At 54.6% G+C, this 46,174-nt stretch carries 42 protein-coding genes; 34 read left to right on the top strand and 8 right to left on the bottom strand.

Translation table 11 applies throughout. The annotated features are described in order from the left end of the window. Window positions 1-264: 264 nt before the first annotated feature. The 11 genes from nrdH to INT33_RS16375 all read left to right on the top strand — a co-directional run bounded on the left by nrdH (window position 265) and on the right by INT33_RS16375 (window position 9,810). On the top strand, window positions 265-486 hold the full coding sequence (gene nrdH / locus INT33_RS16425; RefSeq protein ID WP_018915822.1) for a glutaredoxin-like protein NrdH: 222 nt from the start codon (window positions 265-267) through the stop codon (window positions 484-486). A 6-nt stretch (window positions 487-492) separates the two neighbouring features. Further along, window positions 493-930, top strand: a complete 438-nt coding sequence (gene nrdI / locus INT33_RS16420; protein ID WP_193092439.1) for a class Ib ribonucleoside-diphosphate reductase assembly flavoprotein NrdI — start codon at window positions 493-495, stop codon at window positions 928-930. Then, window positions 912-3,095, top strand: a complete 2,184-nt coding sequence (gene nrdE, locus INT33_RS16415) for a class 1b ribonucleoside-diphosphate reductase subunit alpha (protein ID WP_456065746.1) — start codon at window positions 912-914, stop codon at window positions 3,093-3,095. Before nrdI ends, nrdE begins: the two co-directional genes overlap by 19 nt. An 84-nt stretch (window positions 3,096-3,179) precedes the next feature. Further along, window positions 3,180-4,151 carry a class 1b ribonucleoside-diphosphate reductase subunit beta gene (gene nrdF / locus INT33_RS16410; RefSeq protein WP_193092438.1) on the top strand — a complete coding sequence of 324 codons (972 nt, stop codon included), beginning with the start codon at window positions 3,180-3,182 and terminating at the stop codon, window positions 4,149-4,151. A gap of 85 nt (window positions 4,152-4,236) precedes the next feature. After that, window positions 4,237-4,644, top strand: coding sequence for an NUDIX hydrolase (locus INT33_RS16405; protein ID WP_192538866.1), 408 nt, complete (start codon window positions 4,237-4,239; stop codon window positions 4,642-4,644). A 231-nt stretch (window positions 4,645-4,875) separates the two neighbouring features. Then, window positions 4,876-5,685: a DUF3450 domain-containing protein gene (locus tag INT33_RS16400; protein WP_193092437.1), complete on the top strand. Its 810-nt coding sequence runs from the start codon at window positions 4,876-4,878 to the stop codon at window positions 5,683-5,685. Then, window positions 5,672-7,036 (top strand): MotA/TolQ/ExbB proton channel family protein, encoded by a 1,365-nt coding sequence (locus INT33_RS16395; protein ID WP_193092436.1) that lies wholly within the window; start codon window positions 5,672-5,674, stop codon window positions 7,034-7,036. Before INT33_RS16400 ends, INT33_RS16395 begins: the two co-directional genes overlap by 14 nt. A 1-nt stretch (window position 7,037) precedes the next feature. Beyond that, window positions 7,038-7,580, top strand: coding sequence for a MotA/TolQ/ExbB proton channel family protein (locus INT33_RS16390; protein WP_018915829.1), 543 nt, complete (start codon window positions 7,038-7,040; stop codon window positions 7,578-7,580). After that, window positions 7,573-7,980, top strand: coding sequence for an ExbD/TolR family protein (locus tag INT33_RS16385; protein WP_192538869.1), 408 nt, complete (start codon window positions 7,573-7,575; stop codon window positions 7,978-7,980). Before INT33_RS16390 ends, INT33_RS16385 begins: the two co-directional genes overlap by 8 nt. Continuing rightward, a complete protein-coding gene (locus tag INT33_RS16380; RefSeq protein WP_192538870.1) occupies window positions 7,977-8,741 on the top strand; it encodes an energy transducer TonB in 765 nt (254 codons plus the stop codon). The genes INT33_RS16385 and INT33_RS16380 overlap by 4 nt, the downstream gene beginning before the upstream one ends. Window positions 8,742-8,745: 4 nt before the next feature. Next, complete coding sequence (locus INT33_RS16375) at window positions 8,746-9,810, top strand: tetratricopeptide repeat protein (protein ID WP_192538871.1); 1,065 nt, start codon at window positions 8,746-8,748, stop codon at window positions 9,808-9,810. Between the two features lie 74 nt (window positions 9,811-9,884). Here the strand turns inward: INT33_RS16375 and xthA are convergent, their stop codons facing one another. Continuing rightward, window positions 9,885-10,718: an exodeoxyribonuclease III gene (gene xthA, locus INT33_RS16370; protein WP_193092435.1), complete on the bottom strand. Its 834-nt coding sequence runs from the start codon at window positions 10,716-10,718 to the stop codon at window positions 9,885-9,887. Then, entirely contained in the window at window positions 10,718-10,966 is a 249-nt protein-coding gene (locus tag INT33_RS16365; protein WP_018915834.1) for a hypothetical protein, read from the bottom strand. The genes xthA and INT33_RS16365 overlap by 1 nt, the downstream gene beginning before the upstream one ends. 145 nt (window positions 10,967-11,111) lie before the next feature. Between INT33_RS16365 and rhlB the strand changes: the two genes are divergently transcribed. Both rhlB and dinG read left to right on the top strand, forming a co-directional pair. Next, entirely contained in the window at window positions 11,112-12,386 is a 1,275-nt protein-coding gene (gene rhlB / locus INT33_RS16360) for an ATP-dependent RNA helicase RhlB (protein ID WP_018915835.1), read from the top strand. Between the two features lie 5 nt (window positions 12,387-12,391). Continuing rightward, window positions 12,392-14,518 carry an ATP-dependent DNA helicase DinG gene (gene dinG / locus INT33_RS16355; RefSeq protein WP_193092434.1) on the top strand — a complete coding sequence of 709 codons (2,127 nt, stop codon included), beginning with the start codon at window positions 12,392-12,394 and terminating at the stop codon, window positions 14,516-14,518. A gap of 48 nt (window positions 14,519-14,566) precedes the next feature. On the opposite strand, the gene INT33_RS16350 is transcribed toward dinG, so the two are convergent. Then, a complete protein-coding gene (locus tag INT33_RS16350) occupies window positions 14,567-15,643 on the bottom strand; it encodes a 3-deoxy-7-phosphoheptulonate synthase (RefSeq protein ID WP_192538874.1) in 1,077 nt (358 codons plus the stop codon). Window positions 15,644-15,972: 329 nt separating this feature from the next. Between INT33_RS16350 and rpoE the strand changes: the two genes are divergently transcribed. The 12 genes from rpoE to acpS all read left to right on the top strand — a co-directional run bounded on the left by rpoE (window position 15,973) and on the right by acpS (window position 27,090). After that, on the top strand, window positions 15,973-16,572 hold the full coding sequence (gene rpoE, locus INT33_RS16345; RefSeq protein WP_018915838.1) for an RNA polymerase sigma factor RpoE: 600 nt from the start codon (window positions 15,973-15,975) through the stop codon (window positions 16,570-16,572). A gap of 341 nt (window positions 16,573-16,913) precedes the next feature. Beyond that, entirely contained in the window at window positions 16,914-17,660 is a 747-nt protein-coding gene (locus INT33_RS16340; RefSeq protein WP_192538875.1) for a sigma-E factor negative regulatory protein, read from the top strand. Window positions 17,661-17,708: 48 nt separating this feature from the next. Continuing rightward, a complete protein-coding gene (locus INT33_RS16335) occupies window positions 17,709-18,653 on the top strand; it encodes a MucB/RseB C-terminal domain-containing protein (RefSeq protein ID WP_192538876.1) in 945 nt (314 codons plus the stop codon). A 73-nt stretch (window positions 18,654-18,726) separates the two neighbouring features. Then, on the top strand, window positions 18,727-19,176 hold the full coding sequence (locus INT33_RS16330; protein WP_192538877.1) for a SoxR reducing system RseC family protein: 450 nt from the start codon (window positions 18,727-18,729) through the stop codon (window positions 19,174-19,176). A gap of 66 nt (window positions 19,177-19,242) precedes the next feature. Beyond that, the gene (locus INT33_RS16325; protein WP_192538878.1) at window positions 19,243-20,664 is read left to right on the top strand and encodes a DegQ family serine endoprotease; all 1,422 of its coding nucleotides are present in this window, start codon (window positions 19,243-19,245) and stop codon (window positions 20,662-20,664) included. Window positions 20,665-20,859: 195 nt separating this feature from the next. Continuing rightward, entirely contained in the window at window positions 20,860-22,677 is a 1,818-nt protein-coding gene (gene lepA, locus INT33_RS16320) for a translation elongation factor 4 (protein ID WP_192538879.1), read from the top strand. A gap of 14 nt (window positions 22,678-22,691) precedes the next feature. After that, window positions 22,692-23,495 (top strand): signal peptidase I, encoded by an 804-nt coding sequence (lepB, locus tag INT33_RS16315; protein ID WP_192538880.1) that lies wholly within the window; start codon window positions 22,692-22,694, stop codon window positions 23,493-23,495. A 64-nt stretch (window positions 23,496-23,559) separates the two neighbouring features. Next, window positions 23,560-24,252, top strand: coding sequence for a ribonuclease III (gene rnc, locus INT33_RS16310; RefSeq protein ID WP_192538881.1), 693 nt, complete (start codon window positions 23,560-23,562; stop codon window positions 24,250-24,252). After that, window positions 24,249-25,148 carry a GTPase Era gene (gene era, locus INT33_RS16305; RefSeq protein ID WP_018915846.1) on the top strand — a complete coding sequence of 300 codons (900 nt, stop codon included), beginning with the start codon at window positions 24,249-24,251 and terminating at the stop codon, window positions 25,146-25,148. Before rnc ends, era begins: the two co-directional genes overlap by 4 nt. Before the next feature lie 8 nt (window positions 25,149-25,156). Then, window positions 25,157-25,849, top strand: coding sequence for a DNA repair protein RecO (gene recO, locus INT33_RS16300; RefSeq protein WP_192538882.1), 693 nt, complete (start codon window positions 25,157-25,159; stop codon window positions 25,847-25,849). 35 nt (window positions 25,850-25,884) lie between these two features. After that, window positions 25,885-26,709: a pyridoxine 5'-phosphate synthase gene (pdxJ, locus tag INT33_RS16295; protein ID WP_192538883.1), complete on the top strand. Its 825-nt coding sequence runs from the start codon at window positions 25,885-25,887 to the stop codon at window positions 26,707-26,709. A 3-nt stretch (window positions 26,710-26,712) separates the two neighbouring features. After that, window positions 26,713-27,090: a holo-ACP synthase gene (gene acpS, locus INT33_RS16290; RefSeq protein ID WP_193092433.1), complete on the top strand. Its 378-nt coding sequence runs from the start codon at window positions 26,713-26,715 to the stop codon at window positions 27,088-27,090. On the opposite strand, the gene INT33_RS16285 is transcribed toward acpS, so the two are convergent. Further along, window positions 27,074-29,791 carry an ATP-binding protein gene (locus INT33_RS16285; protein WP_192538885.1) on the bottom strand — a complete coding sequence of 906 codons (2,718 nt, stop codon included), beginning with the start codon at window positions 29,789-29,791 and terminating at the stop codon, window positions 27,074-27,076. The two genes, acpS and INT33_RS16285, sit on opposite strands and share 17 nt — an antisense overlap. A gap of 90 nt (window positions 29,792-29,881) precedes the next feature. On the opposite strand from INT33_RS16285, the gene cysM reads away from it, so the two are divergent. From cysM to INT33_RS16245, 8 genes are all read left to right on the top strand, one after another. Continuing rightward, window positions 29,882-30,778: a cysteine synthase CysM gene (gene cysM, locus INT33_RS16280; RefSeq protein ID WP_192538886.1), complete on the top strand. Its 897-nt coding sequence runs from the start codon at window positions 29,882-29,884 to the stop codon at window positions 30,776-30,778. Further along, on the top strand, window positions 30,779-32,170 hold the full coding sequence (gene rlmD / locus INT33_RS16275; RefSeq protein WP_192538887.1) for a 23S rRNA (uracil(1939)-C(5))-methyltransferase RlmD: 1,392 nt from the start codon (window positions 30,779-30,781) through the stop codon (window positions 32,168-32,170). A gap of 69 nt (window positions 32,171-32,239) precedes the next feature. After that, a complete protein-coding gene (gene relA / locus INT33_RS16270; RefSeq protein WP_193092432.1) occupies window positions 32,240-34,516 on the top strand; it encodes a GTP diphosphokinase in 2,277 nt (758 codons plus the stop codon). Beyond that, window positions 34,516-35,340, top strand: a complete 825-nt coding sequence (mazG, locus tag INT33_RS16265) for a nucleoside triphosphate pyrophosphohydrolase (RefSeq protein WP_192538889.1) — start codon at window positions 34,516-34,518, stop codon at window positions 35,338-35,340. Before relA ends, mazG begins: the two co-directional genes overlap by 1 nt. 51 nt (window positions 35,341-35,391) lie before the next feature. Continuing rightward, the gene (gene ppc / locus INT33_RS16260; RefSeq protein ID WP_192538890.1) at window positions 35,392-38,040 is read left to right on the top strand and encodes a phosphoenolpyruvate carboxylase; all 2,649 of its coding nucleotides are present in this window, start codon (window positions 35,392-35,394) and stop codon (window positions 38,038-38,040) included. A 70-nt stretch (window positions 38,041-38,110) separates the two neighbouring features. After that, complete coding sequence (locus INT33_RS16255; protein ID WP_192538891.1) at window positions 38,111-38,656, top strand: DUF924 family protein; 546 nt, start codon at window positions 38,111-38,113, stop codon at window positions 38,654-38,656. A 36-nt stretch (window positions 38,657-38,692) separates the two neighbouring features. Further along, window positions 38,693-39,769 (top strand): 23S rRNA pseudouridine(2604) synthase RluF, encoded by a 1,077-nt coding sequence (gene rluF / locus INT33_RS16250; RefSeq protein ID WP_192538892.1) that lies wholly within the window; start codon window positions 38,693-38,695, stop codon window positions 39,767-39,769. Between the two features lie 166 nt (window positions 39,770-39,935). Continuing rightward, complete coding sequence (locus INT33_RS16245) at window positions 39,936-40,247, top strand: hypothetical protein (protein WP_192538893.1); 312 nt, start codon at window positions 39,936-39,938, stop codon at window positions 40,245-40,247. 104 nt (window positions 40,248-40,351) lie between these two features. Here the strand turns inward: INT33_RS16245 and INT33_RS16240 are convergent, their stop codons facing one another. The 3 genes from INT33_RS16240 to INT33_RS16230 are packed head-to-tail and all read right to left on the bottom strand — an operon-like array spanning window position 40,352 to window position 42,702. Then, window positions 40,352-41,011, bottom strand: coding sequence for an anthranilate synthase component II (locus INT33_RS16240; RefSeq protein ID WP_192538894.1), 660 nt, complete (start codon window positions 41,009-41,011; stop codon window positions 40,352-40,354). Next, window positions 41,008-42,423 carry an anthranilate synthase component I family protein gene (locus INT33_RS16235; protein ID WP_192538895.1) on the bottom strand — a complete coding sequence of 472 codons (1,416 nt, stop codon included), beginning with the start codon at window positions 42,421-42,423 and terminating at the stop codon, window positions 41,008-41,010. Before INT33_RS16235 ends, INT33_RS16240 begins: the two co-directional genes overlap by 4 nt. A gap of 3 nt (window positions 42,424-42,426) precedes the next feature. Beyond that, entirely contained in the window at window positions 42,427-42,702 is a 276-nt protein-coding gene (locus INT33_RS16230; protein ID WP_192538896.1) for a Trp family transcriptional regulator, read from the bottom strand. A 280-nt stretch (window positions 42,703-42,982) separates the two neighbouring features. Between INT33_RS16230 and INT33_RS16225 the strand changes: the two genes are divergently transcribed. Continuing rightward, a complete protein-coding gene (locus INT33_RS16225; protein ID WP_192538897.1) occupies window positions 42,983-44,872 on the top strand; it encodes a monovalent cation:proton antiporter-2 (CPA2) family protein in 1,890 nt (629 codons plus the stop codon). Between the two features lie 446 nt (window positions 44,873-45,318). On the opposite strand, the gene INT33_RS16220 is transcribed toward INT33_RS16225, so the two are convergent. Further along, entirely contained in the window at window positions 45,319-45,714 is a 396-nt protein-coding gene (locus INT33_RS16220) for a hypothetical protein (protein WP_193092431.1), read from the bottom strand. Between the last annotated feature and the right edge of the window lie 460 nt (window positions 45,715-46,174).

Genomic DNA, 46,174 nt, shown 5'->3' with positions numbered 1-46,174 from the left:
AAAAGGCGCTGCTCATGGGGCACTCACTCACTCACTCAGTGAAGTACATAAAGTTCACTATATACTCCTTCGTGGGGCGGTTTTTTTTATTTCTAAAGGGGATGCTGGGTATGAGCTGTCAATAACCTGTGGATGAAAAAATACCATATATGCTTGAATTGATTTTCTCATGGTCTATATATAGTATGCGTGCTGTCTTTAGAGAGGGTGAAGCACTAACGCTGCTCTACCTGAAAAATACCGCTATGAAAAGGAAAAATGACCATGGCAATCCAGATTTATAGCAAGCCTGCTTGTGTTCAGTGCACCGCCACGTATCGCGCTCTGGATAAGCACGGTTTAGAGTATACCGTTATCGATATTACGGCTGAGTCGGGTGCCCAACAAGAAGTAGAAGCCCTTGGCTACCGTCAGCTTCCTGTTGTGGTAGCAGGCGATGACCACTGGTCAGGCTTCCGTCCTGATCGTATTCAAGCATTGGCGTAAATATTTATGTTGGTGGACGCCGCCGCTGAATCACCAATGGCTGGCAGCCTGGTCTATTTTTCCACCAAGTCAGGTAACACTCATCGTTTTGTACAGAAACTTGGTCTGGCTGCTCAACGGCTTCCGCTTGGGCGTGATGAACCGATGCTACATGTCACTACACCTTACATATTGATCACGCCCACCTATGGGGGCGGAGAAGCAAAAGGCGCAGTGCCAGGGCAAGTGATCCGTTTTCTCAACGATGAACAGAATCGACGCCTTATTTGCGGCGTCATTGCTGCCGGAAACACTAATTTTGGCGAAGCGTATGGCCTGGCTGGACGCGTCATTGCAGAGAAGTGTCAGGTGCCATTGTTATATAGATTTGAATTATTTGGCACCGACGACGACGTCGCCAAGGTCCGCAAAGGAGTAGAAGAGTTTTGGAAACGACAAACCTAGTCACGAAAAACTTGGCTGAATCAAAACGGCCGGCTACGGGAGCCTCCGAGGCGCGTACATTGGATTATCACGCGCTCAACGCGATGCTTAATTTGTACGGTGCCAACGGCGAATTACAGCTGGATAAAGATCGTGAAGCTGCGCGTCAGTATTTCTTGCAGCATGTTAATCAGAACACGGTCTTTTTCCACTCGCTGGAAGAAAAACTCGACTATCTGATGGAAGAGGGCTATTACGAAGCAGAAATGCTGGGCCAGTACAGTTTCGCCTTTATTAAGGCGCTTTTTGAGCAGGCGTATGCCTACAAATTCCGGTTCCCAAGCTTTCTAGGCGCCTTTAAGTACTACACCAGCTATACGCTTAAAACGTTCGACGGCAAGCGTTACCTTGAGCGCTATGAAGACCGCGTCTGCATGGTGGCACTGACCCTGGCCCGTGGTGATGAAGCACTGGCAAAATCCCTGGTCGATGAAGTGATCAGCGGTCGCTTCCAGCCAGCGACACCAACGTTTCTTAACTGCGGTAAGCAGCAGCGCGGTGAATTGGTATCGTGCTTTCTGTTGCGTATTGAAGACAACATGGAGTCGATTGGCCGCTCGATTAACTCAGCGCTGCAGCTCTCCAAGCGCGGTGGAGGCGTGGCCTTCCTGCTGACCAATATTCGTGAGGCTGGCGCGCCCATCAAGCGCATCGAGAACCAGTCGTCGGGCATTATTCCGATCATGAAGCTGCTCGAAGACGCTTTCTCCTACGCCAACCAGCTGGGTGCTCGCCAGGGTGCAGGTGCGGTATATCTCAACGCGCACCACCCGGATATCCTGCGTTTTCTGGATACCAAGCGTGAAAACGCGGATGAAAAAATCCGTATCAAAACGCTGTCGCTGGGCGTCACCATTCCGGATATTACGTTTGAGCTTGCCAAGCGTAACGACGATATGTACCTGTTCTCGCCCTATGATGTCGAACGTGTTTACGGCGTACCGTTTGGCGATATCAGCGTCACCGAGAAATACCACGAGATGGTAGCGGACGCGCGTATTCGTAAGCAGAAAATCAATGCGCGCGCGTTCTTCCAGACGCTGGCAGAGCTGCAGTTCGAGTCAGGCTATCCGTACATCATGTTTGAAGATACGGTAAACCGGGCGAACCCGATTGCCGGGCGTATCAATATGAGTAACCTATGCTCGGAAATTCTGCAGGTGAACACGCCGACAGAATATGACGATGACCTTGGCTATCGCCAAATGGGTCAGGACATTTCCTGCAACCTAGGCTCAATGAACATTGCCAAGGTAATGGATGCCGGCAATATTGGCGAAAGCGTTGAAATTGCGATTCGCGGGTTAACGGCTGTTTCTGAAATGAGCAACCTGAAAAGCGTGCCTTCCATTGCTGAAGGTAACGCCAAATCCCGCGCGATCGGCCTTGGTCAAATGAACCTGCACGGCTACCTGGCGCGCGAGCACATTTATTACGGCTCTGAAGAAGGATTGGACTTCACCAACCTCTACTTCTACTGCATTGCGTTTTACGCTATCCGTGCGTCCAACCGTCTGGCGGTTGAGCATAACGATACCTTTGCAGGCTTTGCAGATTCCACGTACGCAACGGGCGAGTTTTTTGATAAGTACGTTGATCAAGAGTGGCTGCCGCGTACCGAGAAAGTCCGTGGGCTGTTTGAGCGTAGCAATATTACGCTACCCACTCAGCAGGACTGGCAGGAGCTGAAAGCGTCCGTAATGGCACACGGGCTTTACAACCGCAACTTGCAGGCAGTGCCGCCGACTGGTTCGATTTCGTATATCAATCACTCGACTTCCAGTATCCACCCGGTAGCGGCCAGAATCGAAATTCGTAAAGAGGGCAAGCTGGGGCGTGTTTATTATTCGGCGCCGTTCTTGAACGAGGCCAATTTCGATTACTTCCAGGATGCCTACGAAATTGGTCCTGAGAAGATTATTGACACCTATGCCGAGGCTTCCAAGCACGTAGACCAGGGGCTTTCACTGACCCTGTTCTTCCCGGATACCGCCACAACGCGTGATATCAACAAGGCGCAAATTTACGCCTGGCGCAAAGGCATTAAAACGCTTTATTACATCCGCCTGCGCCAAAGCGCGCTGGAAGGTACGGAAATTGAAGGCTGCGTTTCCTGCACGCTTTAATCTTTGTGCCTGGGGCTCGCGCCAGCATCTGATATCCGTTTTTACGCGCCGTATATAATACGGCGCTTTTGATGAGAGTAATTCATGACCACCACGCAACGCTTATCGCGGGTTAATGCGATTAACTGGAACCGCCTTCAGGATGACAAGGATCTGGAAGTGTGGAACCGTCTGACCAGCAACTTTTGGCTGCCGGAAAAAGTGCCGCTGTCCAACGATATTCAATCGTGGAATACGCTGACTCAGCAGGAAAAACAGCTGACCATTCGCGTGTTTACCGGATTGACGCTGCTGGATACCATTCAGAGTAGCATTGGTGCGCCGGTGCTGATGGAAGATGCCCGTACCCCCCATGAAGAAGCGGTATATACCAATATCGCGTTTATGGAATCGGTGCATGCGCGTTCGTATAGCTCGATTTTCTCGACGCTGTGTGCCACGCGTGATGTGGACGACGCTTTCCGCTGGAGCGAAGAGAACCCCACGCTTCAGGCCAAGTCAGAGCTGATTCTGGAGCGCTATCGCTCCGATGATCCGCTGATGCGTAAAGTGGCGAGCGTGTTCCTGGAGTCGTTCCTGTTCTACTCCGGCTTCTATCTGCCCATGTACTGGTCAAGCCATGCCAAGCTGACCAACACCGCCGATCTTATTCGCCTGATCATTCGTGATGAAGCGGTACACGGCTACTACATTGGCTATAAGTTCCAGCAGGCTTTGGCGGAAGCGACACCCGCGCGTCAGCAGGAAGTCAAAGATTATGCGTACGAGCTGCTACTTGAGCTTTACGATAACGAAGTGCGCTACACCGAGTCGCTGTATGACGAGGTTGGCCTATCTGAAGATGTGAAGAAGTTTCTTCACTACAACGCCAATAAGGCGCTGATGAACCTGGGCTATGAGCCTCTGTTCCCAAGCAGCGTTACCGACGTTGATCCGACGATCATGGCGGCGTTATCGCCCAGTGCTAATGAAAACCATGACTTCTTCTCAGGCTCAGGCTCCTCGTATGTGATTGGTAAAGCCATTGCCACAGAAGATGACGACTGGGCATTCTAATAGCGCTAGCCCGATAAGTGTTAGAGTAAACGGTAAGTGGTAAGTGGTAAGTGGTAAGTGGTACGTATAAAAAGAGGGAAGAGCCATGCCAGATGTAACGCCAACAGTCAGCGTAATGAAAATTGTAGCGGCCGTTGTGAGTGATCCCGATGGTCGCCTGCTGCTGGTGCGTAAACAGGACACGGCTTTCTTTATGCAGCCGGGCGGCAAGATCGACCCGGGCGAAACCGCGTTGGCGGCGCTATGCCGTGAGCTTCAAGAAGAGCTAGGTTTGCAGGTCACTGAAGATCGGCTGCTTTCTTTGGGTGTGCAAACAGCACCGGCGGCGAATGAGCCTGGCGTGACTATAGAAGCGCAGCTTTATGGGCTGGTGATTGATGAGCCGGTAGAGGCTGCGGCTGAAATAGCAGAAGCCATATGGGTCAGCCGTGAGCAGGCGTGGGAGCTTCCTCTGGCTCCGCTAACCAAAGACTATGTAATGTTGAACGTTTAAAAGTACCAAGCCTAAGTGGCTAATTCAGCATTATAACCAGGGCGCCAGTAGGCGCCCTTTTTTATATCCGAAAGAAAGCAAAAAGCGCCTTGATGTGAATGATAAATATTGTCATTTATTGTGATAGTGGTAGGCTAGGCACGTAGAATTTAAACGCAAATCGTTCTTATAACTAATTAGTTTCTAGCGCGGCCATTTTTAAAGCCCGCTGGGCAGTAACGGAGAGTCGACGTGCTGAACAGGCCTTTCTTTGTCTTGCGTGGGTGCTGCCTAGCCTGCGTGCTAGTCAGCGGTACGCTAATGGCAAGCGATGAAACAGCGGGCCAGGCGGCCCAGAGTGTAGAAGCCCAGCAAACCCAAGCGGCTCTGCAACAGCAAATTGACGCAGCCGATGAAGAAACCCGAGAAGCGCTAGAAGAACTGCGCCGTTTGGAGCGTGAAACGCGCCAAATGGATGCCACAAACGCCTCGTTAAGCGTGCGTCTGGCAGAGGAAGCCGAGCGCCAGCAGCGTTTAAATACCGCGCTGGATACGCTCGAAGAGACCCGTGCCGCGCTACCCTTGATCGAGCAGGATATGCAAGAACAGCTAACCCGCTGGATTGAGCGCGACCTGCCGTTTTTACGCGATGAGCGTTTGGCGCGAGTGACAACTTCTGAAGGGCAGCAGGGCGAAGATACGGTTGAGCGCATCAATAGCTTGCTGGAAGCATGGCGAGCCGAGCTGGACTACGGGCGTGAAATCGATAACTGGCGCGGACGTTTGCAGAGCGCTGAAGGCAGCGTGCGCGAAGTGGACTATTTGCGCGTAGGCCGTATCGGCTTTTATTACCTGACGCCTGATGCACGTGAAGGGGGCGTTTGGGACGCTGCGAGCAACGAGTGGCAGCCCTTGGATGAACGCGCGCGACGCGAAGTGCGCAACGGTCTGCGTATCGCGGCCGACCAGCGCACACCGGATCTGCTGCGGTTGCCGCTGTCGATCACCGTTTCAGAACAATCTTTTCAGAACAACAGGGAGGTCAGCCATGAGCCTGAATAGCCAGCGTCTTCAGCGTCTGGGCGGCGCCTGCCTGCTGATGGGGCTTCTTGCTGTCAGCGGTGTGTCTTCGGCGCAAAGCGATAGCGTTTCATCACTGCGTGAAGCGCGTCAGGCCGCCGAAATGCGCGACCAGGAGCGCTTGGAAAACTTTCTGGAAGACCAGCAAGCGTTAAACGCCGCGCTTGAAGACGCCCGAGCGGCCCATCAGTCGGCTGAAGAGCGGCGTGAGGCGCTGCAAGCTCGGCAGGCCGAACAGTCTGAGCAGGCCAGTGAATTAACCGCGCGACAAGATGAACAGGGCGAAGCGCTTTCGGGGCTGCTTGCAAACCTTGCCCGGCATAGCACCGAAGTGCGCAGCGCGCTAGGCGAAGAAAGCTGGTTAACCTTACATGAAGAAGTACTGCCCCCTCGCTTGGATGATGCCGAAGTGCTTGAGCGTATCCAGCTGGAAGGTGTGGTCGATAGTTTAGCCAGACTAACGGCAAAAACCGGCCAGGCTGAGCGTTTGGAGCTGCCGGTAGCCGATGCTAGTGGCACTATTGCGCCGCGTGACGTGGTGCGTTTAGGCGATTTTGCCGCGTTTACCGAAACCGCGCTGCTGCGTCAGGATGGTGATAATGACCATTTGGCTGAAGTGCCGCGTACGCCAGCTGAAATTCAGAATGTTCTCGCGGCTTACCATCAGGGTGACAGTCGGGAGTTCATGATCGACCCCACTCAGGGACCCGTCTTACAGGCGCTTTCCCAGCGTCCAAGTCTCTGGGAGCGTTTCCAGCAAGGCGGATACGTGGGTTACGTGATTGTAGTGCTGGGAGTGTTGGGTCTGCTGGTAGCACTGGTTCAATATATCTATTTAGTACTGCAGAGCGTTCGCGTGCGCCGCCAGCGCCAGTCGCTTGACCAGCTGCAGACGCATAATCCGCTAGGCCGCGTGTTGCTACGCTTTAAGGAGATGGATAAACACCAGACCCCTGAAGCATTGGAAGCGCGCCTGGATGAGGCGGTGCTGGCAGAGTTGCCGCGCATTGAACGGGGCCAGCCGATTGTTAAGCTGCTGGCCGCCATTGCGCCGCTGCTGGGTCTGCTGGGTACGGTCACCGGCATGATCGTAACGTTTCAGGCCATCACCGTGTTTGGTACCGGCGACCCGCAGTTAATGGCTGGGGGGATTAGCCAGGCATTGGTCACCACGGTTCTAGGCCTGATTACGGCGGTGCCTTTGCTGTTTGCGCAAACGGCGCTGGCGAGCCGCAGCCGTCATCTAAGCCAAGTGATCGAGGGCGAGGCGAGCGCGACCCTGGCAGATCATTTGGAAGCTCAATCTACTGTTCATGCCACTGCGGTGAATTGATATGCCCACGCTACCTCTCTGGCTTGAACCGGTAGAGCGGCTGGTCGATGCCGGTGGTGCGGTGCTGGTCGTGCTGGCGTTGGTCGCGGTGCTGGTGTTTGGCATGGCGATAGAGCGCTGGTGGTACTACCGCATTACCTGGCGCTCCGCCCGTCGGCAGTTGATTCGCCGCTGGACTGCGCGCAGCGACCACCGCAGCTGGAGCGCGCGTACGCTGCGCCACGTATGGACAGAAGCGCTGGTTGCCAGGCTTCGTCGTCCGCTGCCCTGGTTAAAACTGCTGGTGGCGCTCTGCCCGCTGTTAGGTCTGTTGGGCACCGTCACCGGCATGATTACTGTCTTTGATAGCCTCTCTATGAGTGACACGCATCAGGCGCGCGCCATGGCCGACGGTGTGGCGCGTGCAACGCTGCCCACGTTGACCGGTATGGCGATTGCAGTGGTGGGGCTATTGTTTATTAGTCGTTTAGAGCACGTGATTCGTCGCGAAGACCAGCGGTTACATGACCGCTTGGCACGTGCCTTGGAGGAGAATGATGCGTAGACGCCGTTCAATGGACGCAAACGCAGAAAGCAATGAGGTCAATCTGACGCCCATGCTGGACGTGGTGTTCATTATGCTGATCTTCTTTATCGTAACGACCAGTTTTATTAAAGAAAGCGGTATCGAGATTGAACGCCCAGAATCGAGTGCGGCAAGCCCGCGTCCGGAAGCCCAGGTGCTGGTGGCCATTACTCCTGAAGGCGCCGTTTGGGTGGACGGCAAGCCCGTGGATGTCCATCAGGTCGGGCGCGAAGTGGCCGGAATGTTGACCGAGCAGGGGTCTGCCGTTATCCAGGCGGATCGTGAGTCCACCACGGGGCTGTTGATTGAAGTCATGGACCGCTTGAAAGAGGCTGGCGTTGACCAGGTGGCCGTGGCGGCGAGTCGGAGCGCGCCATGATACGTCATACGGTATCGTTTCTTGTGGGAATTACGTTGGCAGTCGGGCTGTTCTGGCTGCTGGCGCTATTAGTAACACCGCCAGAAAGTGAGCCCGAACAGCCCATAATGACCATGACGATGAATATGGTTGAAGCACCTGAGGTCGCGCCTGAGCAAGAGGCGCCTGCACCTCAGCCTGCACAGGCGGCTCCCCAGCAGGCGCCACCCCCCATGCCAACGCCTGAGCCTCCTCCGGTAACCGATAGCGCTATTACGCTACCTGAGGTCGAGCTGCCCGAGGTGCCCCTCGAGCCGGTTGAAATGGATAATGAGCTGCCGGAGCTAGCGGAAATTACCCCCGAGCCCACGCCCGAGCCAACGCCGCGGCCAGACCCTGCACCGGAGCCAACGCCTGAGCCGCCAGCTGAACCAGCACCTGCCGCGACGCCCACCGAAGCGCCCGCGCCGCGTGAAGCAGCGCCCGTCGCTGAAGCACCGCCGTCTAATGAGCCGGTGAGTGTAGGCCAGGTAGCGCCCACCAACCGCGTCAACCCCACGTACCCCTCACGCGCACAGCGTCGAGGCATGGAAGGGTTTGTTGAGGTGGAATTTATTATTCGGCGTGACGGCAGCGTTGATCGCTCCTCCATTCGGGTAACCAATGCTCAGCCGCGGCGCGTATTTGAAGATGCCGCGCAGGATGCGATTGCGCAATGGCAGTTTGCGGGCAGCCAGCAGATACGGCGCGCCACACAACGCATAGAGTTTCAGTTGAGGTAGCGGTATGCAGCGTTTAGCGTGGATTCTAATGTTCAGCGTGTGGGCTTCTGTCGCCCAGGCCAATGCACCGCTGCCTGGCGATATCATCCGTGATCTGAAAGCCCTGCAGGAGCAGTTGGAGGAGGGTGCGGTTGAGGCGGTGGCCGAGCGCGCTTCCTCCCAGGCCCAGCGCTTAAGTGGAGGCAATGCGTCTGATCGCTGGGCGAGTGCGCTCTATCATCAGCTGGCCGCCGGCGCCCTGGCTCGCCAGGATCAGCCCGCGCAGGCAGCCGACCATTTAGCCGCGGCACGCCAAACCAGTGGCGTTGGTACAGACCAAGCGGCGCGCTGGCTGCGTGAAGAAGCCTCGCTGCGCCGCGCGGCGGGCCAAAATGAGCAGGCGATTGGCTTACTAAGCGAGTGGCTGGATAGCGAGCAGGACACCCAGGCGTTATGGCGATTGGTCGGCTTGATGGCGCAAGAGCAGCAGTGGGACGCCGCCGCTGAGCGGCTGGAGCAAGCCATTGGCCAAACGCCAGAGCTCAACGAAAGCCAGCAAGCGCTGGCGCTTGCCGTAATGCGCCATGCCGGGCAGAACGAGCAGGCACTAAGCTGGCTGGTGGATGGGTTGAGCCCTGATAGTGATATAGAAACCTGGCGTCAGGCGGCAGGGCTTGCCCAGCAGGCAGGTCAGGCCGGTGTGGCGGCGGGTCTTTGGGAAATGGCCTGGCAGTTAGGTAAGCTTGAGACGCCAGAAGATCAGTGGCTGCTTATTCAGCTGCATATGGCCGGAGGAACGCCTGCGCGTGCTGCCGAGCATTTAGCTCAAGCGCTGGAAAACGGCGATGTTGAAAGCGATGAAAAGACGTTACGGCTGCTGGCGACGGCCTGGCAGCAGGCCAGGCACGTCGACAATGCGTTAAGCGCGTGGCAGGCCCTGGCTGAGCAAACCCAGGCAGCCAAGGACTGGCGCCAGTATGGTCAGCTAGCCTATGCCTGGGGAGAGGAAACACAGGCCGAGCAGGCATTAGAGCAGGCCGCTAGCCTGGGGGATGAAGAAGCAAGCCAGTGGCTGAGTAATTTCGACTGAGTGGTTTCGGCTACTAATTAGCCTGGACTAAGGGGGGAGATTGCCTGCGCGCAGTGGCGGCAGGCACTAGCTGGCTAAGCAGACGCTTTTAACGTGATCGCAAAATCGCTCCAGGTCGGCGCATGGTCAGACGGGCGCTCCATGCCACGCATTGCGTAATCGATCCCGGCGGCCTGAACGCAGTCGGCTAAAGGCTGCGTCACGAGAATGTAGTCAATACGCAGGCCACGTTTCGGCTCGCGGTCAAAGCCCTTGGAGCGGTAGTCAAACCAGCTGAACCACTCGTTGTTTTCTGGGTGACAAAGGCGATAGCTGTCGGTGAGGCCCCAGGCTTTAATGCCTTCAAGCCATTCACGCTCAATCGGTTGAAAGCTGGCTTTACCTTCGCGCAGCCAGCGCTTGCGGCTATCTTCGCCAATGCCAATATCCTGATCTTCAGGGGAGATATTAAAATCACCCATTATTGCCAAGCGCTCGTCAGGACGGTGCTGTTCATCAAGCAGCCGCTTTAATTGGCGATAGAACTGCGCCTTGTGCGGAAATTTGGTGGGGTGCTCGACGTTTTCGCTCTGAGGGAAATATCCGTTCCATACGGTGATCGGCTCGCCGTCATCGGCCAGCAGACGTACCCCGATCATGCGTCGCTGGGCGTCTTCGTCATCGTCACTGAATCCGTAAAAAACGTCCTGAGGTTTCTGGCGGCACATCAGTGCCACACCGTAATGACCTTTCTGACCATGGTAATACACGTGGTAACCCATGGCTTCCACATCGGCCAGGGGAAATTCGCTGTCCTGAACTTTGGTTTCCTGCAGGCCAATAACGTCAGGTTGTTGGGTATCAATCAAGGCCTGTAGCTGATGAAGTCGAGCACGAATGCCGTTGATATTGAAAGAAACCAAACGCATTACGATTTATCCTCTGGTTTTTGCTCAGCCCCTTTGTCTGGATGAATCGCAATGTTTTGACCACTTTGCTGGCGGGCCAGTTTTTTAACCGCCTGCAATTTACGCTGCTGCTGCTTTTTTGCTACAAAGCGGCGTGACGGCGCCACCTGATCGGGGTTATCGTGGCGCCACTTTTTGTAATCTTTGCGTCGCCCCGTGCGGATCGTCACCTTGTCGGCCAGCGAACGTGTCTTTTTCTTACGCGTCATGTCGCGCTCCTTACGTCGATTTAAGCCACATTCTAACAGGCTCTGGCCTACCTTCGACAGCAGGACGCGCTCTTAACGCCAACCCCTGATACAATGCGCACTTCGTGATGCCTAATATTCACAGCAATGGACAGATACATAGCCTATGAGCGAGTCGGAACAGACCATAGCATCGGCCCAGAACCGTAAGCCAAAACGCCGCCGTCGGAAACCGCGTCGTCGTCAGTCTAGCTGGGATCTTCGTCAGTTTCAGGTGCCTGCCGTGGCCGGCAAATGGCGCTTCCATGACTTTGATCTGCCGCTACCGCTAATGCGCGCTATCCATGCCCAAGGGTTTGAATACTGCACGCCGATCCAGGCCGAGGCGTTACGCCAAACGCTGCTGGGTGGCGATATTGTCGGTAAAGCGCAGACCGGTACCGGCAAGACCGCAGCGTTTTTAATCTCGGTGCTGGCTTACTTCCTGGAAGAGCCGACGCCTGATGGTCAAAAAGCGGGGGCGCCGCGTGCGCTGATTATTGCGCCTACCCGTGAGCTGGCGCTGCAGATAGAAAAAGATGCCAAAGCGCTAGCCCGCTTCACTCAGTTGAATGTGGCAAGCGTTGTCGGTGGAATGGACTATCAAAAGCAGCGTGAAAGCCTGGGTAAAAAGATCGATATCCTGGTTGCCACCCCGGGCCGCCTGTTGGATTTTCATCAAAAGCGCGATATCGACCTTTCTGAAGTCGAAGTACTGGTGCTGGATGAAGCTGACCGCATGTTGTCGATGGGCTTTATTCCAGACGTGAAGCGTATTATTCGCTACACGCCAAAGACAGAAGAGCGTCAGACGTTCCTGTTTTCGGCAACCTTTACCGACGATATCCTGAATCTGGCCAGTCAGTGGACGCTGAACCCGGCCCACGTTGAGATTGAAGTCACGGTTGAAAACCAGGCCGATATCGACCAGCGCGTTTACCTTGTCTCCGATGACGACAAGCAGCGCCTGCTGGTGAATCTGCTTGAGCAGGAGAGTTTCGAGCGCGTCATGGTATTTGGTAATCGCCGTGACTTGGTTCGCAAGCTGGATGATCTGCTTAAGAAAGCCGGCGTCAGCGTTGCCATGCTGTCCGGTGATGTGCCGCAGAGTCAGCGGATCACCACGCTTGAGCGTTTCCGTGAAGGGGAAATTCAAGTGCTGGTAGCCACCGATGTGGCCGGGCGCGGTATTCATATTGAAGACGTAAGCCACGTCATCAACTATACGCTGCCTGAAGACCCGGAAGACTACGTTCACCGTATTGGCCGTACCGGTCGTGCGGGCGCTAAAGGCGTTTCGATCAGCTTTGTGGGTGAAGAAGATGCCTTCTCGCTGCCGGAAATCGAGCGTTATATCAATGACAAGCTTCCCTGCGAGCATCCGCCGGAAGGCATGCTGTAAAGCGCATGCTCGATAATGCCTTAAAAAGCGATATTCAAGACGCCTACCGTCGCGTGGTGGAAAAGCTCGAGCTTACCCCACGCTACGGGCAGCGGCTGATGATTGCCGAAATTGCCCGTACGCTGGGGGATATCGAAAGCGATAGTGAAGGTAAGCGTGTAAGCGACAGCCATGTATGCGTGCTTGAAGCGGGTACCGGCACGGGAAAAACGCTGGCCTACCTGATCGCCGCCTTGCCGATTGCGAAAGCCCGCGGCAAGCGGCTGGTCATTTCGACAGCGACGGTCGCCCTGCAAGAACAGGTGCTTAACCAGGATCTGCCCGCGCTTGCCAGCCATAGCGGTATTGCCTTTCGTTACGCGCTGGCCAAAGGTCGCGGCCGCTATGTTTGCGTGGCGAAGCTGGATGAGGTGCTGGAAGGCTCTGAACCTAACCCCACGCTTTCGCTATTCGAGCATTCCCTGCAAACCCAAAGCAGTGATTTTTCCGTACTGGCTACCGATATGGCGGAAGCCTACGGGCAGGGCGAGTGGGAAGGTGATCGTGATAACTGGCCAGTCGCCATTGAGGATACGCACTGGCGACGGCTTACCGTTGATCATCGCCAATGTACGGGAAGGCGCTGCGGCCATTTTGGCGCCTGCGCTTTTTTTCGCTCGCGGCGTGAACTTGAAAATGCCGACGTCATTGTGGCCAATCATGATCTGGTGCTGGCTGATTTGGCCTTGGGGGGCGGGGCTATTCTGCCCGATCCGGCGGACTGCATTTTTGTCTTCGATGAAGGCCATCACCTGCCCGATAAGGCGCTCTCGCATTTTGCCCATCGATTTGCGGTACACGGCTGTGTGCGCTGGCTAAAAACGCTGAAAAGCAGTTTGACAGATCTGCACCAAGCGCTGGCAATACAGCCAACCATCGCGCGTTTGCTGGCGGGTCTGCCAGAGGTGATTCAGGGTCTTGAGCCGGTGCTTGGCGATGTGTTCAGCGTCGGGCATCAGATTGCCGGCCGGTCCAACGGGCTGTCAGAGGAAGAAAACACCCTGCAGTCGCGCTTTGAAAAGGGCCAGGTGCCCGATGCGCTGCGCGACCAGGCACAGCAACTGCTGGTCATGTTCGCCACGCTTTCGCGGTGTCTGGAGAGTATCAGCGATATTTTACGTGAGAGTCTTGATCCGGATAAACAGACCGGCCTTGATCGCGAGCAGGCCGAAAGCTGGCTACCGCTAGTGGCCTTACTGCATGGCCGGGCGCTTGAGGCCCATGCGCTATGGCAGGCCTTTAGCGAGCAGGACCCGCCCAACGCGCCGCCCAGCGCCAGGTGGGTAACGCTTAGCCGCGTTGCGGGTGAACCTGAAATCGAATTTTCGGCAAGCCCGGTATCGGCCGCCCATACGCTGGCCAAGCATTTATGGGGGCGCTGCCACGGTGCGGTGGTAACGTCGGCTACGCTTACCGCACTGGGTCGGTTTGAACGGCTGCAGGAGCGGGCGGGGCTGGCAAACCGCTACCGTTATCAGGCGCTGCCTAGCCCGTTCAATTATGCTAATGCGGTACTACGGGTGCCCAAAGAGGCTACCGATCCCAGTGACCGGGAAGCGCATGAAAGCGCTATTGTGCAATTTGTAACGCAACTAGCCGATAAAGAGGCTGCCCTGGTGCTGTTTTCGTCACGGGCGCAGCTGCGCGCCGTGGAAAAGGGCCTGCCAGCGGCTATCAAGGAGCGTGTGCTTGCCCAGGATGCGCTGCCCAAACGGGAGCTCATCACTCAGCACCGCGCGGCGGTTGATAAAGGTAAGGGGAGTATTATTTTCGGGCTGGCAAGCTTTGCCGAAGGTATCGACCTGCCTGGAGATTATCTGACCCACGTGGTGATTACCCGGCTGCCGTTTGCGGTGCCCGATGACCCCGTGGGCGCAACGCTTGCCGAATGGATTGAAAGTCAGGGGGGAAACTCTTTTATGCGGATCAGCGTACCTGATGCTTCCATCAAACTGGTGCAGGCCTGCGGGCGACTCATTCGTAAAGAGAGTGACCACGGGACGATTACACTGCTTGATAAGCGTGTGATAACTCGCCGCTATGGTCAGGCGCTGTTAGATGCGTTGCCGCCATTTCGAAGAGAAATACACTAACCTTACCCCGCTGCGAAGCTTACTGCAGTGGGGTAAGGCAAGGCATCGTTACACAGTAATACGCTTGGCTAATACCGACGCCAGTTTATCGTTCATACGCTTAAAGGCATCAACGGTGGTATCCCAGTCGATACACGCATCAGTAATTGAGACGCCATACGCTAGCTGGCTGAGGTCGGCAGGTACTTTCTGACTTCCCCAGCCGATGTTGGACTCTATCATCAGGCCGATGATGGATGTGTTACCTTCCAGAATCTGATTAGTAACATTTTCCAAGACTAGTGGCTGCAGAGCAGGGTCTTTGTTTGAGTTAGCGTGGGAGCAGTCGATCATGATGTTGGGCGAAATATTGGCTTTTTTAAGCTCTTTTTCCGCCAGGGCGACGCTTACGCTATCGTAGTTGGGTTTGCCGTTACCGCCGCGTAGCACGACGTGGCCGTAGGCATTGCCCCGAGTGCGAATAACCGATACCTGACCTGCCTGGTTAATGCCCAAGAAATTGTGTGGGTTGGCAACGGACTGCAGCGCGTTGATGGCAACATCCAGACTGCCGTCGGTGCCGTTTTTAAAACCGACTGGCGAGGAAAGACCGGAAGCCATTTCGCGGTGGGTTTGTGATTCTGTGGTACGCGCGCCCACGGCAGACCAGCTGATACAGTCTTGAAGATACTGGGGCGAAATGGGGTCAAGTGCTTCTGTGGCAAGCGGTAAACCAAGCTCCGCCAGGTCAACGAGCAGCTTGCGAGCAATGTGCAGTCCTTCATCGATCTCAAACGAGTCGTTAAGGTGCGGGTCGTTGATCAGGCCTTTCCAGCCAACGGTGGTGCGCGGTTTTTCAAAGTAAACGCGCATCACGATGTACAGGCTATCACTTACCTGGTCGGCCAGTGTGCGAAGGCGACGGGCATAATCCAGGGCTGCCTCAACATCATGGATGGAGCAGGGGCCGACCACAACCAATAGGCGGGGGTCTTTGCCATCCAGGATATTTTGGATAGTCTGGCGCCCTTCTATAACCGTGCGTTCAGCCGCGTCGGTAAGAGGAACGGCCTGTTTAAGCGCGTCCGGCGTCGTGAGAACATCCTGAGCGAGGACGTTAAGATTGTGAACCTGCTGTTCTGACATCTAGCTACCTATGCTTGCGCAATGAACGGAAAATGGCACCTACTATGGCGTGTCACAGTGGTAAAAATCAATTATTGAGGAACTTGGCAGCGTTGAACAGTGTCAGCTCCTGGATTTTGCAAGTAGGGGGTAAGCGCTTGATGCGTCGCACAGAACGCGTAACACTTAGCGCTATGAATCATTTATGGGGCATTGTTTTGTTAGCCTCTTTCATCACTATCATTAATTAATCCCCAAGGGACACTATGTTGCTTGCTGTGAAGGCCCGCGCAAAGGGGCTAATAGGAATAAGGCTCGACGCACGTCGTACGAGCTGGAGGAGCGTGTGAATGGGCACTCGGGAAACGGACCAACAGCTTGTCGAACGTGCCCAAAAAGGCGATACGCGCGCTTTTGATCTGCTGGTAAAAAAATATCAGCATAAAATTATTGGGTTGATCGGACGCTACGTACATGATCACTCGGAAGTTCAGGACGTGGCGCAAGAGGCATTTATCAAGGCGTACCGGGCGCTGGGTAAATTTCGTGCCGAGAGCGCTTTTTATACCTGGATGTACCGGATCGCCATCAACACGGCTAAAAACCACCTAGTGTCACGTGGTCGTCGCCCGCCCGGTAGCGACCTGGATATTGTCGATGCCGAAATTGTTGATCAAAGCGGTCGGCTGGCCGATGCCGAGTCGCCGGAAGCCGCCATTGCCCGTGATCAGCTTGAGGCAGCGGTTTATGAGGCGATTGAAAACCTACCGGATGATCTACGTACCGCCATTACGTTACGTGAGCTTGATGGCCTGGCGTATGAAGATATTGCCCAGATAATGCAGTGCCCGGTGGGAACCGTGCGCTCACGAATTTTCCGTGCTCGTGAAGCGGTGGATGAACATATTCGCCCTTTGGTGACTACCGCACGGAACAGTCGTGACGATTAATGGTCAATAACAGCAGTACCCAATAGCGTATTTTGCGCATTAGACCTTGTCGGGTAGCTAACGGATTGGTCACAAATAATTACGTTTTTACTTTTTTTGTGAACTGTCTGGAAAGTGGAGCGTCATACAGGCTGACCGCTTTCGATAAGCGGAAGAGAGTTAACAGCCGTGACGCTATTTACAGCAGCGCCTTAAGCAACAAGCCCTAAGTTAGAACTAACGTAAGTGCTTATTGCAGGGCAAGTTGTTCAGGTCTTAGCCTGTGAAGTTATTACAGCGGTCACTGCTTATTTGCCGTACTGCGGTAGGACTTCATTTAACACAGTGTGAGGGTGTGAAGTATGAGTCAAAACACACGGGAATCACTTTCAGCATTAATGGATAGCGAAAGTGATGAGCTGGAACTACGCCGAGTGTTGAAGGCACTACCAAATGACGCTGACGCGGCAGATACGTGGCGACGTTACCACTTGGCCCGCAGCATGATGCAGCGTGAGCAAGGCGTGGATATCAGCGTTGATCTGTCGGCCGGTATTATGGCGCGTTTGCAAGACGAGCCTGCGCCGCTGCTTGATGATGCTCAAGAACGCGCTCCCATGCGCTCAAACGGTATCTCTTTTGCACGGGGTGCGGGTGTGGCCGCTGCTGTATCTTTGATGGTGATCACTGGTGTGCAGTTTTTAGGTAACGGTAACAGCAGTGGCACGGGTGTTAGCACTGGCGGCGACATGGCGGTGACTGCATCAAACGGCGGCTCTATGGCTGGGCAGGTGCAGCCGGTAAGCCTGGGCGCTTCTCAGCCTGCCTCCGTGATGTCTGCCAACATGCCCATGTTTGAACCGACGCCGTTCAGGCTAACGGGGCAGTCGCAAAGCGGCTTTATGAATGTAAGCGATGCGGGCTTTGAGTCGGCAGCCGTGCCGCAAACTGCCACCATGCAACAAAGTACTGCCATTGATGTTGATCAAATAAGGCTTCTGCAGTCGTATTTGGAGCAGCACTCTCAAGGTGCCGCTTACGGTAATGGCGACAGCTGGATGCCGTTGATGCGTTCTTCTTCCGTCACTGAGCCGCTGGGTCAGCGTTGATAGCGCTGGCTTAATAAGGCGACGATCGTTAGTGAAGGAATACCCCGCATGATGGTAACTTGGCGAAGCAGGCTGGTGGCTCTGGGCGCATTAATGAGCGTCAGCCTGTTGCCTTTACAGGCGTATGCACAAAGCGATACCCAGAACCTTTGTGTTGATACGTCTGCTGCTGAAACGCCCGCCAGCATTGAGCAGTGGCTCGAACGAAGTTTACAGGCGAGCCACTGCTATACCTTCCAGGCCAGAGCGGTGGCGATTAATTCTATCGATGTGCGCACGTTAGCGCTTTCCCATCGCATTCAGGATGGCATCCGCCAGCAGGTGGTGCAGCAACTTGATGGGCCTTCCATCAGTGTTGAGCGCCGCTCGCGAGTAGGGCAGCTAGCCTGGAAAGCTAATGGAAGCAATGGCTTTCCTTCGCTAAAAGGTTGGACGGAGCACACGTCAGAGGTTTACGACATTAGTTTAGAAGAGGGCGCGCGTGTTGCTGGGCGAGACGCGGTGAAGTTGCGCTTTGAACCGCATGATAATCAGCGCTATACCCATGAATGGTGGTTAGATAACGCCACGGGACTGTTGCTTAAGCACGTGCTCAGTGATCCTACCGACCGAATTCTCGAAACCTTTCAGGTAACCCAGCTGCATGAGCCCGAGCGCTACGAGGGGCAAATTGTCGTGGACGCCACGCAACCCGCCTCTGAGCCATCTTGGCATGCAGAGTGGTTGCCCGAAGGTTTTGTCGCGCAGCCCGTTTCCGCGCGAGATGAAGAGGCGCATCAACGCCTGTATAGCGATGGCTTGGCAACGGTAAGTATTTTTGCTGAGCCGCAGGCTGGCACACAAAATCTTAAAAGTGGCGTTAGCCAAATTGGTGTCTCCTCGATTGCGGTTGAAGCGCATACCCAAGGTGACTTGCAATGGCAGTTGGTAGGCATTGGTGAAGTCCCTCCGTCCATGCTTCAGCGTATCGTTCATTCGGTCGAGTTTGATTAAACGTCGTTAACGGTTGATGCCCTTTACTATTAATGTCCTTTACTACGAGTAAATTACGTCAGAGTAATGTGCAGTGATTAAGCCCTCATGTGATGCCTTAACGCGTTATGGAAACGTCGTCGGCTATACCCAGCATGGATTGTTAGTCGATGTATCGATTAAAGAGACGTGTCAGCAGTGTGCTCAGGGTCGAGGTTGTGGCATGGGCATACTGGCCCGGCAGCAACGCCAGTGCATCGAAGTAATCTCTTCCCATCCTGTCCTCTTACTTGGCGAGCGCTATCCGCTGGGTAGCCCAGTAACGCTTTGCCTTGAGCGCTCAGATATAACGTTGTTGGCGTTACTCATCTATGCGTTGCCGCTTTTATTGGCACTGGCGTTATCTGGATGTCTGGTTGCGCTAAGGGTGACGGATTGGATCGTGCCTGCCAGCTTTTTTGCAACCCTGTTAATCGGGGTGGTAGGTTTAAAGCATTTGCTTAGCGGGCGAACGGAACGCTTTCGCCCCCGGTTGGTCAGTTAATTGTCCTGCACCTCGCATGAGTTGCATTTCTTTTCGTTTGATGTCTGCTTTAGTAGGAGCTCTTGCATGAAGCGCTTGGTTCTCCCCTCGGCACTATGGCTATGCCTGATGGCACTCTTGACGGTAGGTCAAAGTGCTTACGCTTATGATTTACCTGATTTTACAGAGCTGGTTGAGGACGCCGCCCCTGGAGTCGTCAATATCTCAACAAGCCGTACCGTTCAACGTAGTAATGCTCCTTCTATTGGGGGATTCGGCGGGCAGGAAATTCCGGAAATTTTTCGGCATTTCTTTGGCGATAGTTTTGGCGATAGTTTCCCCTCGCCGCCAGGGAGTGGCCCGGGGCGTAGCGAAGAGCGCCAATCGCTGGGTTCCGGGTTTGTAATTAGCGAAGACGGCTATGTCATGACGAATGCCCACGTGGTGCAGGATGCCGATGAAATTCTGGTGCGTTTAAATGACCGTCGTGAACTTCCCGCTGAGCTCGTTGGTAGCGATGCCCAGACGGATGTGGCCTTATTAAAAATTGAAGCAACCGGTTTGCCCGTTCTAAACCTGGGTAATTCTGATAATTTGAAAGTGGGCGAGTGGGTCGCTGCCATCGGTTCTCCCTTTGGTTTTGACCATTCGGTAACCGCTGGCATTGTGAGCGCGATTAATCGTACGCTGCCGCGGGATGCTTACGTTCCGTTTATTCAAACCGATGTGGCGATAAATCCCGGTAACTCAGGTGGCCCGCTGTTTAATCTGGACGGCGAAGTGGTCGGGATTAACTCGCAAATCTTTACCCGCAGCGGCGGCTTTATGGGGCTCTCGTTTGCGATTCCGATTAATGTGGCCATGGACGTTGCCGACCAGCTGCGCGAAGGCGGCCACGTTGACCGCGGCTGGCTGGGTGTCATGATTCAACCGGTGTCGCGTGATTTAGCCGAATCGTTTGGTATGGAAAACGCCAGTGGCGCGCTAATTGCGGATCTAGACCCCGAAGGCCCCGCGGCCCAAGGTGGCTTACGTGCAGGCGATGTGATCATTAGCGTTAATGGGGATGAGGTCGATCGTTCAAGCTCATTGCCGCGTTTGATTGGTCGTGCAGCTCCAGGCAGTGAGGTAGAACTGACCTTGATGCGCGATGGCGAACAGGTCACCGAAACCGTTGAACTGGGCCATTGGCCGGATTCTGAAAAGGCCGAGGGCGAGGGCAGCAATAACCAGGTTCGCTTAGGTATTTCGGTCGCTGAGCTTGACGATACCGTGCGTGAGCGCTTGAGCATCGATGGAGGTGTTGAAGTTCGCCAGGTTGAGCCGGGTAGCGTTGCCGCACAGGCGGGCCTGCAAGTGGGTGATGTACTGGTAAGCATTGACCACCGGGGTGTGTCATCAGCCGATGAGCTGCTAAGCATTGTTGAAGGACTGCCTAGCGATCGGGCAATTCCACTGCGTATTTATCGTGATGGTCGCTCACTGTTTGTCGCTCTGCGCCTAGAATAAACGCTTTTCCTGCCTATTCAGTCCGGCGGTTCACGCCGGACTGCTGTTCCTATCCCCCGCATATCGCTACAATAGCGCTTATCTTTTTAACGAAAATAGATAAAGCGGCCAATGGGCCGACTGTTTTCGAGCTTTAAACTTTCGAGGCGGCCAGTTTTAGAGCCGCTTGCGTACCACTAAGGCAGAACACTTTCGATGTCCCATGACGTTTCTAGCAGCAAGCTCAAAAACATAAGAAACTTCTCAATTATCGCTCACATTGACCACGGGAAATCGACCCTTTCTGACCGTTTGATTCAAACCTGTGGCGGCCTGACCCAGCGTGAGCTGAAAGAGCAAGTGCTCGACTCCATGGATATTGAGCGCGAGCGCGGCATTACCATTAAAGCGCAGTCAGTGACGCTCGATTACACCGCGGCCGATGGCGAGGTGTATCAGCTCAATTTCATCGATACGCCCGGGCACGTGGATTTCTCCTACGAAGTATCGCGCTCGCTTTATGCCTGCGAAGGGGCGCTGCTGGTTGTGGATGCGGCCCAAGGGGTCGAGGCGCAGTCGGTGGCTAACTGCTACACCGCTATTGAGCAGGGCCTGGAAGTGCTGCCCGTCCTCAATAAAATCGACTTGCCCCAGGCCGACCCGGACAAGGTAGCGCAAGAAATCGAGGAAATCATTGGCCTTGATGCTACTGACGCCTGTCAGGTGTCAGCCAAAAGCGGTATCGGTATTGATGGTCTGCTTGAGCGTTTGGTTCGGGATATTCCGCCGCCCAAAGGCGACCGGGATGCGCCCCTGCAGGCACTAATCATTGACTCCTGGTTTGATAACTATCTGGGCGTTGTTTCGCTGGTGCGCTTGTTTGACGGCACGCTGCGCAAGGGCGAAAAAATCCGTATCAAGTCAACGGGCCGCGATTGGAACACCACCGAAGTGGGCATTTTTACTCCGCTGCGCAAAGAAACCAACATTCTGCGCGCCGGTGAAGTGGGCTTTATTGTCGCCGGGATTAAAGAGATCCACGGCGCGCCGGTGGGTGACACCATCACCCATACCAAAACGCCCGATGTGCCGCGTCTGCCGGGTTTCCAAAAGGTGAAGCCTCAGGTGTATGCCGGGATGTTCCCGGTCAGCGCCGATGATTACGAAGACTTCCGTGATGCGCTTGAAAAGCTCGCGCTCAACGATGCTTCTTTAGAGTATGAACCGGAAAACTCGGATGCCCTGGGCTTTGGTTTCCGCGTTGGTTTCCTCGGCACGCTGCACATGGAAATCATCCAGGAGCGGCTTGAGCGCGAATACGACATTGATCTCATTACCACTGCACCTACCGTGGTATACGAACTCGCCATGAAAAATGGCGATGTCACCTACGTCTCCAACCCCTCCAAACTGCCGGATATGGCAGACGTGGATGAAATGCGTGAGCCTATCGTACGGGCCAGCATTCTGGTACCGCAGGAGTTCGTGGGCAACGTGATCACCGAGTGTGAGCAGCGCCGTGGGACCCAGAAGGACATGCAGTTCCTGGGTAATCAGATTCAACTGGCCTATGAGCTGCCGATGTCGGAAGTGGTCATGGACTTCTTTGACCGTCTGAAATCCATCTCCCGTGGCTATGCGTCGCTTGAATACAATTTCGAGCGTTTTGAAGCGGCCAAGCTGGTGCGTCTGGATGTACTGATCAACAGCGAAAAGGTAGATGCCCTCGCGGTGATCATTCACCGTGACCACGCCCACAGCCGTGGCCGGTTGCTGGTCGAGAAAATGAAAGAGCTGATTCCGCGTCAGATGTTTGACGTGGCTATTCAGGCGGCCATTGGTGGTCAGGTCGTGGCACGTTCCACGGTCAAGGCACTGCGCAAGAACGTGACCGCCAAGTGTTATGGCGGCGACGTAAGCCGTAAGAAGAAACTGCTGGAAAAACAGAAAGCCGGTAAAAAGCGGATGAAACAGGTGGGGCGTGTTGAAATCCCCCAGGATGCCTTCCTCGCTGTGCTCAAGGTTAACGACTAGGGAATACGTCCTCTATGGATTTTTCATTACTGCTGGTACTGGCCGTTGCAATTTCAGGGGTCATTTATTTCATTGATGCTGTCTGGCTGCGTCCCAAGCGGCGTGAACGCCTGGCCAAGGCGGAGGCGGCGACGGTTGAAGGCGTGGATGGGCCTACGCGGGATAAGCTGCTCAAAGAGCCATGGCCTGTGGACTACGCGCGCTCGTTCTTCCCGGTACTGCTGGTGGTGCTGGTGGTACGCAGCTTCATTGTCGAGCCGTTCCAGATCCCCTCGGGCTCAATGCGGCCAACCCTCGAGGTTGGTGACTTTATCCTGGTAAACAAATTTGCCTACGGACTTCGCCTGCCTGTCGTTCATGACCGTATCCTGGAAGTGGATGATCCTGAACGCGGCGATGTGATGGTATTCCGCTTTCCCGACGAGCCATCGGTCAACTTCATCAAACGTGTGGTAGGCCTGCCGGGTGACCGTATTCGCTACGAAGATAAGCAGCTATACATTAACGATGAGCCGATAGCCAAGACGCTGGTCGAAGAAGGTCCCGAAACCGCGCCTCAAGAGCTATTATTGCAAGAGCAGCTGGGCAGCGCGAGCCACGCCATTTATAACAACCCGCGCGACCCTGGGCCGCAGATGCGTGAAGTCGAAGTGCCCGAAGGCCACTACTTCATGATGGGCGATAACCGCGATCACTCCAACGATAGCCGTTACTGGGGATTTGTACCCGAAGAAAATATCGTGGGGCGTGCCTTTGCCGTATGGATGCATTGGGATGGCGGTCTGCCAAGCTTTAGCAGTGTGCGAAGCATTGAATGAACGGGTTTAGGTTGGTTTTGATCAATCATGTCACTTTAGTTAACGTCAATGACGTAGGAGCTCTGTGAGTAATTCCTTAAACGCTTTTTGCCGACGAATCGGCCACACCTTTGGCGACGAATCGCTCTTGGAGTTGGCCATGACTCACCGAAGCTACGGTGGGCGTAACAATGAGCGCCTGGAGTTTTTAGGCGACTCGATTGTTAACTTCGTTATCGCAGAAGCTTTGTTTCAGCGTTTCCCTCAGGCGCGCGAAGGGCAGTTGTCGCGCCTTCGTGCACGTTTGGTGAAAGGCCAGACGCTGGCTGAACTAGCCCGTGAAATGACCTTTGGCGAATGCTTGCGCCTGGGTTCCGGGGAAATGAAAAGCGGAGGGCATCGTCGCGAGTCGATCCTCGCCGATGCGGTTGAAGCGATAATCGGGGCCATTTATCTGGACGCCGGTATGGATGTCGTCCGAGAACGCGTTCTTTCCTGGTACGCCGAGCGGCTAGAGAATATCTCGTTACAAGATACCCAGAAAGATCCTAAAACACGCTTACAAGAGTTTTTGCAATCGCGTCAGGCAGCGCTGCCGCGCTATGAAGTGGTCTCTGTAAAGGGCGAGGCGCATGCCCAGACCTTTACCGTGGAGTGCTACATTGAGCTACTAAGCGAGCATACCACCGGTAAAGGCCCTAGCCGCCGCCATGCTGAACAGCAGGCGGCCGAAGAAGCGCTTTCGTACCTTGAGAAAAAATCAGGAGACAAATCATGAGCCAATCCTGCGGCTTTGTGGCCATCGTCGGACGGCCTAACGTAGGCAAATCAACCCTCATGAATCGAATTCTGGGGCAAAAAATCTCCATTACCTCACGGCGTCCACAAACCACGCGTCACCAGGTAATGGGCATTAAAACGGTTGAGGACACGCAGTTTATCTACGTGGATACGCCCGGCATGCACATCATGTCGAAAGACCGCAATAAAGCCATCAACCGCTTTATGAACCAGGCGGCTACCCAGGCGCTGCGTGATGTCGACTGTGTGGTGTTTATTATCGACCGCACTCGCTGGACCGAGGAAGATCAGGCGGTACTCAAGCGCCTTGAACACGTTAAAGCGCCGGTGATTCTGGCGGTCAACAAGGTCGATCGCCTTCAGGACAAGGGTGATTTACTCCCCTGGCTTGCGGAAGTGGGCGCGCGGCGCGAGTTTGCAGCGGTAGTGCCTATTTCGGCTAAACACGGCACTCAGGTGGATACGCTGGAAGAGGAAGTGGCCAAGTACCTGCCGGAAAGCGTGCATTTCTTCCCCGAAGATCAGATTACCGACAAGAGCCTGCGCTTTATGGCCGCGGAGCTGGTGCGCGAAAAAGTCATGCGCCAGCTGGGTGACGAGCTGCCGTACCAGATGACCGTCGAGATCGAAGAGTTCCGCGAAACCGAGCGCGTCACGCATATCAGCGCGTTGATTCTGGTGGAACGCCAGGGTCAGAAGGTGATTCTGATCGGTGAAAACGGCGATCGGATCAAGAGCATTGGCCGTGAAGCGCGTCTGGATATGGAGCGTGCGCTGGGCACCAAGGTCATGCTTAATATGTGGGTGAAAGTGAAGCGCGGTTGGTCCGATGACGAGCGTGCTTTGAAAAGCCTGGGTTACGACCTCGATTGAGTGTTGCGATGTCAGCGGAGCCCGCGTTCTTACTGCACCGCAAGCCTTATCGTGAAACCAGTGCACTGGTAGATTTATTAACGCTGAATAATGGCCGCATACGCGCCGTTGCCCATGGCGGGCAACGGCCGGGGTCAAAGTCACGTCAACGCTTGCAGCCGTTCACGCCACTGTTTGTTAGCTGGCGCGGTGAGCGGGATCTCAAGCGGCTTACTTTAATGGAGTCGCGTGGGCAGACGGCATTATTGGCGGGTGAGGGCTTGCTATGCGGCCTTTACGCCAATGAAATTGCCACCCGCTTATTGCCATTAGAGCTTATTGCGGGCGATGTTTTTGCCTTCTATACGGCCCTGCTTGAAGCGCTACCTATCCCTTCTGAACGGGCTTTAGCCTTGCGCCGCTACGAGTGGGCTTTGCTTGAAGCGCTCGAAGCGACGCCGCGTTTTTGTACACCCGACGGCAATCCGCTAGACCCACAGGTTCGCTACCGGTTTGATCCGCAGAGCCGCGCTTTTCTACCCGCAGATAACGGGCTCGAAGCTCGCGCACTGCGCTATGTGGAACAAGGCGACTGGCAGCATGCGGGTCTTGCCAACGTTCTAAAATCCGTTATGCGTGCCGCGCTGGCGCCGCACTTGGGGTCGACCGCTCTGCGTTCTCGAGAGCTTATGGTGGCGCTAGCCCGCCGACGTCAACCATAGTCTACGTTTACGACTTTTCTTGATTGGAGACAGTTATGCATCCTCCTCGCATTTTGCTAGGCGTTAATATTGATCATATCGCCACGCTGCGTCAGGCGCGCGGCACCCGCTACCCTGATCCGGTGCAGGCCGCTTTACTTGCCGAAGAAGCGGGCGCCGATGGTATTACCGTGCACTTACGTGAAGACCGGCGCCATATTCAGCCTCGCGATGTAAGGCTATTGGCCGAGATGCTCAATACTCGTATGAACCTGGAAATGGCGGTGACCGAGGAGATGCTTGCGCTGGCCGAGGAAGTGCGTCCGGCTCACGTTTGCCTGGTACCGGAGAAGCGTGAAGAGCTTACGACCGAAGGCGGATTGGATGTGGTCGGTGGCTTTGACGCTATTGCCAGCGCGTGTGAACGGCTAAAAAAAGCCGGTTGTGACGTGTCGCTATTTATCGACCCTGAAGAAGCGCAAATCGACGCGGCCCATCGCGCTGGCGCACCGACCATTGAGCTGCATACCGGCGCTTATGCCGAAGCCAAGCCGGGCAGTGATGTGGCCAATGCAGAGTATGAGCGTTTGACCACTGCCGCCACGCACGCGGTATCGCTAGGTCTGGTGGTTAACGCAGGGCACGGCCTTCACTACCACAACGTAGAAGCGATAGCCGCGCTGCCCGGGGTTAATGAGCTAAATATTGGCCATGCCATTATTGCCCGCGCGCTGTTTGTCGGCCTTAAAGAGGCCGTGCAGGAAATGAAACGGCTTATTATCGCCGGTCAGGAAGCAGGCCTGATGGCCGCTTTAGATGCGCATGACCACGAACACGACCATGATCATGCGCATAACCACCATGAATGCTGCGGTCACTAAATCATGATCGTGGGTATCGGCTCGGATATTGCCCGGGTTGCGCGCTTTGCGCAGGCGATGGAGCGTCATGGGCCACGCTTTGCCAGGCGGATTCTGGGGGTTGATGAGTACGCCACCTGGCAGCAAAAGGGCAAACCAACGGCCTATCTGGCCAAACGGTTCGCCGCTAAAGAAGCCTTTGTAAAAGCGCTAGGGCTGGGTCTTCGCAGCGGTATGCAGTGGGGCGATATTCAGGTCGCCAATGACGCCCTGGGTAAGCCCCATCTGCAGTTAAGTCATGAAGCCAAGCGGCTAATGCAGGCATCGGGTGCCACCACCAGCCACATCACGTTAAGTGATGAAGCCGAGTATGCCGTCGCCTTTGTCATTCTTGAGCGTTAGCCCCACGGGCCAGCATACTACGCTGCGTGCGCAGGCGGGCCATGGCGCTATAAAGCGCTTCCAGCAGGCTTTCGGCGTGGTTCAACCCACTGGTGCGCAGCCGTGTTTCCAGCGTTTCAACCAGCAATGCAAGCTCAGGCGCACCACAGTAGCGGCTAGCGCCGTTGAGACCATGCACCCAGTCAATGAGGGCTTCTACATCCTTGCGCGCATAAGCTGTGTGTATTTTTTCTTCGGTTTCTTCCAGATTATCGATCAAGCGAATTAGCTGCTCGTAGGCAAGGTGCTTCTTACCTCCGGCAAGCCGTGTGCCCAGCGCCAGATCGACGGCAGGCAGCGCTTCGCTCGTCGGGGAGCTCAGCGAGCTCTCCTGGGAAGTGGCCTGCGTGCTGGCGGGCAGATAAGCTGTAATGTCCAAAAAACGCTGCAATAGCTGCTGAAGCTGCGTTTCATCAATAGGCTTGATCAGCACATCATCCAGACCCGCCGCCAGCCACTGCTGGCGCTCGTTACTTAAGGCATGCGCGGTGACCGCGACAATCGGGCAGCGCGACCAGCGATTGCTGATGCGGCGTAGTGCCTGGCTTGTTTGAACACCGTCCATGCCGGGCATGCGGATATCCATAAGCACGATATCCGCCGTGTGATTAAGCGCAAAGGCCAGCGCCTCCTGACCGCTGGATGCCAGCGTAATGCGTATTTGCTCAGTTTCGAGCATAGCCTTAAGTAGTTCTCGGTTGGATGCATTATCGTCAACGATCAGAATATGGATAGCCGAGGCGACCGGCGGTTTAAGTGAGCGGGATATGGGGGGCGCGAGCTTTTTTTGCACCGGCTGAAGTAAGTGGCGCAACGTGGTAGCTAGCTGTACGCGGGTAAACGGCTTACACAGCATTTCGCCGCCATGGGGAAGCTCCCAGGGGGGTAAATCAAAGCTAGTGGTGTTGGCCAGAATCAGCACTGGGCAGCCGGCCTGTTCAATTAATTGTTGCCATTCATGTCTTTTCGCAGCTTCAAACTCTTCTTGTTCAAGGCCTAAAATCAGCAGGTCTTCTTCGCCCTTGGCGCTAAACGCCATGGGGATTGCACCCCAGCGCTCCAGTAAATATTCCAATGCATGACGGGTAGGAATATGCGGCTCATAAAGGCGTATGAGAGGGCTTTCCAGATTTAGCTCGGGCAGCCGTTCACCGCTTTGGTTGGCCAGTAGGGGCAGGGTAAAGGAGAACGTCGTTCCTTGGCCAAGCTCGCTTTCCACGCTGATCTCGCCCCCCATGCGTTCAATCAGTTGGCGGCAGATGGTAAGCCCCAGGCCACTTCCGCCGAACTGGCGTGAATGGCTGGGTTCCGCTTGGGAAAACGCGCTAAATAGCTGCTGTTGGTGCTCCTCACTCAGGCCAATGCCGGTGTCGCTGATACTGATACGCAGCACCACGTGCTGACCTTCCTGATTGTCGAGCATCACGCGCACAATCACTTCACCCTCATGGGTAAATTTGAGGGCATTGCCAATTAGATTGCTAAGTACCTGATGGATACGCAGCGGGTCGCCGCTAAGCGGCGTGGGCACATCATCATAAACCATGGTAACCAGATGTAGACGTTTACGCTGGGCCTCTGGCGCATGCAGGCCGATGACTTCATCCAGAAGGGGCACAATATCAATATCGACTTCTTCAAGCGTTAGGCGATTGGCCTCAAGCTTGGAGAAATCGAGTACGTCATTGACCAGCATTAGCAGGTTATTGCAGGCGCGATGAACGTGTTCAAGCCACTCTTGCTGGCGATGATCCAGCGTTGAGCGGCCCAGTAAACGACAAAAGCCAATAATACCATTGAGCGGTGTGCGTATTTCATGGCTCATGTTGGCTAAGAATTCTGATTTAACCGCATTGGCCCGCAACGCGCTGCGGTGCGCCAAGTCGAGCTTGATATTTTGCTCTTCAATGGTTTCCATTGATTCTTGCAGTTCGCTGGTGGCTTGCTCGATTTGCGTTTGCATGTCACGTTGCGACTGCTGAAAGTGCTCTGTCAGGCTATTTACATGAACCGCTAACTGGTTAAGCTCAATAGGCCGGGCGGGGGTTAAATACTGCCGGTAGTCACCCCGCGACAAGCGATAGAGCGCTTGGTTGGCTTCTTCGATAGGACGGGAAATATACCGACTGAGGGCGAAGGCGCCGAGAAACAGCAGCAATCCCAGCAGCATACCCCCCAGGCTTAAACTGGCTAGAAGCTTATAGCGTTCAAGTGTCAGTGGATGGGTATTCACTTCTGCTTCAAGCCAGCCTGTTCCGGTGCGGCGTATGTCGAACTGAGCATTACCCAGGGGCACCAGCAGTCGCCAGATAGTATCTTCCTCTTCCACCTGGGTTGAGAGGGGTGGCATTAGTCGTGGGGAGAGCTTGGTTGAGCGCCCAAGTGCCAACAAACGGTTGCCCTGCTCATCAAAAAGGCTCACCGCGCTGAGCCCGTGATGATCCAATAATTGGCGAGCCAGTCTTTCCAGACGCTCAGAATCAGCCTCTACCATCGCAGTTTGAAGGCTGGGGGCTAGTAACTCGCCAACATCTTGAAGGCGTTCTTTAAAAGCATCGCGCTGTGCTGTCTCGCTTTGTACCATCAACAAAACAGACATCATGGCATACACCAATAGCGGAAAACCGAGTAGTGCAAATAACAAACGCGTGTTCAATGACATGAAAGAAGCCCGCAATTCAATAAGGTTGCCTGTCAAGCGTAAGGCAGCACCGATATAATGCAGCATAACGGTTATGATAAGGAACGTAAGATGAATTATCCCACGCTAGAGGATGTAGTAGGCAATACGCCGCTGGTGCGCCTAAAAAGAATTACCGCAGGACGCAACAATACGCTGCTCGCCAAGCTTGAAGGCCATAATCCAGCTGGTTCTGTTAAAGACCGGCCCGCGTTATCCATGCTCAATGAAGCAGAAGCGCGGGGTGATATCACTCCCGGCGACACGCTCATCGAGGCTACTTCGGGCAATACGGGCATTGCGCTTGCCATGGCGGCGGCCATCAAGGGCTACAAAATGGTCCTGATCATGCCTGAAAACTCTTCGGAAGAGCGCAAACAGGCGATGGCCGCCTATGGCGCCACGCTAATTTCTGCCAGCAAAGCCGGCGGCATGGAAGAAGCTAGGGATATTGCTGACAGCATGATTGCCAAAGGCGAGGGCAAGCCGCTGAATCAGTTTGCCAACCCGGATAACCCGCTGGCGCACTACCGTACCACGGGGCCGGAGTTATGGCAGCAGACCCAGGGTGAGATCACCCATTTCGTCAGCTCCATGGGCACTACAGGCACCATTATGGGCGTCTCGCGGTATCTGAAAGAGCAAAATTCAGCTATTCAGATTGTCGGCCTGCAGCCTGCCGATGGCGCGAGCATCCCGGGTATTCGTCGCTGGCCCGAAGCCTATCTTCCGAGCATCTTTGAAGCGCCACGGGTGGATACCACTCTGGATATTGGCCAGCAAGAGGCCGAAGAACATATGCGGCGCCTAGCGCGTGAAGAGGGCATTTTTGCTGGGGTATCCTCCGGCGGCAGCCTGGCAGGGGCTTTGCGAATTGCCGAGCAAACCGAAAATGCGGTCATTGTCTTTATTGTCTGTGATCGGGGTGACCGCTACCTCTCAACGGGCTTGTACGCCCCGGAGCTATAAATGGCCATGCTGGGTAAGCGGCGTCCATCGCGTGCTGCGTCAGGAAAATCAGGGCTTACGCGAACGTCCGCGCCAAAAACGCCGGTCTCTTCTGAGAGCGACTCATTAGTCATTGAACGCTTGGCCCATGATGGCCGGGGCGTTGCCCACAACGCCGCCGGCAAGGCGGTGTTTGTTGACCGCACGCTGCCTGGCGAGCGGGTCGAAGTGGCCGTGCACGTTAACCGTAAGCGCTTTGATGAAGCGCATGTAAAAGCATTGCTGAGCCGTTCAGCGCAGCGTGTTGAACCGCCGTGTGGCTATTTTGGCCAGTGCGGCGGCTGCCAGCTGCAGCATATGGATATCGAGACTCAGCGCGTACATAAGCAGGACGTGTTGCGTGAGCTCTTTGCCCGCCAAGGGATTACATTAGATACTCCCCGTTTACTACACGGCAGCACGGAACACTATCGGCGCCGGGCACGGCTGGGCGTTAAGGTCGATGGACAAAATAACGTCCTGCTTGGCTTTCGGGCTGCCCATAGCCACCGGCTTATCGATATCAACCAGTGTTACGTGCTGGTCGAACCGCTACAAGCGCTATTGCCTCCTTTACGGACGTTCTTGACCACGCTTGAGGCACCCCGTCAGGTAGGTCATATTGAGCTATTGGCAACCGCCTCTGAATGCGTGCTGTTGGTGCGTCAGCTTAAACAGCATGCGGGTGATACCGAGCGTTGGCAGCAGTTTGCCGAGCAGCAGGGCATCGCGCTTGGCGCCTGGGTGGGGCGCGAGTCAGCTGAACTGCATTGGTACAGCGCAGAACCCGTGCTTGAAGAAACCTTGCGTATACAGGGCCAGCCGCCGCTACCGCTGACATTTTTACCCGGCGATTTTTTGCAGGTAAACGCTGAAGTCAACCAATTGATGGTAGCTGAAGTGGTAGCGTGGTTAGCGCCTTCGCCCGGCCAGCGCATCGTGGATCTATTTGCCGGAATGGGCAATTTCAGCCTGCCGCTGGCAATGGGCGGCGCCCAGGTTCATGCGGTCGAGGGTAGCCCCAGCATGGTGGCACGGATCAAGACGAACGCAGCTCGTAATCAGCTAGACGTTAGTGCCCAACAGGCTGATCTAAGCGATGACGCGGCGATTAATGGGCTATTAAAGGCCCAGGGCAACCTTGATGCACTGGTGCTGGACCCGCCCCGTAACGGTGCCGAAAGTATTTGTCAGGCGCTTGGCCGTTACCCGGTCCCCCGTGTGGCCTATGTTTCTTGCGACCCGGCAACGCTTGCCCGTGATGCGGCGCATCTGTTGCATGCAGGATACCGAATCAAGCAAGTGGCAGTGGCGGATATGTTCCTGCACACTGCGCATATGGAAACGCTGATGCTGTTCGAGTACGAGGGCTAGCCTGCCCATCGCATCAAGCCACGGTGTTGGCCAGTGTTGGCTAACACCCTGAAGGGATGAATCATAGTCATGGTGAAAGTGCGTGAAGACCAACCGCTGATGGCTAGCGGCAAGGTGGACATACAACAATGGTTAACGCGCCTACAAGAAGATGTGCGCTTACGTGAACCCGAACGCCTTATAGAGGCCAGTGAGCTGGCTGAAAAGCTGGATCGTGAGGCGCCTAATAACCATCGCGTATGGCTATCTCCCGGTTCAAGCTTCCGTATGGGGCTTGAAATGGCCGATATCCTGGCCGACCTGAAACTCGACCAGGCAACCTTGGAAGCCGCCGTACTCTATCGCGCCGTGCGCGAAGAACTGCTCAGCCTGGACGCCGTTACCAAGCGGTTTGGCAGTGAAGTCGCCACCTTGATCGATGGTGTGCTGCAAATGGCGGCCATCAGCTATCCGCTCGCCCCCAATCACGGTATGAGCCAGCATAATCAGCAGGAAAATCTGCGCAAAATGCTGGTCAACATGGTGGGGGACGTTCGCGTTGCGCTGATCAAGATTGCCGAGCGCACCTGTGCGCTACGTCAGGTCAAGGACGCCCCGCTTGAAAAATGCCTGCAGGTGGCGCGGGAAGTGGCTGATATTTACGCGCCGCTCGCTCACCGATTGGGCATCGGACAGATCAAGTGGGAGCTTGAAGACCTTTCGTTTCGCTATCTGCATGAAGATGAGTATAAAGCAATCGCCAAGCTGCTCGCCGAGAAGCGTCTTGATCGCGAGCGCTACATACATGACGTGGTGGAAACCCTCAAAGGTCTGATGGAAGCGCAGCACATTACCCATCATGACGTGAGCGGCCGGGCCAAGCATATCTATTCGATCTGGCGCAAAATGAAGCGCAAGGGGATCGACTTCTCTGAAGTTCACGACGTCCGTGCAGTGCGTATCCTGGTTCCCGAAGTGACCGACTGCTACACCGTGTTGGGCATTGTCCACTCGCGCTGGCACCACGTACCCGACGAGTTTGACGACTACATTGCCAACCCCAAGAAAAATGGCTATCAGTCGCTGCACACCGCGGTGGTCGGGCCTGAAAATAAAGTGCTCGAAATCCAGATCCGAACCTTTGCCATGCACGATGACGCCGAGCTTGGAGTATGTGCCCACTGGCGTTACAAGGGCCACGATACCAACGCCAAAAGCCGCAGCTATGAAGAAAAAATCGCCTGGCTGCGTCAGGTTCTGGAATGGCAGGATGAAGTGGGCGGCTTTGGTGATCTACGCGAAGGGCTTTCAAGCGATGTCGCGCCGGATCGCAACTACGTATTTACCCCCGACGGGCACGTTATCGACTTGCCGCGGATTGCCACGCCCATCGATTTTGCCTACCGCGTTCATACCGAAATCGGCCACCGCTGCCGGGGCGCCAAGGTCAATGGCCGCATTGTACCGCTGACTTACAAGCTCAAGTCGGGCCAGCAGGTGGAAATTCTTACCGCCACCAAAGGCGGTCCGAGCCGGGACTGGTTAAACCCCAGTCTGGGCTATGTGCGCACTTCCCGGGCGCGCGCCAAAATTCAGGCATGGTTCAAGCATCAGGCGCGCGATCAAAACCTGGACGAGGGCCGCGCAATCTTTGAGCGAGAAATGCGCCGTCTGGACGTCGATGGGCTGGATCTACCCAAGCTTGCTGATGCGGTCAATTATCAAAACGCTGATGATATGTACGCAGCGATTGGTGCGGGAGATTTACGGATCGGACAAGTGCTGCATCAAGCGCAGCAGCTGTTTGGCGAAACCGACGATCAGGAACAGCTGGAGCGCCTGCTTGCCAAGCCCCGTCGGCTACCCAGTAAAACGCCCAAAAGCGACATCACGGTACTCGGCGTAGGCAATTTAAAAACCAGCATGGCCAACTGCTGCCGACCGGTTCCGGGCGAGTCGATTGTCGGGTTTATTACCCAGGGGCGAGGAGTGACGGTTCACCGTCAGGATTGCAGCAATATTTTGCAGCTCCGCATGGAAGAACCGCAGCGGATTATTGAAGTGGAGTGGGGCGAACGCGCACATACCCGCTACCCGGTCACCATCGAAATTCAGGCCTGGGACCGCTCCGGTCTACTGCGGGATGTAACGGGCCTGCTGGGCAATAAAAAGGTCAATGTGCTGGCGGTCAATACCCTGACCGACACCAACGAAGGCATCGCGCGGCTGCGGATTACGCTCGAGGTAGATGGTCTTGAGTCACTGGGTCGGCTCTTTTCGCGTATCCAGCAGCTGCCCAATGTGACTGAAGTACGTCGTCTTCGAAACGCAGACCCTAATAAAGACGATCAGCATGGAGGGCGCTGATGCGCTATAACCTGGATGACCTGCTGACGTTGATGCAGGTGCTGCGTGACCCTGAACAGGGCTGCCCGTGGGATATTCAGCAGGGCTGGGACAGTATTGTGCCGCATACCCTGGAAGAGACCTACGAGGTTGCCGATGCCATTGAGCGGCGCGCGTTCGATGAGCTGCCGGGCGAGCTTGGCGATCTACTCTTTCAAGTGGTGTATTACGCCCAGTTTGGCGCGGAAGAGCAGCGGTTTGATTTTCACGATATCGTGCATACGCTGACGGCTAAAATGCTGCGCCGTCATCCGCACGTGTTTCCAGAGGGCACGCTTGCCTCGCGCCGCCCACCGGGTGTGAGCGCTGAAGAACTACAAACCCAACAGGTTAACCGCCGCTGGGAATCGCTTAAGGCAGAAGAGCGCGCCGAGCGCACCGCCGCTGATGCACCTTCTGTATTGGATGATGTGCCCCATACGCTGCCAGCATTAAGCCGCGCCGCCAAGCTCTCCAAACGTGCGGCGCGGGTGGGGTTTGACTGGCCCGATGCGCGCGGCGTTGTCGATAAAATCCGTGAGGAGCTTGAGGAAGTGGAACAAGCCCTGGCGGAAGGTGATACCCGCCACGCCCAAGCGGAAGTGGGGGATCTGCTGTTTGCGGTGACAAATTTAGCCCGAACGCTCGGCGCTGACCCTGAGCAGTGTTTACGTGGTACCAATGCCAAGTTCGAGCGCCGTTTTCGCTATGTGGAGCGCACGTTACATGCGAGCCAACGTCCGCTAACCGAGGCTTCCCTGGATGAGATGGAAGCCCACTGGCAGGCGGCTAAAGATCAAGAATAAATTTTTAACGTTAACCTGATAACGACGCGACCCCGCTAGGAGGCCTTGCCAATGAGTCATGACCTACACGAATCGCTGCGCGATAACGTCCGTATTCTGGGCGATAGCCTGGGGCGTACAATCGCCGATGATCTGGGCCAAGCTTTTGTCGATAAAATAGAAACAATCCGGGCACATGCCAAGCGTGGCCGCCAAGGGGACTCCCTTCAGCAGCGCGAACTTATCGAATATTTACGCAAATTACCCGAGCGTGACCTGCTGCCGGTAACGCGCGCTTTTAACCAGTTTTTAAACTTTGCCAACATTGCCGAGCAGCACTATCGGGCGCGTTTTCGGCGCGTAGAGGATTACAAACCTGGCTCACAGCCAGCGTTGGACGAGTTGCTGGCGCGTGCCCAACAGGCAGGTAACTCACCGCGCAAACTGGTGGAAACTCTCGCCAACATGCGTGTCGAGCTGGTGCTTACCGCGCATCCCACCGAGGTTATCCGCCGCACGTTGATTCAAAAATACGATGCTATCGATGAGTGTCTGACCGCGATTGAGGGTTCTGAAGACTACCCCGAGCGCGGCGCTCGCGCCCAGGGGCGCCTCGAAGAGCTTATTAGTCAGGCATGGCATACCGATGAAATTCGTCATGAACGACCTACCCCGGTTGATGAGGCCAAATGGGGCTTTGCGGTCATCGAGAATTCGCTGTGGCAGGCCGTACCGGATTTTCATCGCGACTTGGATAACCTGCTTCTGGAAAATGCCGGCGAGCGCCTGCCCCTGGATGCCGCGCCTATTCGCTATGCATCGTGGATGGGTGGGGACCGCGACGGTAACCCCAATGTGACCGCACGCGTTACTCGCGAAGTCCTTCTGTTAGGGCGCTGGATGGCGGCAGACCTTTACCTGCGCGATTTAGAGCAGCTCAAAACCGAGCTCTCCATGTGGAAGGCCAACAGCGCTTTGAAAGCCGAAGTCGGCGATGTGGCCGAGCCGTATCGCGAACTGCTTAAACGCCTGCTGCTTAAAATGGAAGCCACCCGCGACTGGGCCAAGGCCAAACTGGATGGTCGTAATTATGATGGCGGTCCGATTGTTGAAACCCGCGATCAGATATACGCGCCATTGCTTGCCTGCTATCGCTCGCTTTGCGATGTGGGGCTGGATACCGTCGCCAACGGTTCACTGCTGGATACTCTGCGCCGTGTCGCCGTGTTTGGCGTTACGCTTACCAAGCTGGACCTGCGTCAGGAAGCCAGCCACCACGCTCAGGTCATTGAAGAGCTCACCAGCACCTTGGGGCTGGGCCACTATGAAGAGTGGGACGAAGCCCAGCGCCAGGCCTTTCTGCTCGAAGAGCTTGCCTCGCGGCGCCCGCTTATTCCGCGCCGCTGGGAGTGCTCCGCTGAGTCCCGTGAGGTGCTGGATACCTTTAAGGTGATCGCTCAGGAACATACTGAAGCGCTCGGCACTTACATTATCTCCATGGCCGCCGAGCCGTCGGACGTACTCACCGTGGCGCTGTTAATGAAAGAAGCTGGTGGTGAGGTCACGCTGCCCATTGCACCGCTATTTGAGACGCTCAACGATCTGGACCATGCGGGCGATGTGATTGAGCAGCTACTGACGCTACCCGGTTATCGAGCGCTGATCGGGGATCGTCAGGAAGTCATGATCGGCTACTCCGACTCCGCCAAAGATGCCGGGCAGTTAGCCGCTGCCTGGGCTCAGTACCGCGCCCAGGAAGCGCTGGTGAATGTTTGTGAGCGGCATGGCGTTGATTTGACCCTGTTCCACGGGCGTGGTGGTACCGTGGGCCGTGGGGGCGGTCCGGCACACGCCGCTATCTTGTCGCAACCCCCGGGTTCGGTAAATGGCAGCCTGCGGGTCACTGAGCAGGGCGAGATGATTCGTTTCAAGTTCGGCCAGCCGGACATTGCCCTTCGCTCAATGGAAATTTATGCCTGTGCTGTGCTTGAGGCCACCTTGCTGCCGCCTCCCGCGCCAGAGCCCCATTGGCGCGAAGAGATGGACAAACTCGCCCACATTGCGCATGCAGGGTACGTGGGCGTCGTGCGTGAAAACCCGGATTTTGTGCCGTATTTCCGCGCGGTGACGCCGGAAGGCGCGCTGGGGCGTTTGCCGCTCGGCTCGCGTCCCGCCAAGCGACGCCAGGATGGAGGTGTTGAAACGCTACGCGCGATTCCCTGGATATTTGCCTGGACACAGATCCGCTTGATGCTGCCCGCGTGGTTGGGAAGTGGCGAGGCCTTCGCCCGCCGCCTGGAGGAGCCGGGCGGACTGGAAGTGCTTCAGGAGATGCGTACGAACTGGCCGTTTTTTGGCACCTATCTGGACATGCTGGAGATGCTGCTCGCCAAGGCCGACACCGCCATTGCCGCGTACTATGAACACCGCCTGGTCGACGAGCCGTCGCTTAAATTGCTGGGCAAAGAGCTACGCGAACGCTTTGCCCGCCTGGAAGAGGTGCTGTTGAATATTCTGCAGCAGGAAAAGCTGCTTGAGAATACGCCGCTGATTCGTCAGGCGATTGATGTGCGTAACCCCTATATTGACCCGCTGCACGGGTTACAGGCCGAGCTTTTACAGCGTAACCGCGATGCCGATGGCGCCATTAGCGCAGATCTTTCCCGCGCGTTAATGGTGACGATGGCGGGTATTGCCGCGGGCTTACGCAATACCGGCTAGGTGCCCAGGCTAGTTGTGCTTATGCCGCCAGCGCCGCTGGCGGCATAAATTAACACTTCAGGAGTCGTCAATGAATCCAGATGCCCAAGCGGTGCTACAGTTCTGGTTTAACGAACTAACGCCAGCGCAATGGTTTAAAAAAGATCTCGAGATGGATCGGATAATTGTTACCCGGTTTGCAGAGCTGTATGCCCGAGTTGCCCAATGTGAATGCTACTCATGGCGCGAGACCTCCCACGGCCGCTTGGCCGAAATTATTGTGCTTGACCAATTTTCTCGCAATATGTACCGCGATAACGCCCGCGCCTTTGGGTATGATGCGTTGGCCTTAGCCCTGGCACAGGAAGCCGTGGCGGCAGGTGCGGATGATGAGCTAAGCCCCGCAGAGCGCAGCTTTTTATATATGCCGTATATGCACAGCGAGTCCAAGGCAATTCACGCGCTGGCGCTTAGCCTGTTTGACCAGCCAGGGCTTGAAAACAACCTGGATTTTGAAATTCGCCATAAGGTGATTATTGATCGCTTTGGCCGCTACCCACACCGCAATGCGGTTTTGGGGAGGGCATCAACCGATGAAGAGATCGCCTTTTTAAAACAGCCAGGCTCCTCTTTTTAGCGGTGCTTTTAACTCCTTTTAGCCTTACGGCGTGTTATGTCATTACGAAAATCGACCCGAATCAATAAGTACATCAGTGAAAGCGGCCTTTGCTCGCGCCGAGAGGCGGACCGGTTTGTGGAGCAGGGTAACGTCTGGATTAACGGCCGACGGGCCACCACGGGTGATCAGGTGGTGGCGGGCGACCGGGTAAAAGTGAATGGTCAGGAGATCGAGCCTCAGGAAGAGGAAGATCTGATTCTGATTGCGCTCAATAAGCCCGTGGGCATTGTGAGCACCACGGAGTCGAGTGAAAAAGACAATATCGTTGAGTTTGTAAAGCATGGCGCGCGTATTTTTCCCATCGGTCGGCTGGATAAAGACTCCCAGGGTCTGATTTTTCTGACCAATAACGGTGATCTGGTTAACAAGATCCTGCGCGCCAACAACAATCACGAAAAAGAGTATCAAGTGACGGTCAATAAGCCGATCACGGATGAATTTGTTGAAGGCATGCAAAAAGGCGTGCCGATTCTGGGGCAGGTGACCAAAAAGTGCAGCGTAGAGAAAGTCTCCACGTTTGCGTTTACGATTACGCTGGTGCAAGGCCTGAACCGCCAGATTCGCCGTATGTGTGAATATTTTGGCTACGAGGTTACTCAGCTAATTCGCACTCGGATCATGAACGTATCGCTTAAAGGGTTAGCACTAGGGGACTGGCGCGATTTAACGCCCAAAGAGATCGATACGATTATCACGCTTACCGAGGGCTCTGAAGCTACCCCGGCAGCGCCCAAACAGGCTAAACCGAAAGCCAAGCCCCGCACGCAAAACGGCCAAAATGCGCGTCAGGGCAAGCCGGGGGTAAAATCCCACAGCGCTGGTAAAGCGGCCTCTGGTAAACCGGCTAATGGTAAAGCTGCCTCTGGAAAATCAGCTTCGGGTAAAACGCGCTCAAGCGTTAAGGGTAAGCCCGGTGCGGCTGGCAAGACACATCCCAAGGCAAAAGCCGCCTCGGGGGGGAAACCGGCAGCGGCAGGCAAGCGCAGTGCCAAGCCCACGAGTAAAGCTCGCCCCAGTGCTGGAAAACCCGCTGCACGTGGAAAAGCACCGCGTCCCAAAACAAAACGTTAGGCTTTTTAGGCGCTTGCACGGGCTTTGGTTACAGTTATCCTCAATAAGCAAATGAGGCTTAGAAATCTCAATATTGCTATAAAGCAAAGTTGACGCCCGTACCTTGCCCAAGTATGAGAACGCCAACTAAGGTATTGATACTCGGATATCAATGGAGGACCTTGTGATGGCAAAGCCTGAGCTGCAAGATGCCATAATATATACCCAGGATGGGAGTGTACTAGGCACCGTGTCGGATGCCAGTGCTGAAACGAAACTTGAAATACTCAAATCAGACGGTAATCGGATCTGGGTAGAGCGAAATGACCTGAGCGAAAATTATGGTCAATTGACGCTTGCCGAAGATTACACGGTTTACTCGGCTGATAGCGTCAATGGCGATTGGACCGAAGGCGACGTGGACGATACGGTCGAAGATACGTTCCCCGCCAGTGACCCGCCCTCATTTACCTTGGGTGATGAAGGCAAAGGGCGTTAACGGAGGCATTACGCTTAAGCCTTCATCCTTCAACACTAAAAAAACTGGGCGTTGCAGACCGCAACCCCAGTTTTTTTATGCAGTTAAGCAATGTCAATCAATCGCTATGCCAGCAAAAAATTGGCAATCAGCTCTTTGCCACCTTCGGTCGCAAAGGATTCCGGATGAAACTGAATGCCGTGAATCGGATAATCGCGGTGCTTGACCCCCATTAGCTCGAACTCGCCGACAGTGTTCCAGCGACTGCGCTGTTCAAAGTCAGCAGCCTGCAAGCTACCCACCGTAGCGGTCACTTCCAGACATTCAGGTAGCGAGTCTGCATCGGCAATCAGCGAGTGGTAGCGCATTACCTCTAGCTGGTCGGGTACGCCTTTAAATACCGACTGCTGATCATGGGTGACCGGGCTGATCTTGCCATGCATGGGTAATGGCGCTTTTACCACCTTGCCGCCAAACACATGCACGATGCCTTGCATGCCTAAACAAACCCCCAGCAGGGGCGTGGTTTTACCCAACTCCTTGATTACATCGGCACATACGCCAAAGTAGCGCGGGTCATCGGGCGAGCCGGGCCCGGGTGAAATAATAATACGGTCAGGCGCCATCGCGACAATATCGGCAAACTCAATCTGGTCATTGCGCTCAACGATAATGTCAAAATCGTCAAGCGAGCCGCGGTTTTTTTCCGTAGTGAGAATCTCACCAATGAACTGATAAAGGTTGTAGGTAAACGAATCGTAGTTATCGATGATCAACACTTTCATGCCGGGCTCTCCGAATCCATAAAGGGCGCTAGGGCTTTACGTGTACCCGCGAATTTACGTCGAATCTCTTCATACTCGTCGTCTGCGTTACTATCAAACACGTTGCCACCACAGGTCTGCACATAAGCGTTTTCGCCATTTACAAACACGGTACGAATAGGAATGGCAAAAGTGCAGTCGCCGTTAAACGAAAACTGGCCCACCGCGCCGCCATACGGTCCGCGGCCATCGGTTTCCAGGTCATCGATGATTTTCATGGCTTCAATCTTGGGCGCGCCGGTCAACGTGCCGGCCGGGAAGTTGCTGGCCAGGGCGCTAAACATGTCTTCGCCCTCTGCAATAATGCCGACAATTTCGCTGGAAATATGCTGAACGTGGCTAAAGCGCTTGATATCCATTAGGCTGCGCACTTTAACGGTACCAAACTGGGCAACCCGGCCAATATCATTACGGTGCAGATCAACGATCATATTGTGCTCGGCAATCTCCTTGGGATCGTTAAGCAGCGCCCGCGCCAGTTGGGTATCTTCCTGTGCCGTTTGCCCCCGCGTCGTCGTACCTGCCAAGGGAAAAGTTTCCATTTCACCCTGGCGTAGACGAAACAGCAGCTCAGGGCTTGCCCCAATCAGCTTCTGTTCACCAAACTTCATATAGTACATCTGGGGCGAAGGGTTGATTGTTCGCAGCTGATCGTAAAGGGCGACCGTATCGCCCTCTACCCGAAAGCGCTTTTTAAAGCCGACTTCACACTGAAACACCTTGCCGTCGATAATATCCTGCTTGACCTTGGCGACCGCCGCGGCGTGTTCTGCCTGGCTCATGGTGTCGCCCAGCGCGGTAATTTTCAGTTCGTCGCTCTCGATATCCTCGGCGTCGATAAGTGTTTGCAGAAAATCAAAGCGGCTATGGTCGTAATAGAAGTAGGTTACCTCGCCGGTCATCTTGTCGAGGATAAGCCCGTCTTTATAAAGCCCAAACCGAAACGTATCGAAGTCATCATTGGCCTTTAACGAAAGCGTAGGCTCGAAGTATTGCATCGCGTCGTAGCCTAAATAGCCGCTTAGCCCGCCGGCATATTTTCGCGAAATAATATTTTGCGGTATCAGGCTACGCAGCAGGGCATAAGGGTTGTCGCTTGAATAGTGCTCGGTATGGCCGTCGCGCTCTTCAATACTCAGCGTTTGGCCATTCGCGTAAATAGTGTACTCAGGGTCAAAGCCAATAATCGAATGGCGCGCCATATGGCTATCTTCGCCCAGTGACTCCAGCATGTAGCAGGTAGCAAACTGCTTTTCTATCTTCTTGAATAAGGCAAAGAAATCACAGTCTGCCGCGAGCGTGACGTAGTGAGGTTTACGCGGCAGCGTAAACGGGCGCGGGCTGTGTTGTTGAGGCGTAGCTTGGATGGTCATGGTTCAGCGGTCCATTAATGAGTGAGAAGTGCCTAGCGCGCGTGAACCACGCGAAACGGTCGCAATGCCAACCCCTAACATTTCCGCAATCTTGCGGTGGGGAACTCCCTCACGAAGCAGATTGAAAATTTGCAGCCGTTTGCTGATTTCCAGATATTCCGCTGGCGTTAGCAGATTGCTTAGCGCTTCATGCATGGCGTCAGGGCTATCAATCGCCAATAGATAGGTAATCAATTCGGTGTGGTAGGAATCATGTGAAGACGAATTCTTTGAAGACATGAGCGCACCGATAATAGAAAGGCTGTACTAGCGTACTAGTACGATATATTGATTGGCGAAGAAGTCAAGTAATTCCCAGACTTGGAAATAGGCCTGGAAGAAATAGGCCTGGAAGAAATAGGGCTGGAAGAAATAGGGCTGGCATTGGGGTTAGCGATAGGATTGATGAGAAAGCAGACGGATAGGCGTTAAATGCTCAGCGCTAATGGGTCTTGAGGAAGGTGCTTGTTCGCAGACGGTAATAGATTACTATACCGTCATCTTGATTAAGGGGTACGGCATGACGGCTTATTTTATCCAGGCATTTATCTACCTTCTGGCGGCAGTAATCGCAGTGCCGCTTGCCAAACGGTTTGGCTTGGGGTCGGTGCTGGGATATCTCGTGGCCGGGGTTGCCATTGGGCCGGTCTTTGGACTGGTAGGGCAAGAGACCACCACTATTCAGCACTTTGCCGAATTTGGCGTGGTGATGATGCTTTTTCTGGTCGGTATGGAGCTAGACCCCAAAAGCCTCTGGGCAATGCGGGTCCGTTTGGTGGGGCTTGGCGGGTTGCAAGTCGTGATAACCGCCATTGCGGGTACGGCCATTGCCTGGTGGCTGGGCCTGGTATGGCAAACCGCCTTAACGGTTGGGTTAATTTTTGCGCTTTCCTCCACCGCTATCGTACTGCAATCGTTAAATGAAAAAGGCCTGGCTAAAACCGAGGGCGGGCGTAGCGCTTTTTCGGTGCTGCTATTTCAGGATATTGCCGTAATCCCTATGCTCGCGTTGATTCCGCTACTGGCGCTGCCGGAGTTGATGGGAACCGGTGGCGGTGGAGATGACCACGGCAGTTTTAATCTGGTAACGCATCTTCCTGGATGGGCCCATGCCCTGGTCGTCATCGGGGCCATTGTCGCGGTTATCGCGGGCGGTTATTACCTGGGCCCGCCGCTGTTTCGCTACGTGGTAGGGGCAGGGCTTCGCGAAGTATTCACCGCCACCGCGCTGATGGTGGTAATTGGTATTGCCGCACTGATGAGCCTGGTGAATTTATCACCCGCGTTAGGCGCATTTTTAGCGGGCGTCGTGCTTGCCAACAGTGAATTCAAGCATGAACTTGAGGCCAATATAGAGCCATTTAAAGGGCTTTTATTGGGGCTTTTCTTTATCACCGTGGGCGCCGGGATCAATTTTGAAGTATTGGCGGCCGAGTGGGTCACGGTCGTTGCATTGGGGTTAGCGGTCATTGCGGTTAAAGCCATCGTTTTGCTGGCGCTAGCCTGGCTGTTCAAGATCCGTGGAAGTAACTTCTGGCTGTTTGCGCTCAGCCTTGCCCAGGCCGGTGAATTTGGGTTTGTGTTGCTGACCTACAGCGTACAGAACAGTGTTATTGCGCCGGATACCGCGCAGATTCTGTCGCTGGTGGTGGCGCTTTCAATGTTTTTAACACCGCTTCTCTTTATCGCTTATGACCGACTTGTTCTACCCCGTTACCTGAGTGCGAAAGGGGAGGCGCGCGACGCTGATGATATCGAAGAACAGGCGCCGGTAATCGTTGCTGGGGTAGGGCGTTTTGGGCAGATCATCTGCCGTTTGCTGCGAGCTAATAATATTCCCATGGTCGTGCTGGATCTTGAGCTTGAGCAGATTGAAAACTCACGGCGGATCAATATCAAAAGCTACTTTGGTGATGCCAGCCGCTCGGACCTTCTGGAACGAGCGGGCATCGAAAGCGCCCGAATGTTGGTGGTGGCCATTGACGACCGTGATCGCGCGGTGCACATGATCCAGCATGTTAAGCACTATTACCCTAACGTGTGGGTGCTGGCGCGGGCCTTTGACCGCGGGCACGGGTATCAGCTGCGTAAAGCTGGCGCCGATGATGTGGTCAGTGAAACCTACCACTCCGCGCTGGAACTGGGTGGCCACGCGTTGACGGCCATGGGCGTGCATCCCATGCGGGCGAAACAAATGACCTGGTCGTTTGTGCAAAATGAGCAGGCTCACGAGGACGAGCTGTTTAACGCCTGGCAAGAGATTGAAGGCGGCATCAGCTTTAGCCCACGTTACGGTGAGCTGTTTATGAAACTGGAGGAATCACTCAACAGCGCGATGCAGCAAGACTGGCAAGAACCCGAGCGCGCTGATGTACCTATCTGGACGCCGCCCGAGAAAAGTGAGCAGTAGGGTAGGTAAAGAGATTTTAATTGAGCCTAAAAATTCACTAATGCGCTGAGTTGATTGGGCTGGCTTGGCGTTTCTAACTGCGCGATTATTTTCCGGGGGGATTACCCTACTGCTAAGTGATAGGTTCTGGAGCTTACAGGGACGTCTATACCGCCGAACACCCGGTTAGTATCGAAAACTAAAGTCATAGTAGGATATTGACTGGAGTACAGCTAATCTAAGATACATTCAGGGCGTCAGATGTCTGCTCTTACGAACATCATATAGGCATAACATCCTTAGTGCTTTTATAGATTGAGTTTAAAAAAACCTAAATCATTTAAAACACCTTCCTTATAATTGATCCATGAAAATAAACGCAGCTTTTAACGATAATTTTGGCATGCGTTTTCCAGTGTTCAGTTTTGCATTGACTACTTTTCTTTTCAATATAGTGATATATTATTCTATAATATTATGTTTTCACATGTACCAATGATTTTTTCAATTTCATCTTTATTTAAGAAAAATGGTGCAGCAAGGTCTTTAATAGTATCTTTTTTCTCATTATTGGAAAGTGAGGCCCAAGAGTTGTTCGCCTTCATTAGGTCTATGTTTGATTTTATAATTTTCAGCTCTCTAGGGCGTGATTTTAAAGTTTCCCTCCATTCTCTCCAGCTATCTGCTTCTTTTTTGTTTCCTTGTTTTTCTAAGATAGCAATAATTTCATCGACAGTTTGATTTGATATTTTTGCTATCTGAGGGCTAGCTGCCACATCTGGATCGTTTGGCAATTCTGAAAACTTAGCCTCAAGCAAAGCTCGATGCAAAAACAAAAGTTCAAAATAGCTTTCAAACATCATAATTATTCATCCTTTTAATTTGGATTAGGTCCAGCATATGTCACGCTTTCAATTTGCCGACCAATTCTTAGTGAGCCATGATGAATTAACTCATTAGGTTGAGTGCCAGGTGATAACTGTACACCGTCTCTTAGTTGAAAAGACATCATATGTGTTGCACTTTGGCCTCTTCTACCCATGAAAAGAGCTTGCTGAGCTACGGTTGATTTTCAACCCAGTTGTCCAAATGGCTGCCTCTAAGCAGCCTGTTTATTACGCTCGATTTCGTGCAACTTGCCAGGGTTGAGCGATACCGAGCCAGGTATCTCCGTAAACGCGCCACTAACCACATCTTCTCAAGCGGAGTTTTGCTGACCACACTGAGGTTTCTTCATCCAGGAGACCCTCATGATCCAAGAACTCAACTCCATGCAGGCGTTTTGGCTCGGGCATCTGTATCACGCCTCGGTGCGCGAGATTC

It is taken from the genome of Halomonas colorata (assembly GCF_014897985.1).
Taxonomy (GTDB): domain Bacteria; phylum Pseudomonadota; class Gammaproteobacteria; order Pseudomonadales; family Halomonadaceae; genus Vreelandella; species Vreelandella colorata.
This window is presented reverse-complemented; position numbering and strand designations above follow the sequence as displayed.

Bases quoted from the DNA above. Each gene is read 5' to 3' on its own strand.
- lepA (WP_192538879.1), top strand. From the start codon at position 20,860: ATGTCCCATGACGTTTCTAGCAGCAAGCTCAAAAACATAAGAAACTTC.
- nrdH (WP_018915822.1), top strand. From the start codon at position 265: ATGGCAATCCAGATTTATAGCAAGCCTGCTTGTGTTCAGTGCACCGCC.
- INT33_RS16235 (WP_192538895.1), bottom strand. From the start codon at position 42,423: ATGACCATCCAAGCTACGCCTCAACAACACAGCCCGCGCCCGTTTACG.
- recO (WP_192538882.1), top strand. From the start codon at position 25,157: ATGTCAGCGGAGCCCGCGTTCTTACTGCACCGCAAGCCTTATCGTGAA.
- INT33_RS16240 (WP_192538894.1), bottom strand. From the start codon at position 41,011: ATGAAAGTGTTGATCATCGATAACTACGATTCGTTTACCTACAACCTT.
- ppc (WP_192538890.1), top strand. From the start codon at position 35,392: ATGAGTCATGACCTACACGAATCGCTGCGCGATAACGTCCGTATTCTG.
- INT33_RS16220 (WP_193092431.1), bottom strand. From the start codon at position 45,714: ATGATGTTTGAAAGCTATTTTGAACTTTTGTTTTTGCATCGAGCTTTG.
- nrdF (WP_193092438.1), top strand. From the start codon at position 3,180: ATGACCACCACGCAACGCTTATCGCGGGTTAATGCGATTAACTGGAAC.
- cysM (WP_192538886.1), top strand. From the start codon at position 29,882: ATGAATTATCCCACGCTAGAGGATGTAGTAGGCAATACGCCGCTGGTG.
- era (WP_018915846.1), top strand. From the start codon at position 24,249: ATGAGCCAATCCTGCGGCTTTGTGGCCATCGTCGGACGGCCTAACGTA.
- INT33_RS16340 (WP_192538875.1), top strand. From the start codon at position 16,914: ATGAGTCAAAACACACGGGAATCACTTTCAGCATTAATGGATAGCGAA.
- rluF (WP_192538892.1), top strand. From the start codon at position 38,693: ATGTCATTACGAAAATCGACCCGAATCAATAAGTACATCAGTGAAAGC.
- pdxJ (WP_192538883.1), top strand. From the start codon at position 25,885: ATGCATCCTCCTCGCATTTTGCTAGGCGTTAATATTGATCATATCGCC.
- relA (WP_193092432.1), top strand. From the start codon at position 32,240: ATGGTGAAAGTGCGTGAAGACCAACCGCTGATGGCTAGCGGCAAGGTG.
- INT33_RS16285 (WP_192538885.1), bottom strand. From the start codon at position 29,791: ATGTCATTGAACACGCGTTTGTTATTTGCACTACTCGGTTTTCCGCTA.
- INT33_RS16395 (WP_193092436.1), top strand. From the start codon at position 5,672: ATGAGCCTGAATAGCCAGCGTCTTCAGCGTCTGGGCGGCGCCTGCCTG.
- dinG (WP_193092434.1), top strand. From the start codon at position 12,392: ATGCTCGATAATGCCTTAAAAAGCGATATTCAAGACGCCTACCGTCGC.
- INT33_RS16375 (WP_192538871.1), top strand. From the start codon at position 8,746: ATGCAGCGTTTAGCGTGGATTCTAATGTTCAGCGTGTGGGCTTCTGTC.
- INT33_RS16255 (WP_192538891.1), top strand. From the start codon at position 38,111: ATGAATCCAGATGCCCAAGCGGTGCTACAGTTCTGGTTTAACGAACTA.
- INT33_RS16405 (WP_192538866.1), top strand. From the start codon at position 4,237: ATGCCAGATGTAACGCCAACAGTCAGCGTAATGAAAATTGTAGCGGCC.
- INT33_RS16365 (WP_018915834.1), bottom strand. From the start codon at position 10,966: ATGACGCGTAAGAAAAAGACACGTTCGCTGGCCGACAAGGTGACGATC.
- INT33_RS16230 (WP_192538896.1), bottom strand. From the start codon at position 42,702: ATGTCTTCAAAGAATTCGTCTTCACATGATTCCTACCACACCGAATTG.
- lepB (WP_192538880.1), top strand. From the start codon at position 22,692: ATGGATTTTTCATTACTGCTGGTACTGGCCGTTGCAATTTCAGGGGTC.
- xthA (WP_193092435.1), bottom strand. From the start codon at position 10,718: ATGCGTTTGGTTTCTTTCAATATCAACGGCATTCGTGCTCGACTTCAT.
- INT33_RS16350 (WP_192538874.1), bottom strand. From the start codon at position 15,643: ATGTCAGAACAGCAGGTTCACAATCTTAACGTCCTCGCTCAGGATGTT.
- nrdI (WP_193092439.1), top strand. From the start codon at position 493: ATGTTGGTGGACGCCGCCGCTGAATCACCAATGGCTGGCAGCCTGGTC.
- rlmD (WP_192538887.1), top strand. From the start codon at position 30,779: ATGGCCATGCTGGGTAAGCGGCGTCCATCGCGTGCTGCGTCAGGAAAA.
- rhlB (WP_018915835.1), top strand. From the start codon at position 11,112: ATGAGCGAGTCGGAACAGACCATAGCATCGGCCCAGAACCGTAAGCCA.
- INT33_RS16390 (WP_018915829.1), top strand. From the start codon at position 7,038: ATGCCCACGCTACCTCTCTGGCTTGAACCGGTAGAGCGGCTGGTCGAT.
- INT33_RS16380 (WP_192538870.1), top strand. From the start codon at position 7,977: ATGATACGTCATACGGTATCGTTTCTTGTGGGAATTACGTTGGCAGTC.
- acpS (WP_193092433.1), top strand. From the start codon at position 26,713: ATGATCGTGGGTATCGGCTCGGATATTGCCCGGGTTGCGCGCTTTGCG.
- INT33_RS16385 (WP_192538869.1), top strand. From the start codon at position 7,573: ATGCGTAGACGCCGTTCAATGGACGCAAACGCAGAAAGCAATGAGGTC.
- INT33_RS16325 (WP_192538878.1), top strand. From the start codon at position 19,243: ATGAAGCGCTTGGTTCTCCCCTCGGCACTATGGCTATGCCTGATGGCA.
- rpoE (WP_018915838.1), top strand. From the start codon at position 15,973: ATGGGCACTCGGGAAACGGACCAACAGCTTGTCGAACGTGCCCAAAAA.
- INT33_RS16225 (WP_192538897.1), top strand. From the start codon at position 42,983: ATGACGGCTTATTTTATCCAGGCATTTATCTACCTTCTGGCGGCAGTA.
- mazG (WP_192538889.1), top strand. From the start codon at position 34,516: ATGCGCTATAACCTGGATGACCTGCTGACGTTGATGCAGGTGCTGCGT.
- INT33_RS16335 (WP_192538876.1), top strand. From the start codon at position 17,709: ATGATGGTAACTTGGCGAAGCAGGCTGGTGGCTCTGGGCGCATTAATG.
- INT33_RS16245 (WP_192538893.1), top strand. From the start codon at position 39,936: ATGGCAAAGCCTGAGCTGCAAGATGCCATAATATATACCCAGGATGGG.